Origin of the sequence: Pseudomonas sp. NPDC087612, from assembly GCF_044743505.1 — a bacterium.
Classification (GTDB): domain Bacteria; phylum Pseudomonadota; class Gammaproteobacteria; order Pseudomonadales; family Pseudomonadaceae; genus Aquipseudomonas.
Genome location: NZ_JBIUWO010000005.1, coordinates 350854 through 402271, shown reverse-complemented (window position 1 = coordinate 402271; position 51418 = coordinate 350854). Strand labels below are relative to the sequence as shown.

47 protein-coding genes and 2 tRNA genes (1 of these 49 cut by a window edge) are annotated in these 51418 nt (G+C 62.9%); 22 read left to right on the top strand and 27 right to left on the bottom strand.

Annotated elements, in window-relative coordinates; all coding sequences use genetic code 11:
* Nucleotides 1–165 precede the first annotated feature (165 nt).
* Together glyA and ACIOVF_RS13155 are read right to left on the bottom strand one after the other, a co-directional pair.
* Nucleotides 166–1419 carry a serine hydroxymethyltransferase gene (gene glyA / locus ACIOVF_RS13160; protein WP_093387878.1) on the bottom strand — a complete coding sequence of 418 codons (1254 nt, stop codon included), beginning with the start codon at nucleotides 1417–1419 and terminating at the stop codon, nucleotides 166–168.
* A 196-nt stretch (nucleotides 1420–1615) separates the two neighbouring features.
* Nucleotides 1616–5446: an EAL domain-containing protein gene (locus tag ACIOVF_RS13155; RefSeq protein ID WP_401289869.1), complete on the bottom strand. Its 3831-nt coding sequence runs from the start codon at nucleotides 5444–5446 to the stop codon at nucleotides 1616–1618.
* Nucleotides 5447–5713: 267 nt separating this feature from the next.
* On the opposite strand from ACIOVF_RS13155, the gene ettA reads away from it, so the two are divergent.
* On the top strand, nucleotides 5714–7378 hold the full coding sequence (gene ettA / locus ACIOVF_RS13150; protein WP_045195926.1) for an energy-dependent translational throttle protein EttA: 1665 nt from the start codon (nucleotides 5714–5716) through the stop codon (nucleotides 7376–7378).
* Between the two features lie 232 nt (nucleotides 7379–7610).
* The gene (gene gdhA / locus ACIOVF_RS13145; protein ID WP_045196574.1) at nucleotides 7611–8948 is read left to right on the top strand and encodes an NADP-specific glutamate dehydrogenase; all 1338 of its coding nucleotides are present in this window, start codon (nucleotides 7611–7613) and stop codon (nucleotides 8946–8948) included.
* A gap of 39 nt (nucleotides 8949–8987) precedes the next feature.
* Here the strand turns inward: gdhA and ACIOVF_RS13140 are convergent, their stop codons facing one another.
* From ACIOVF_RS13140 to ACIOVF_RS13130, 3 genes are all read right to left on the bottom strand, one after another.
* A complete protein-coding gene (locus tag ACIOVF_RS13140; protein WP_045195929.1) occupies nucleotides 8988–9344 on the bottom strand; it encodes a lipoprotein in 357 nt (118 codons plus the stop codon).
* Nucleotides 9345–9432: 88 nt separating this feature from the next.
* Nucleotides 9433–11286 (bottom strand): DUF4105 domain-containing protein, encoded by a 1854-nt coding sequence (locus ACIOVF_RS13135; protein ID WP_401289864.1) that lies wholly within the window; start codon nucleotides 11284–11286, stop codon nucleotides 9433–9435.
* Nucleotides 11287–11363: 77 nt separating this feature from the next.
* Nucleotides 11364–11852, bottom strand: coding sequence for a DUF3015 domain-containing protein (locus ACIOVF_RS13130; protein WP_093387889.1), 489 nt, complete (start codon nucleotides 11850–11852; stop codon nucleotides 11364–11366).
* Nucleotides 11853–12129: 277 nt separating this feature from the next.
* Here ACIOVF_RS13130 and ACIOVF_RS13125 point away from each other — a divergent pair, with 277 nt between their 5' ends.
* From ACIOVF_RS13125 to ACIOVF_RS13105, 5 genes are all read left to right on the top strand, one after another.
* Nucleotides 12130–14568, top strand: a complete 2439-nt coding sequence (locus ACIOVF_RS13125; RefSeq protein ID WP_045195935.1) for a Lon protease family protein — start codon at nucleotides 12130–12132, stop codon at nucleotides 14566–14568.
* Nucleotides 14569–14740: 172 nt separating this feature from the next.
* Nucleotides 14741–15082 carry a hypothetical protein gene (locus ACIOVF_RS13120; protein WP_010226382.1) on the top strand — a complete coding sequence of 114 codons (342 nt, stop codon included), beginning with the start codon at nucleotides 14741–14743 and terminating at the stop codon, nucleotides 15080–15082.
* 100 nt (nucleotides 15083–15182) lie between these two features.
* Entirely contained in the window at nucleotides 15183–15671 is a 489-nt protein-coding gene (locus ACIOVF_RS13115) for a TIGR00645 family protein (protein WP_010226381.1), read from the top strand.
* 135 nt (nucleotides 15672–15806) lie between these two features.
* Complete coding sequence (locus tag ACIOVF_RS13110; protein ID WP_401289861.1) at nucleotides 15807–16112, top strand: DUF6482 family protein; 306 nt, start codon at nucleotides 15807–15809, stop codon at nucleotides 16110–16112.
* Nucleotides 16113–16198: 86 nt separating this feature from the next.
* Nucleotides 16199–16816, top strand: a complete 618-nt coding sequence (locus ACIOVF_RS13105; protein ID WP_045195939.1) for an FKBP-type peptidyl-prolyl cis-trans isomerase — start codon at nucleotides 16199–16201, stop codon at nucleotides 16814–16816.
* Between the two features lie 67 nt (nucleotides 16817–16883).
* Here the strand turns inward: ACIOVF_RS13105 and ACIOVF_RS13100 are convergent, their stop codons facing one another.
* From ACIOVF_RS13100 to ACIOVF_RS13090, 3 genes are all read right to left on the bottom strand, one after another.
* Nucleotides 16884–17132 (bottom strand): hypothetical protein, encoded by a 249-nt coding sequence (locus ACIOVF_RS13100; RefSeq protein WP_038997219.1) that lies wholly within the window; start codon nucleotides 17130–17132, stop codon nucleotides 16884–16886.
* A 125-nt stretch (nucleotides 17133–17257) separates the two neighbouring features.
* On the bottom strand, nucleotides 17258–17599 hold the full coding sequence (locus tag ACIOVF_RS13095; RefSeq protein ID WP_045195941.1) for a zinc ribbon domain-containing protein YjdM: 342 nt from the start codon (nucleotides 17597–17599) through the stop codon (nucleotides 17258–17260).
* 101 nt (nucleotides 17600–17700) lie between these two features.
* Nucleotides 17701–18669 carry a polyprenyl synthetase family protein gene (locus tag ACIOVF_RS13090; protein WP_038997216.1) on the bottom strand — a complete coding sequence of 323 codons (969 nt, stop codon included), beginning with the start codon at nucleotides 18667–18669 and terminating at the stop codon, nucleotides 17701–17703.
* A 252-nt stretch (nucleotides 18670–18921) separates the two neighbouring features.
* On the opposite strand from ACIOVF_RS13090, the gene rplU reads away from it, so the two are divergent.
* From rplU to ACIOVF_RS13065, 5 genes are all read left to right on the top strand, one after another.
* Complete coding sequence (gene rplU / locus ACIOVF_RS13085) at nucleotides 18922–19233, top strand: 50S ribosomal protein L21 (protein WP_010225695.1); 312 nt, start codon at nucleotides 18922–18924, stop codon at nucleotides 19231–19233.
* A 32-nt stretch (nucleotides 19234–19265) separates the two neighbouring features.
* Nucleotides 19266–19523 carry a 50S ribosomal protein L27 gene (rpmA, locus tag ACIOVF_RS13080; protein WP_010225698.1) on the top strand — a complete coding sequence of 86 codons (258 nt, stop codon included), beginning with the start codon at nucleotides 19266–19268 and terminating at the stop codon, nucleotides 19521–19523.
* Between the two features lie 192 nt (nucleotides 19524–19715).
* On the top strand, nucleotides 19716–20939 hold the full coding sequence (gene cgtA / locus ACIOVF_RS13075; RefSeq protein ID WP_045195943.1) for an Obg family GTPase CgtA: 1224 nt from the start codon (nucleotides 19716–19718) through the stop codon (nucleotides 20937–20939).
* A 75-nt stretch (nucleotides 20940–21014) separates the two neighbouring features.
* Entirely contained in the window at nucleotides 21015–22133 is a 1119-nt protein-coding gene (proB, locus tag ACIOVF_RS13070; protein ID WP_045195944.1) for a glutamate 5-kinase, read from the top strand.
* A gap of 22 nt (nucleotides 22134–22155) precedes the next feature.
* Complete coding sequence (locus ACIOVF_RS13065) at nucleotides 22156–22599, top strand: CreA family protein (protein ID WP_045196576.1); 444 nt, start codon at nucleotides 22156–22158, stop codon at nucleotides 22597–22599.
* Nucleotides 22600–22707: 108 nt separating this feature from the next.
* On the opposite strand, the gene mksF is transcribed toward ACIOVF_RS13065, so the two are convergent.
* The 3 genes from mksF to mksB are packed head-to-tail and all read right to left on the bottom strand — an operon-like array spanning nucleotide 22708 to nucleotide 27504.
* Nucleotides 22708–25539, bottom strand: a complete 2832-nt coding sequence (gene mksF, locus ACIOVF_RS13060) for an Mks condensin complex protein MksF (protein WP_045195945.1) — start codon at nucleotides 25537–25539, stop codon at nucleotides 22708–22710.
* Nucleotides 25536–26237 carry an Mks condensin complex protein MksE gene (gene mksE / locus ACIOVF_RS13055; RefSeq protein ID WP_010225708.1) on the bottom strand — a complete coding sequence of 234 codons (702 nt, stop codon included), beginning with the start codon at nucleotides 26235–26237 and terminating at the stop codon, nucleotides 25536–25538. The genes mksF and mksE overlap by 4 nt, the downstream gene beginning before the upstream one ends.
* Nucleotides 26227–27504: an Mks condensin complex protein MksB gene (gene mksB / locus ACIOVF_RS13050; protein ID WP_045195947.1), complete on the bottom strand. Its 1278-nt coding sequence runs from the start codon at nucleotides 27502–27504 to the stop codon at nucleotides 26227–26229. Before mksB ends, mksE begins: the two co-directional genes overlap by 11 nt.
* A 180-nt stretch (nucleotides 27505–27684) precedes the next feature.
* Between mksB and ACIOVF_RS13045 the strand changes: the two genes are divergently transcribed.
* The gene (locus ACIOVF_RS13045) at nucleotides 27685–28479 is read left to right on the top strand and encodes a hypothetical protein (RefSeq protein WP_045195949.1); all 795 of its coding nucleotides are present in this window, start codon (nucleotides 27685–27687) and stop codon (nucleotides 28477–28479) included.
* Nucleotides 28472–28924 (top strand): ribosomal protein S18-alanine N-acetyltransferase, encoded by a 453-nt coding sequence (rimI, locus tag ACIOVF_RS13040; RefSeq protein ID WP_045195951.1) that lies wholly within the window; start codon nucleotides 28472–28474, stop codon nucleotides 28922–28924. Before ACIOVF_RS13045 ends, rimI begins: the two co-directional genes overlap by 8 nt.
* Nucleotides 28925–28928: 4 nt before the next feature.
* On the opposite strand, the gene ACIOVF_RS13035 is transcribed toward rimI, so the two are convergent.
* Nucleotides 28929–29252, bottom strand: a complete 324-nt coding sequence (locus tag ACIOVF_RS13035) for a hypothetical protein (protein WP_045195953.1) — start codon at nucleotides 29250–29252, stop codon at nucleotides 28929–28931.
* A 120-nt stretch (nucleotides 29253–29372) separates the two neighbouring features.
* Between ACIOVF_RS13035 and can the strand changes: the two genes are divergently transcribed.
* Nucleotides 29373–30011: a carbonate dehydratase gene (can, locus tag ACIOVF_RS13030; protein WP_038614773.1), complete on the top strand. Its 639-nt coding sequence runs from the start codon at nucleotides 29373–29375 to the stop codon at nucleotides 30009–30011.
* A 70-nt stretch (nucleotides 30012–30081) separates the two neighbouring features.
* On the opposite strand, the gene ACIOVF_RS13025 is transcribed toward can, so the two are convergent.
* Entirely contained in the window at nucleotides 30082–31221 is a 1140-nt protein-coding gene (locus tag ACIOVF_RS13025; RefSeq protein ID WP_401289849.1) for a hypothetical protein, read from the bottom strand.
* Between the two features lie 87 nt (nucleotides 31222–31308).
* Between ACIOVF_RS13025 and ACIOVF_RS13020 the strand changes: the two genes are divergently transcribed.
* Entirely contained in the window at nucleotides 31309–31926 is a 618-nt protein-coding gene (locus ACIOVF_RS13020) for a D-Ala-D-Ala carboxypeptidase family metallohydrolase (RefSeq protein WP_213602473.1), read from the top strand.
* Here ACIOVF_RS13020 and ACIOVF_RS13015 read toward each other — a convergent pair.
* Nucleotides 31914–32792: a LysR substrate-binding domain-containing protein gene (locus tag ACIOVF_RS13015; protein ID WP_401289845.1), complete on the bottom strand. Its 879-nt coding sequence runs from the start codon at nucleotides 32790–32792 to the stop codon at nucleotides 31914–31916. The two genes, ACIOVF_RS13020 and ACIOVF_RS13015, sit on opposite strands and share 13 nt — an antisense overlap.
* Before the next feature lie 123 nt (nucleotides 32793–32915).
* Between ACIOVF_RS13015 and ACIOVF_RS13010 the strand changes: the two genes are divergently transcribed.
* The gene (locus ACIOVF_RS13010) at nucleotides 32916–33530 is read left to right on the top strand and encodes a LysE family translocator (RefSeq protein WP_401289842.1); all 615 of its coding nucleotides are present in this window, start codon (nucleotides 32916–32918) and stop codon (nucleotides 33528–33530) included.
* 66 nt (nucleotides 33531–33596) lie between these two features.
* On the opposite strand, the gene ACIOVF_RS13005 is transcribed toward ACIOVF_RS13010, so the two are convergent.
* The 4 genes from ACIOVF_RS13005 to ACIOVF_RS12990 form a co-directional block, all read right to left on the bottom strand.
* Nucleotides 33597–33673 (bottom strand) — tRNA-Met (locus ACIOVF_RS13005).
* Between the two features lie 93 nt (nucleotides 33674–33766).
* The gene (locus tag ACIOVF_RS13000) at nucleotides 33767–36181 is read right to left on the bottom strand and encodes a TonB-dependent siderophore receptor (protein WP_401289839.1); all 2415 of its coding nucleotides are present in this window, start codon (nucleotides 36179–36181) and stop codon (nucleotides 33767–33769) included.
* A 103-nt stretch (nucleotides 36182–36284) separates the two neighbouring features.
* Nucleotides 36285–37226 (bottom strand): FecR family protein, encoded by a 942-nt coding sequence (locus ACIOVF_RS12995; RefSeq protein WP_093387916.1) that lies wholly within the window; start codon nucleotides 37224–37226, stop codon nucleotides 36285–36287.
* Nucleotides 37223–37744 (bottom strand): RNA polymerase sigma factor, encoded by a 522-nt coding sequence (locus tag ACIOVF_RS12990; protein WP_045195961.1) that lies wholly within the window; start codon nucleotides 37742–37744, stop codon nucleotides 37223–37225. Before ACIOVF_RS12990 ends, ACIOVF_RS12995 begins: the two co-directional genes overlap by 4 nt.
* Before the next feature lie 174 nt (nucleotides 37745–37918).
* On the opposite strand from ACIOVF_RS12990, the gene ACIOVF_RS12985 reads away from it, so the two are divergent.
* Both ACIOVF_RS12985 and ACIOVF_RS12980 read left to right on the top strand, forming a co-directional pair.
* On the top strand, nucleotides 37919–39136 hold the full coding sequence (locus tag ACIOVF_RS12985; RefSeq protein WP_401289835.1) for an MFS transporter: 1218 nt from the start codon (nucleotides 37919–37921) through the stop codon (nucleotides 39134–39136).
* A 345-nt stretch (nucleotides 39137–39481) separates the two neighbouring features.
* A complete protein-coding gene (locus tag ACIOVF_RS12980; protein WP_093387925.1) occupies nucleotides 39482–40651 on the top strand; it encodes an MFS transporter in 1170 nt (389 codons plus the stop codon).
* 13 nt (nucleotides 40652–40664) lie between these two features.
* Here the strand turns inward: ACIOVF_RS12980 and ppk2 are convergent, their stop codons facing one another.
* The 9 genes from ppk2 to ACIOVF_RS12935 all read right to left on the bottom strand — a co-directional run bounded on the left by ppk2 (nucleotide 40665) and on the right by ACIOVF_RS12935 (nucleotide 48442).
* Nucleotides 40665–41474, bottom strand: coding sequence for a polyphosphate kinase 2 (ppk2, locus tag ACIOVF_RS12975; protein ID WP_045195966.1), 810 nt, complete (start codon nucleotides 41472–41474; stop codon nucleotides 40665–40667).
* A 146-nt stretch (nucleotides 41475–41620) separates the two neighbouring features.
* Nucleotides 41621–42721: a redox-regulated ATPase YchF gene (gene ychF, locus ACIOVF_RS12970; protein ID WP_045195968.1), complete on the bottom strand. Its 1101-nt coding sequence runs from the start codon at nucleotides 42719–42721 to the stop codon at nucleotides 41621–41623.
* 21 nt (nucleotides 42722–42742) lie between these two features.
* On the bottom strand, nucleotides 42743–43327 hold the full coding sequence (gene pth / locus ACIOVF_RS12965; protein ID WP_038997179.1) for an aminoacyl-tRNA hydrolase: 585 nt from the start codon (nucleotides 43325–43327) through the stop codon (nucleotides 42743–42745).
* A gap of 77 nt (nucleotides 43328–43404) precedes the next feature.
* On the bottom strand, nucleotides 43405–44004 hold the full coding sequence (locus ACIOVF_RS12960; protein WP_045195970.1) for a 50S ribosomal protein L25/general stress protein Ctc: 600 nt from the start codon (nucleotides 44002–44004) through the stop codon (nucleotides 43405–43407).
* A gap of 137 nt (nucleotides 44005–44141) precedes the next feature.
* Nucleotides 44142–45083, bottom strand: coding sequence for a ribose-phosphate pyrophosphokinase (locus tag ACIOVF_RS12955; RefSeq protein ID WP_010225730.1), 942 nt, complete (start codon nucleotides 45081–45083; stop codon nucleotides 44142–44144).
* 48 nt (nucleotides 45084–45131) lie between these two features.
* Nucleotides 45132–45206 (bottom strand) — tRNA-Gln (locus tag ACIOVF_RS12950).
* A 34-nt stretch (nucleotides 45207–45240) separates the two neighbouring features.
* Nucleotides 45241–46092, bottom strand: coding sequence for a 4-(cytidine 5'-diphospho)-2-C-methyl-D-erythritol kinase (gene ispE / locus ACIOVF_RS12945; RefSeq protein WP_045195972.1), 852 nt, complete (start codon nucleotides 46090–46092; stop codon nucleotides 45241–45243).
* A 3-nt stretch (nucleotides 46093–46095) separates the two neighbouring features.
* Nucleotides 46096–46713, bottom strand: coding sequence for a lipoprotein insertase outer membrane protein LolB (gene lolB, locus ACIOVF_RS12940; RefSeq protein WP_045195974.1), 618 nt, complete (start codon nucleotides 46711–46713; stop codon nucleotides 46096–46098).
* Between the two features lie 4 nt (nucleotides 46714–46717).
* Nucleotides 46718–48442: a tetratricopeptide repeat protein gene (locus tag ACIOVF_RS12935; protein ID WP_045195976.1), complete on the bottom strand. Its 1725-nt coding sequence runs from the start codon at nucleotides 48440–48442 to the stop codon at nucleotides 46718–46720.
* Between the two features lie 176 nt (nucleotides 48443–48618).
* Here ACIOVF_RS12935 and hemA point away from each other — a divergent pair, with 176 nt between their 5' ends.
* The 3 genes in view from hemA to prmC are tightly spaced (each overlapping or abutting the next) and all read left to right on the top strand, a layout consistent with a single transcriptional unit that may run on beyond the window.
* On the top strand, nucleotides 48619–49896 hold the full coding sequence (hemA, locus tag ACIOVF_RS12930; protein ID WP_045195978.1) for a glutamyl-tRNA reductase: 1278 nt from the start codon (nucleotides 48619–48621) through the stop codon (nucleotides 49894–49896).
* On the top strand, nucleotides 49893–50975 hold the full coding sequence (gene prfA, locus ACIOVF_RS12925; RefSeq protein ID WP_045195980.1) for a peptide chain release factor 1: 1083 nt from the start codon (nucleotides 49893–49895) through the stop codon (nucleotides 50973–50975). The genes hemA and prfA overlap by 4 nt, the downstream gene beginning before the upstream one ends.
* A protein-coding gene (gene prmC / locus ACIOVF_RS12920) for a peptide chain release factor N(5)-glutamine methyltransferase (protein WP_401289825.1) crosses the window boundary here: on the top strand, nucleotides 50976–51418 show its 5' portion. The gene runs 388 nt beyond the window's last position; only the first 443 of its 831 coding nucleotides appear in the window; the start codon lies at nucleotides 50976–50978; its stop codon lies off the right edge, out of view.

Here is a 51418-nt window from a genome sequence, read left to right as displayed (position 1 = left end):
GTGTGTGTTTTTTCGCGTGTTGGTTTTTGTTTTTGTGCGGTTGGGGGGCGGGGCCCCCCGGTGGGTCCGGTGCCCCCATTCTCGCCGCGGCCCCCCCCCCCCCCGCTCCTACAGGTACAAAAAAGCCCGGCTCTAGAGCCGGGCTTTTTCACCTCACAACTGAGCTTAGTTGCCGTATACCGGCAGCTTGGCGCAGATGGCCTTGACCTTCTCGCGAACGGCGTCGATCACCGCTTCGTTGTTCAGGTCGGCGAGGATGTCGCAGATCCAGCCTGCCAGTTCTTTACACTCGGCCTCTTTGAAGCCACGAGTGGTCACAGCCGGGGTGCCGAAGCGCAGGCCGGAGGTGACGAACGGCGAACGTGGGTCGTTCGGTACCGAGTTCTTGTTGACGGTGATGAAGGCGCGACCCAGGGCGGCGTCGGCGTCTTTACCGGAGATTTCCTGCTTGATCAGCGACAGCAGGAACAGGTGGTTCTGGGTACCGCCGGAGACCACGTCAAAACCGCGCTCGATGAACACACCGGCCATGGCCTGGGCGTTCTTCACCACTTGTTGCTGGTAGGTCTTGAACTCAGGCTGCAGCGCTTCTTTGAAGCAGATGGCCTTGGCGGCGATCACGTGCTCCAGCGGGCCGCCCTGGGCGCCCGGGAATACTGCGGAGTTGAGCTTCTTCTCGATCTCGGCGTTGGCACGCGCGAGGATCAGGCCACCACGTGGACCGCGCAGGGTCTTGTGGGTAGTGGTGGTGACCACGTCGGCGAATGGCACCGGGTTCGGGTACACGCCTGCAGCGACCAGGCCGGCAACGTGGGCCATGTCGACGAACAGGTAGGCACCGACCTTGTCGGCGATTTCACGGAAGCGTGGGAAGTCGAGGATCTGCGAGTAGGCCGAGAAACCGGCAACGATCATTTTCGGCTTGTGCTCGACCGCCAGGCGCTCGACTTCGTCGTAGTCGATCAGGCCGTTGGCGTCGATGCCGTACTGAATGGCGTTGTACAGCTTGCCCGAGGAGCTGACGTTGGCGCCGTGGGTCAGGTGACCGCCGTGGGCCAGGCTCATGCCCAGGATGGTGTCGCCGGCCGACAGCAGGGCCAGGTAGACGGCGCTGTTGGCTTGCGAGCCAGCGTGCGGCTGGACGTTGGCGTAATCGGCGCCGAACAGCTCCTTGGCACGGTCGATGGCCAGTTGCTCGACCACGTCGACGTATTCGCAACCGCCGTAGTAGCGCTTGCCCGGGTAGCCTTCGGCGTACTTGTTGGTCAGCACCGAGCCCTGGGCTTCCATGACAGCGGGGCTTGTGTAGTTTTCCGAGGCGATCAGCTCGATATGTTCTTCCTGGCGCTGAGCTTCTTGCTCCATGGCGGCAAAGAGATCGGCGTCGTACTTGGCAATGGTCAAATCACGGCTGAACATGGCGGTCCTCAAGGATCGTGCTGAAATAGGCGGGCATTCTACCTCATCAGCTTTTGTCTGGCATATGAAAGGGCATCATGTCGCAGACAAATGGGGCTCATGAGCGACAAGCTGCAAGCTTCAAGCGGCAAGTCAAAGGCCGGACGCGTAACGCTTCTAACTTGCCGCTTGTAGCTTAAGGCTTGCAGCTTCCTGCCTATTCGAACATGAACAGGGTTTCGTTGCTGAACTGCGCCTCGAACTGATGCGCCGGCATCGGTCGCCCGAACAGGTAGCCCTGCACTTCGTCACAGCCGTGTTCACGGAGGAACTCCAGCTGTTCGTGGGTCTCGACGCCCTCGGCGATCACCGCCAGGTTCAGGCTGTGGGCCATGGCGATGATCGCCCGGGCGATCTGTGCATCCTGCTCGCCCTCAGGCAGACCGTCGACGAAGGTGCGGTCGATCTTCAGCACGTCGATGGGGAACTGCTTGAGGTAGTTGAGCGACGAATAGCCGGTGCCGAAGTCGTCAACGGCGATGCTTAGGCCGAGGTTCTTCAGGCTGTCGAGGATCACCATGGCCTCGTTGACCTCGCGCATCAGGATACTTTCGGTCAGCTCCAGCTCCAGGCATGCCGGCGGCAGGCCGGTTTCCTTGAGGATGGTGGCGATGCGTTCGCCCAGTTGACCGTCGGAGAATTGCCGCGCCGAAATGTTCACCGACACCTTCGGCACCCGCACCTTGGCCTGGTGCCAGGCCTTGAGCTGGCGGCTGGCTTCCTTGAGTACCCAGTCGCCGACATCGACCACCAGGCCCAGCTCCTCGATCACCGGGATGAAATCCCCCGGCGGTACCAGCCCGCGCCGCGGATGACGCCAGCGCAGCAACGCCTCGGCACCGGTCAGGCGCTTGCCGTCGCCGCTGAACTGCGGCTGGTAATAGAGGATGAATTCGTTCTGCTCCAGGGCATGGCGCAGGTCGCTTTCCAGCTCCAGGCGCTCCAGGGCACTGGCGTTCATGTCGGCCTGGTAGAACTGGAAGTTGTTCTTGCCGCGCTCCTTGGCGTGGTACATGGCGGTGTCGGCGTTCTTCATCAACTGGCTGAGTTCGCTGCCGTCCTGCGGGCTCAGGGCGATGCCGATACTGGCGGTGACGAAGAACTCGCGGTTCTCCAGCACGAATGGCCGCACCAGGCTGCCAAGGATCTGCTCGGCCACGTGAATGGCCCGGTTCAGGGCCATTTCGCGGGTGGCGCGCGGTTGCAGCAGCAAGGTGAACTCGTCGCCGCCCATGCGCGCCACGGTGTCGTCGTCATCGACGCAGTCGAGCAGGCGCTCGGCCATGTCCTTGAGCATGCGGTCGCCCGCGGCATGGCCGAGGGAGTCGTTGATCGGCTTGAAGCGGTCGAGGTCGAGGAACATCAGCACCACCCAGGCCTTTTGTCGCTCGGCTTGCTGCAGGGCAGTGTGCAGGCGGTCCTGGAACAGGGTGCGGTTGGGCAAGTGGGTCAGGGCGTCGTAGTAGGCCAGGCGATGGATGCGCTGTTCGCTGGCCTTGCGCTCGCTGATGTCGGTAAAGAAGCACACATAGCTGGCCAGGTCGCCTTCATCGTCGAGCACCGCGGTAATGCCGACCCAGGCCGGGTAATGTTCGCCGCTGCGGCGCTTGAGCCACACTTCACCTTCCCAGGTGCCGCGCTGGTGCAGCTGTTTGAGCACGTAGCGCAGGTGTGCATCCTGGTGCTCATCGACGGTCAGCAGGCTCGGCAACTGGTCCAGCACGTCGGCCACGGCATAGCCGCTGACGCGGCTGAAGGCTTCGTTGGCCTGGACGATGTAGCCGGCCGGGTCGGTAATGAGGATCGCCGAGGTCGAGTGCTCGAACACCGTGGCGGCCATGCGCAGGTCTTTCTCGGCGCGGCGTTGCTGGCTGATGTCGCGGCCCACGCCAAGGATGCCCTCGAAGCGCTCCTGGTCATCCCAGACCAGCACCAGGCGCAGCTCGATCGGGATCTTGCGGCCGTCGGCGCGCAGGCAATCGAACAGGAACAGCTGGGTCGGCAACTGGGTGCGCAGCAGTTCCATCTGTTCGGGGTCGCCCAGGGCCTTGTTGACCCGCTCGACCAGGCTGTAGATGCCGGTGAGCTGGGCCGGGTTGGCGATGGTCGAGTGCCAGCCGTTCTCGAAAATCCACTCCACTTCAAAGCCCAGCACCGCCTGGATCGACGGGCTGACGTAGTTCAGTTGCAACTGGCTGTCGGTGGAGAAGATCACGTCGCTGATACTTTCGGCGAGCATGCGGTAGCGCTGTTCGCTGTCGCGCAGAGACTCGCTGGCCTCGATCTGCTCGGTAACGTCCTTGCCGACGCCAATGATCCGCGTCACGCAACCTGCGCTGTCGCGGGTCAGGGCCTGCTCGCGGATGTCGAAACGCAGCCAGCGCTGGTCGTGGTGACGGAAGCGCAGCTGGCAATGCAGTTGCTCGACGTAGCCCGAATCGCGTTGCTGCTGGCGCAACTGGTGATAGAGCTGGGCGTCGTCCGGGTGCAGCAGCACCTCCCAGAAATGGTCGCCCATCTGCGCAAGCTCGGTGCGGCTGTAACCCAGGGTCTGGCCGAGGTTGCGGTTGCTGAAGATCATCAGCTGGCTATGCACGTCCTGGACGTACAACTGGTCGGGCACGGTGCGCACCACATCCGACCAGAAGCTTTCGCGTTCGAGCAACGACAGCTCGACCTGCTTGCGGCTGGTGATGTCGCTGATGCTGAGGATCACTGCCTGGTAATCGCGGCGCTGCTGCGGGAAACGCACCATCAGCCACAGGTGCAGGTCGTCGCCACCGGGCACCGGCAGGCGCACTTCCAGCTCCAGCTGCTGCTGGTTGTCGAGGATCGCCCCGAGGAGCTGGATGCCGATGCCTTCGTTGCCGGTCTGCGAGCCTTCGACCAGGCGTTGCCAGGCACTGTCGCAACAGTTGACGCCCAGCAGTTGCAAGGCCACCTGGTTGACCTCGGTGACTTTCAGCTCCTGGAGCAAAATCCGCCGCAATGGCTGGTCGAAAGCCAGGCGCTGTTCCAGCGCCGGGCGGCTGCGCAGGCGATAGCGCTCGAGCTGGCTGGGTAGGCCCGAGAGGTCGAGCACGCACAGGGCGACCCCGGTGCCTTCGAAGATATCGTGATAGCGTCGGCGGCTTTCCTGCAGCAGGCGATGGCGGCGGCGCATGTTGATCAGCGCCAGCAGCGGGATCAGCGCGCAGAACAGCCCGAGCATGCATTTGCCGATCAGCGCCGGCAGCAGTTGCTGGCGGGCAAGGCCGGCATCGAACAGGCCGCGCAGTTGCCAGGTACTGTTGTCGAGGAACGCCAGCATCACGCTTTGCAGCGGCTCGTCGCTGCCGGGGGTCGGCTGGTGGCGGTTGATGATCTCGCCGGTGCGGCTGTTTTCCAGCAGCCACAACGGGTGATTGGGGCGGTCCAGGTGGTTGGTCAGGTCGCTGTAGTAACCCGGGGCCAGGCGCAGGAACCAGTAGCCGCTGGGCGCCTCGCCCGGCTGGCGCAGCAACAGGTAGACCTGCTGGTTGTCGGCACTGTTGCTGTAATAGAAGTCGCGGCCCTGGTTGAGCCGCAGCAGTTCGTCCAGTGCCTGGTAATCGGGTGTATCCTTCAGGCTGTCGGCCTGCAGGCTGCCATCGGCACCAATCCAGGCGACGCTGAGCAGCTTGGGCTGCTGCTGGCGCAGTTGCGCGATGACCTGCGCCAGTTGCTCAGGGGCAGGCGATGAGCGGTAGGGCTGGATCTGGTTGAGCGCCACCTGGGCCTTAAGCGCCATGTTCAGGCTCATGTGGTCGGCGAGCTCGGCGCTGGCGTTCAGGCTGTGCTGGTACTGGTCAGCCTGGGTATGACGGAACTGGGCGATCAACTGCCACAGCAGCAGGCCCAGCAGCAACAGCACCAACAGGGCCAGCGCGCCTTTCAATGAGCCGCGCAGCGGCGAGCCTGACGCAGTGGCCGGCTTGCGCAGGGATGACGGCTGAGTGAGATTGGTCAAACGTTGATCCTGCGGTATGGCTGGATGGCAGGTTTAGAGCTGCTGGTTGGCAAGTGCCGCGTTCCTGGCGACGGCTCCGGTTGCGCACTATAAGCCGGACGCCCGAAGGGCGGCTAGCATGCCCGCAAACGTGGCAAAGTGCCAGCCCTGTTCGTCGGCGGTTTGCCCAACCCGGCGCATTACGGTAGCTTTGGCCCTTTCCTGGGCGCCACGGCGCCCTTCATCTGTTTCGTTTCTATTTTTTCGTCTCTGACGCTAGGTTTTTCCATGGCTCAATACGTCTATACCATGCATCGGCTGGGCAAGGTTGTCCCGCCGAAGCGGGAAATCCTCAAGAACATTTCGCTGTCCTTCTTCCCCGGCGCCAAGATCGGCGTGCTCGGCCTCAACGGCTCGGGTAAATCCACCCTGCTGAAAATCATGGCGGGTGTCGATACCGAGTTCGACGGCGAAGCCCGTCCGATGCCGGACCTGAACATCGGCTACCTGCCGCAGGAGCCACAGCTGGACCCGTCCAAGACCGTGCGTGAAGTGGTCGAGGAAGCGGTCAGCGTGATCAAGGATGCCCAGGCTCGCCTGGACGAAGTCTACGCCGCCTACGCCGAGCCGGATGCCGACTTCGACAAGCTGGCCGCCGAACAGGCCAAACTCGAAGCCATCCTCCAGGCCAGCGACGGTCACAACCTCGAGCGCCAGCTGGAAGTGGCCGCCGACGCCCTGCGCCTGCCAGCGTGGGAAGCCAAGGTCGAGCACCTGTCCGGTGGTGAGAAGCGCCGTGTGGCCCTGTGCCGCCTGCTGCTGTCGGCCCCCGACATGCTCCTGCTCGACGAACCGACCAACCACCTGGACGCCGATTCCGTCGCCTGGCTGGAACACTTCCTTCACGACTTCCCGGGCACCGTGGTCGCGATTACCCACGACCGGTACTTCCTCGACAACGTTGCCGGCTGGATCCTCGAGCTCGACCGCGGCGCCGGTATTCCGTATGAAGGCAACTATTCGGGTTGGCTGGAAGCCAAGTCCGATCGTCTGGCCCAGGAATCCAAGCAGCAGTCGGCCCATGAAAAGGCCATGAAGGAAGAACTGGAGTGGGTGCGCAAAGGCGCCAAGGCACGTCAGTCCAAGTCCAAGGCCCGCCTGCAACGCTTCGAAGAAATGCAGTCGCAGGAATTCCAGAAGCGCAGCGAGACCAACGAGATCTACATCCCGGCCGGTCCGCGCCTGGGTGACAAGGTCATCGAGTTCAAGAACGTCAGCAAGGGCTATGGCGATCGCGTGCTGATCGACAACCTGTCGTTCTCCATGCCAAAAGGCGCGATCGTCGGCGTGATCGGCGGTAACGGTGCCGGTAAATCGACTCTGTTCCGCATGCTGATGGGCAAGGAACAACCGGACTCGGGCAGCATCGAGATCGGTGAAACCGTGCAACTGGCCTGCGTCGACCAGAGCCGTGAAGACCTCGACGGCAACAAGACCGTGTTCCAGCAGATCTCCGACGGCTCCGACCAGCTGCGCATCGGCACCTACGAGATTCCGTCGCGCACCTACGTTGGCCGTTTCAACTTCAAGGGCGGCGACCAGCAGAAGTTCGTCAAGGACCTCTCCGGTGGTGAGCGCGGCCGTCTGCACCTGGCCCTGACCCTGAAAGAGGGCGCCAACGTCCTGCTGCTCGACGAACCGTCCAACGACCTCGACGTCGAAACCCTGCGTTCGCTGGAGGAAGCCCTGCTGGACTTCCCGGGCGCCGCCATCGTGATTTCTCACGATCGCTGGTTCCTGGACCGTGTGGCGACCCACATCCTGGCCTACGAAGACGATTCGCAGGCGGTATTCTTCGAAGGCAACTACACCGAGTACGAAGCCGATCGCAAGAAACGCCTGGGCGAAGCGGCTGCCCAGCCGCACCGCGTACGGCACAAAAAACTGGCATGACCCTCAGGGGTTTGCACTGAAACGGGGCCTTCGGGTCCCGTTTTTTTTGCCCGAAATTTACCCCGGCCCTGTAGGAGCGGGCTTGCCTCGCGATACGGCTTAACATGTATACACTTATACAAATGCACCATTTAATTTCATAAAAACGACATTGCGCCCTGTTGCGGTGCCGTGGCTTCTTGGTAAAGTCGAGGAAAAAACATAAGTCCAACTCCATCTGGTGAATGTCTACATGATCGAATCTGTCGAAGATTTCCTCGCCCGCCTCAAGCAACGCGACCCGGCCCAGCCTGAATTCCATCAGGCGGTCGAAGAGGTGCTGCGCAGCCTCTGGCCGTTCCTCGAAGCCAATCCACACTACCTGCAGGCCGGTATCCTCGAGCGTATGGTCGAGCCTGAGCGGGCGATCCTGTTTCGCGTGTCGTGGGTCGATGACCAGGGCAAGGTCCAGGTCAACCGCGGCTACCGCATCCAGATGAGCAGTGCCATCGGCCCGTACAAGGGCGGCCTGCGCTTCCACCGCTCGGTGAACCTCGGCGTGCTCAAATTTCTGGCCTTCGAACAGGTATTCAAGAACTCCCTGACTTCGCTGCCCATGGGCGGCGGCAAGGGCGGCTCGGACTTCGATCCGAAGGGCAAGAGCGATGCCGAAGTCATGCGCTTCTGCCAGGCATTCATGAGCGAGCTGTACCGCCACATCGGCGCCGACCTCGATGTGCCGGCCGGCGATATCGGCGTTGGCGCCCGCGAGATCGGCTTCCTGTTCGGCCAGTACAAGCGCCTGGCCAACCAGTTCACCTCGGTGCTGACCGGCAAGGGCATGACTTACGGCGGCAGCCTGATCCGCCCGGAAGCCACCGGCTACGGCTGCGTGTACTTCGCCGAAGAAATGCTCAAGCGCCAGGACCTGCGCATCGACGGTCGCCGGGTGGCCATCTCCGGCTCCGGCAACGTTGCCCAGTATGCGGCGCGCAAGGTCATGGACCTGGGCGGCAAGGTGATCTCGCTGTCCGACTCCGAAGGCACCCTGTACTGCGAAGCCGGCATGAGCGACGAGCAGTGGGATGCGCTGATGGAGCTGAAAAACGTCAAGCGCGGCCGTATCAGCGAGCTGGCCGAACGTTTCGGCCTGGAGTTCCGCAAGGGCCAGCGCCCCTGGAACCTGGCCTGCGACATTGCCCTGCCATGCGCGACGCAGAACGAACTGGACGCCGAAGACGCCCGCACCCTGCTGCGCAACGGCTGCCTCTGCGTGGCTGAAGGCGCCAACATGCCGACCACCCTCGAGGCTGTGGATATCTTCATCGAGGCCGGCATCCTCTTCGCCCCGGGCAAGGCGTCCAACGCCGGCGGGGTGGCCGTCAGTGGCCTGGAGATGTCGCAGAACGCCATGCGCCTGCTGTGGACCGCCGGTGAAGTGGACAGCAAGCTGCACAACATCATGCAGTCGATCCACCACGCCTGCGTGCACTACGGCGAAGAGAACGGCCGCATCAACTACGTCAAAGGCGCCAACATCGCCGGCTTCGTCAAGGTTGCCGATGCCATGCTGGCCCAGGGCGTGGTTTAAGTCTCGGGCTCGACGGCGACGACTTCGGGTGCTTGCGGCCTATTTGTGTCGATAGGCGCGCGCGGCGTCGCGATCCTTTTCTTCCTGCCACTGCTCATCGCGCTCATCCCAGTGACGGGCGCGATACTCCTGCAGGTCCTGGTTCTCCTGCATGGCGTGGCACTGGCGAAAGCCGTCGTCCCAGCCGGACTCGTACTGGCGGTTGTGCAGGTAGCGCGGCACGTCTTTGCGAAAGTCCCCGGCCATCACCCCGGCGGCCTGGCGACCGCTGCTGCAACCGTCCTGGAAGCCATCGGCATAGGCCGGTGGGTAACCTTGATTGATCAATTGCTCATGGGTTGTCTGGCAACCTGTGAGCACACCCATTACCACCATTACCAGCCAGTACCGCCGCATGTTCAGACTCTCCGCTTGCCAGGGAAAGTCTAGGCGGGCAATTGTCGGCGGCGTGTCAAAAGGATGTGATCAAGGTATTGGGGCCTTGCTAATAGTGATACCACTTGAGCTCCAGCATCACCTCGTTCTGCGCTGACGCAAGCTTGCTGAAGTCGCGGCTGGCACTCAAACGTACACCCAGATCGCGGGACAGCTCCCACTGCTGATTCAGACTCAGGCTACGGCGCACCTCGCCATTGGTGAAGTAGTCGGCCTTGGCCTCGACGCTCAGGTTGCCCAGCGGGTTGCGCCACAGCATCCCGGTATTGAAGCCTGCAGCCGGCGCAATGAAGCCGGCGAAGTCATTGTTGTGCTCGACGCGCACCGTGCCCAGGGCAAAGCCCAGTACGTCATCGGCCAACTGCCAGGTAGCGCCGGCGCCGCCGTTGACGTGGCTGACCAGCACCTCGTCGCCGTGCTTGCCCAGCACTCGCTCAAGCCCCCCGGCGACCTGCCAGGACCAGGGTTGCAGCAGGGCGTTGCGCGGGGTCAGCGAGCGGATGGTCGCCAGGTCCAGGCGCTGCACCTGCCAGTCGTTGCCTTCGTACTGGCGCAGCTTGAGCTGGAGGATCTCGATCTGTGCGCCAAGGGGGAAGCCGTAGGCGTTGTCGTTGAGGTCGTGATAGGCCATGCGCAGGCCATATTCGGCGTAGGCGCGATCATCGCGGCTGCCCAGGCCCAATTGCCAGGTACGTGACTGGTGGCCGTCCTCAGGCAAGCCGGGGCGCTCGATCTCAAGCTCCGGCGGCGGGTTGCGGTTGATTGCCCGTAGCAGCTCGAAGCTGCGCTTGGTCCGCGCCGGGTCGCGCTCCTGACCGTTGGCGCGGTAACGCTCCAGGCGGTAGGCGGCGTCCTGCACCAGGGCCTGGCGCTCGCGGGGCAGGGCGGTGAACGCGGGGCTCTGTAGCTGCGCGGTGTCGGCACTGACGGCCAGCACCTGTTGCTGTTCCTCGGCCTCCAGCGGCTTGGCGCGCTCCAGCAGTTCGCGCTCGCGCGACGGCCGGTAGTCGATACGCTCGACCAGGCCGGCCTGCTTGACCGCCTTGACCGTGTCGGTGGGGATCGCGGTCAGCGGGAACTGCGAGGTCAGGTCCAGGCTCGGACGCGCCACCTGCAGCAGCTCGAGCAGGCGGTAGGAGCAGTTTTCGTCGAAGAAGAAGTAGTCGAACTGGATCTGCTTGAGTTCCCAGACGTGCTCGACCATGCGCCCGGTTTCTTCCGGGGTCAGGTTCAGCCGGTATTCCCACAGGTCGCGGTTTTCCAGGCTACGGTACTCGGAGAGTTTCTCTTGGTAGGGCACCAGGGCGAACAGGCCCGGGTAGCCGCCCATCAGGCCCTTCCAGGCATAGAGGATGCTGTTGTCGCTGCCTTCGATATAGGCGCCGAAGTTGATCGCGTAGCTGAGCAGGGCGGTTTCGTTGCTCTGCACGTCGGCCTGGTCGATGCGTAGCAGGGTATGGCCGAACATCGACGAGGGGCTGTTGAGGTAGGCGGCCGGGAAGATCATCACCGCACTGTGCGGCGAGACGTCCTTGAACCACTGGGTGTAGTCCTTGCAGTCCGGGCGCGGCAGGTCGTCCAGTTGCAACTGCTCGCGCAGCCAGCGGGTACGTGCCGGGAACACGCACTGGGCATGTTTGTCGCCCAGGCTCGCCGGTGCGTACAGCGCCTTGACGGTGGCGCGCAGCTCCTGGTCGGGGTGATGGGCACCGTCTTCGGCAAGAAAGAAACGTTGGTCATCGACATAGCTGCGCCAGCCGCCCAGCTTGGCCGTCTCGTAATGGCCGAGGGCGATCCAGTAGCGGTCGGCCGCCAGTTGCTTAAGGCGTGCTTCATCGAATGAAGGGGCAGCATGCAGCGGGGCGCAGGCACAGAGCGCCAGGTAGGCAAGGCGTTTGAGCATGTCGGGCAACTAAGTCTGAATGATGCCGATAGAGGCGGACAACAACCCGCCCCGGTGAAGGGGCGGGTGGGCCGAGCTTAAGCCTGGGTGACGTACTTGGCCAGACGTGGATCGCTTTTCAGTACCGCGAGGGTGTTGCTGTGTACATCTTCAGCCGTGACATCGGCGGTTTTGAAGATGTCCTGGAAGTGTTGATGGGTAACCGCGGCGAAGTGCGCGCGATCTTCCGGTGCGACACCGAGCACCACGGCATAGGTGGTCAGTGCTTCACCTTGACCCTTGGCCATGTCTTCGGAGAGTTCGTTCATCATGCCGTTCATGGCGAACCATGATTTACCGCCATAGGTCAGCGCAGCGTTGGTCGAGCAGCCGTTGGTGCCCGAGGTCATGCCGAAAGTGGCGTTGCCGGAGGTGCCGTTGGTGGTGGATGCAAGGAAGTGGGCCGGTGTGCCGCGTTGGCCCTCGAACAGCATGTTGCCCCAGCCGCAATCCGGTCCGCCAGGGGCCTGGGCCATGGCATTGAGGGAGACCGCGGTGAACAGAGTACCCAGAAGAATCCGTTTCATAGCATTGTTCTCTTTCTAGAATTACATACCAAAGGTCAGGGTTGTCTGGCATATCTGTAGGACCAGTTGCCAGGGCGGGTCGGTTATTTACCCAGCCGCGCAGTTTGGAGTTTAGGCACGATCTAAGGGTTCCGTGATTTATTGCGAAAGATTGCCTGAAAATATTGACGTAGATCGGCTTTTCGCCCCTGCGACAATTAGCAGCGATGAGCCTTGCAACGTGCACGCGCACGGCGCCAGAATGCTGACATCCGCCCCGCCGAAGTAAGGAAGCCCGATGCCCGATCCTGTCGCTGCGAGCCTGCGTCTTGCGCCCGAAGCCCTGACCCGGCCGTTTTCCGCTGAACAGTTCGCTTTTTCCACCACCAATGATCTGGAGCCTTTTCGCGGTGTGCTTGGCCAGGAGCGTGCAGTCGAAGCCTTGCAGTTCGGCGTCGCCATGCCGCGTCCCGGGTATAACGTCTTCGTCATGGGCGAGCCCGGCACTGGCCGTTTCTCGTTCGTCAAACGCTACCTCAAGGCCGAAGGCAAGCGCCTGCAAACGCCGTCGGACTGGGTCTATGTCAACAACTACGACGAGCCACGCGAGCCGCGCGCGCTGGAGTTGCCACCGGGCAGCGCCGGTGCGTTCATCAGCGACATCGGTGGCCTGATCGACAACCTGCTGGCAACCTTTCCGGCAGTGTTTGAGCACCCGTCCTACCAGCAGAAAAAAAGCGCCATCGACCGCGCCTTCAACCAGCGATACGACCGTGCCCTGGATGTGATCGAGCGCGCCTCGCTGGAAAAGGACGTGGCCCTGTACCGCGACAGCAGCAACGTTGCCTTCACCCCGATGGCCGACGGCAAGGCGCTGGACGAAGCGGAATTTGCGCAGTTGCCGGAAGCCGAGCGCGAGCGTTTCCACGACGATATCGCCGCGCTGGAAGAACGCCTCAACGAAGAACTGGCGAGCCTGCCGCAATGGAAGCGTGAATCGAGCAACCAGCTGCGTCAGCTCAACGAAGAAACCATCACCCTGGCCTTGCAGCCATTGCTGGCGCCGCTGTCTGAGAAGTACGCCGAGAACGCCGCCGTCTGTGCCTACCTGCAAGCCATGCAGGTCTACCTGCTGCGCACCGTGGTCGAGCAACTGGTTGATGACAGCAAGACCGACGCCCAGGCGCGCAAGCTGCTCGAAGAGCAGTACGCACCGAGCCTGGTGGTCGGCCATCACGCCAGCGGCGGGGCGCCGGTGGTGTTCGAGCCGCACCCGACCTACGACAACCTGTTCGGCCGTATCGAATACAGCACCGACCAGGGCGCGCTGTACACCACCTATCGGCAACTGCGCCCGGGGGCCCTGCACCGGGCCAACGGCGGCTTCCTGATTCTGGAAGCCGAGAAGATGCTCAGCGAACCGTTTGTCTGGGACGCGCTCAAGCGCGCCCTGCAGTCGCGCAAGCTGAAGATGGAATCGCCGTTGGGCGAGTTCGGCCGCCTGGCCACCGTGACCCTCAACCCGCAGATGATCCCGCTGAACATCAAGGTGGTGATCATCGGTGCGCGCCAGCTGTATTACGCCCTGCAGGATCACGATCCGGACTTCCAGGAGATGTTCCGGGTGCTGGTCGACTTCGACGAAGACATTCCCATGGTCGACGAGAGCCTGGAGCAGTTCGCCCAGTTGCTCAAGACCCGCACCAGCGAGGAGGGCATGGCGCCGCTGAGCGCCGACGCGGTGGCGCGCCTGGCGACCTACAGCGCGCGCCTGGCCGAGCACCAGGGGCGTTTGTCGGCGCGTATTGGTGATTTGTTCCAGCTGGTCAGCGAGGCGGACTTCATCCGCCACCTGGCCAATGACGAAATGACCGACGCCGGGCACATCGAACGTGCGCTCAAGGCCAAGGCCACGCGCACCGGCCGTGTGTCGGCGCGGATTCTCGACGACATGCTGGCCGGCATCATCCTCATCGATACCGACGGCGCCGCGGTGGGCAAGTGCAACGGCCTGACCGTACTGGAAGTCGGCGACTCGGCCTTCGGTGTGCCGGCGCGGATCTCCGCCACGGTCTACCCCGGCGGCAGCGGTATCGTCGACATCGAGCGCGAGGTCAACCTCGGCCAGCCGATCCACTCCAAGGGGGTGATGATCCTCACCGGTTACCTGGGCAGCCGCTATGCCCAGGAATTCCCCCTGGCGATCTCCGCGAGTATCGCCCTGGAGCAGTCCTACGGTTATGTCGACGGCGACAGCGCCTCGCTGGGCGAGGCCTGCACGCTGATCTCGGCCTTGTCGAAAACCCCGCTCAAGCAGTGCTTCGCCATCACCGGCTCGATCAACCAGTTCGGTGAAGTGCAGGCGGTCGGTGGGGTCAACGAGAAGATCGAGGGCTTCTTCCGCCTTTGTGAAGCCCGTGGCCTGACTGGCGAGCAAGGCGCGATCATCCCGCGTGCCAACGTTGCCACGCTGATGCTCGACGAGCGGGTGCTGCAGGCGGTACGCGCCGGCATGTTCCACGTCTACGCCGTAAGCCAGGCCGACGAGGCCCTGAGCCTTTTGGTCGGTGAACCTGCCGGTGAGCCGGACGAAGAAGGCCAGTTCCCTGAAGGCAGTGTCAACGCCCGGGTCGTCGAGCGCCTGCGGGTAATTGCCGAGATGATCAGCGAAGAGGACCTCAAGGAGGCAGAAAAGGAGCACGCCGAGCAGGCCCTGGCCCAGGTCAAGCCGTCCTGATCTGAGTGGTACGAGTCAAAAAAACGGCGCTAAATGGAACATGACCATTCGGCGCCGGTTTTTCCACGCATGGGCGGAATTCTTCTATTCTTCAGTTCAGGGACAGTGGTAGGTACAGGAAGAGACAGCCTTCACCTGAAGGCTGAACAAGGGTTTACCGAGGACCTTCGCCATGCCGCGCAGCCTCAGCCTCACCCGTCAATGCCTGGGCCTGGTGACCCGCATTGAATGCAGCATCCGCCCATTGGCCGGTGACAACGGCATGTGGACCCTGCTGTTTGCCGCCGGCATGGCTGGCGAGCAGCCCTCTGCGATCAAGGCCCAGGGGCCGTTTCACGGGCCATTCGTGGCCGAATCGGTGCTCAACGCCATTGTCGACAGCCTTACCCTGCACGGTTACCAACTGGCTGACGATCCGCAGATCTGGTGCGTGCACCTGCAAGCGCAACTGCGCCGGATCAACGGCGAACGCGTGCATCACGTCGGCGACTTCCAGTTCCATCCGGAAACCTGAGACGCCGGCGCCGCGCCTGTGGCAGCGTGCCACGGGCTTTTTCTGTCATGGGTGGCTGTTATACTCGCGCTCGCTTTTTTGCCAACCTGACGAGTTTTCAATGGAACGTATTATCGAAAATGCGATGTATGCCTCGCGCTGGCTGCTCGCGCCCATCTACTTTGGTCTGTCGTTGGGCCTGTTGGCGCTGGCACTGAAGTTCTTCCAGGAGATCTTCCACGTCCTGCCCAACGTCTTCGCCCTGGCTGAAGCCGACCTGATCCTGGTGCTGCTGTCGCTGATCGACATGGCCCTGGTCGGCGGCCTGCTGGTGATGGTGATGATTTCCGGTTACGAGAACTTCGTCTCGCAGCTGGATATCGACGAAGACAAGGAAAAACTCAGCTGGCTGGGCAAGATGGACTCGTCTTCGCTGAAGATGAAAGTCGCAGCCTCGATCGTGGCGATTTCCTCGATCCACCTGCTGCGGGTGTTCATGGACGCGCGCAACATCGAACCCCAGTACCTGATGTGGTACGTGATCATTCACATGACCTTCGTGGTCTCGGCCTTTGCCATGGGTTACCTGGACAAGGTCACCAAGCACTGACCCAGGCCTTTTGCCAGTCTAAATACCGCCCGTCCGTTGCAAAACGGACGGGCGGTTGCGTTTTTGCCTTGTGCTTTGTCTGCCGCTGTACAAAAAATGAACGGTCACTCGAAGTTCCAGTAACGAGGTATCGCAATGAACCTTCAACAACTGAACACCGAGGCCAAGGCCGGTCATGTCGATGAACTAAACCTGATCGCCATCGAGGGCGGGGACTTCATTATCGAAGCCCGGGTTAAAGGCCGTGCCCATCCCTTGGCGGATAAACGTGGACGGCGTGTACAAGTGCATTCGGTGGTCGACGCGCAGCGCCTGCTCGACGGTTTGCCCGCTGTGCCGCTGCACCTGGTGCACTGGTCGATGGACGACGAGATGTGCGGTGGCGCCGACGCCGGTGATGGCGATCTGAAAATCCCGATGCCACGACGTTCGGCCTGGTAGCTGATCTGCGCAAGCGCAGTGTGCTAGGCTGCTCGCCCTTTTCATAAAGGGCGCGGCTGTCGTGCGCCCTGCAGCGGAGCAAGCAAATGTCCGAACTCAACCTGTCTACCGACGAAACTCGCGTCAGCTACGGCATCGGCCGTCAGCTGGGTGGCCAACTGCGTGACAACCCGCCACCAGGTGTGAACCTGGACGCCATCCTGGCCGGCCTGACCGACGCCTTCAACGGCCAGGACAGCCGCGTCAGCGAAGCCGACCTGTCGGCCAGCTTCAAGGTTATCCGCGAAATCATGCAAGCCGAAGCTGCGGCCAAGGCCGAAGCTGCCGCTGGCGAAGGCAAGGCTTTCCTGGCTGAAAACGCCAAGCGTGACGGCATCACCACCCTGGCTTCGGGCCTGCAGTTCGAAGTACTGACTGCTGGCGAAGGCGCCAAGCCAAGCCGCGACGACAGCGTGCGTACCCACTACCACGGCACCCTGATCGACGGCACCGTGTTCGACAGCTCCTACGAGCGCGGCCAGCCAGCAGAGTTCCCGGTCAGCGGCGTGATCGCCGGCTGGACCGAAGCCCTGCAACTGATGAACGCCGGTAGCAAATGGCGCCTGTACGTGCCGAGCGAGCTGGCTTACGGCGCTCAGGGCGTTGGCAGCATCCCGCCGCACAGCGTGCTGGTGTTCGACGTCGAGCTGCTGGACGTTCTGTAAGACCGATCGCGGGGCAAGCCCGCTCCTACACAATTCGGGTAGGAGCGGGCTTGCCCCGCGATGCTGTTCAGTTCCAATCGGTTCCACCGCCAGGGCGCAACGCCCGGGCATAGCAAAACAGGAACAGGTTCCTCACCAGCTCCTTGAGCACACTCGGCTCACTTGAATTCAAACCATTGAGATCCAGGTCGCCCTGGTCGCGCAGTTCGTCCAGTGCTTCTTCTTCAAGCACGGCACACACCTCGCCGGTTTCCCGGTGCAGGATGCGCAGGTAAGGATGGGGGCGGTCAAGCCAGGCGTCTATCAGATAAGTCATGGCTATTCTCCTTGAAAGCGTTCAATGAGAATAATTCTTATTATCAAAATAGCAAGTGCCTATTGGCGGTTTTTTCCCGCCGGTGGGTTGTCGAGGCCGCAGCGCGACCCCGAAACCCAGAAGAATCAGACCTTGCGGACGAATTCCGATTTCAGCTTCATCGGGCCGATGCCGTCGATCTTGCAGTCGATGTCGTGGTCGCCATCGCACAGGCGGATGTTCTTGACCTTGGTGCCGACCTTGACCACCAGCGAGGTGCCCTTGACCTTGAGGTCCTTGATCACGGTGATGGTGTCGCCGTCCTGCAGGACGTTGCCTACTGCATCCTTTTTCACCGCTTCGTCGCTGGCCGCTTCGGCTTCACCGGCAGCCGACCACTCGTGAGCGCACTCGGGGCAGATCAGCTGGGCGCCGTCTTCGTAGGTGTATTCGGAGTTGCATTTGGGGCAGGGTGGCAAAGTGCTCACTAAGGTTCCTCAAGACGTACAGGTACAAAACCTACATTGTATAGGGTTTTGTCCGTCAGAGGCTAATCGGGCCCATCGAGCGATGGGCCGGGGCAGGGCGATCAGTGCGTGCGGGCGACGGCGAATTCGCTGAGTTCGACCAGCGCATCGCGGTATTCGCTGGCTGGCAGCACGTCCAGGCAGGCGATGGCGCGGGCCACGTAGTCGCGGGCCAGCTTGGCGGTGTAGTCCAGCGAGCCCGAGGCTTCAACGGCCGCGCGGATGCTCTCGAGGTCTTCGATGCCGCCTTTCTGGATGGCCTGGCGGACCAGCGCAGCCTGTTCGGCGGTGCCTTCGCGCATGGTGTAGATCAGCGGCAGGGTCGGCTTGCCTTCGGCCAGGTCGTCACCGACGTTCTTGCCCAGGGTTTGCGCATCGCCCTTGTAGTCGAGCAGGTCGTCGACCAGCTGGAAGGCCACGCCCAGGTGGTCGCCGAAGGTACGCAGGGCTTCGCTCTGCTCCTCGGTGGCCTGGGCCAGGGCTGCGGCGCTGTGGGTCGAGGCCTCGAACAGCATCGCGGTCTTGCCGCGGATGACGTCCATGTAGACTTCTTCGGTGGTGCTGGCGTCGCGCACTTTGGACAACTGCAGGACTTCGCCTTCGGCAATGACCCGGGTGGCCTTGGAGAGGATCTGCATGACCGGCATCGAGCCCAGTTCGACCATCATCTCGAACGAGCGCGAGTACAGGAAGTCACCGACCAGTACGCTCGGCGCGTTGCCCCACAGGGCGTTGGCGGTGGAGCGGCCACGGCGCATGCCGGACATGTCGACGACGTCGTCATGCAGCAGGGTGGCGGTGTGCAGGAACTCGATGGTGGCGGCCAGCAGGCGCAGGTCGTCGCCTTCGCGGCCCAGGGCCTTGCCGCACAGCAGCACCAGCAGCGGGCGCAGGCGCTTGCCGCCGGCCGAGGTAATGTAGTCGCCGATTTTCGATACCAGCGGTACACGCGAAGTCAGCTGTTTCTTGATAATCTCGTCAACGGCGCTGAAGTCGTCCGCTACCGCACGGTAGAAAGCTTGGGGTTGCATCGGCCACAGGTGCTCCATAAAGGTTGCGCGGCATGCTAGGTCGCGGGTCCCGGCGTGTCAAGGCGCGCTGCCCGCGGGCCGGGGGTGGGACTTGCAAGCAAAGCGGGGCTTGCGTACAATCGCGCACCCTGAACTTCCTGGGCAGCACCTGCCTTACGCAATTGCACTGGGCCGTTCCAGCCCTATGCAGCCATGCCAGCCAATACTCTTCCTATAAAGAGCTGGGTGAGCAGGATTATCGGAGAAATACCCATGTACGCAGTAATTGTTACCGGTGGCAAGCAGTACAAAGTCGCCGAAGGTGAATACCTGAAAATCGAAAAACTGGAAATCGCCACTGGCGAATCCGTGACTTTCGACCGCGTTCTGTTGGTTGCCAATGGCGACGACGTGAACATCGGCGCTCCAGTCGTTGCTGGTGCCAAGGTTGTTGCTGAAGTGATCTCCCAAGGTCGTCACGACAAAGTGCGCATCATCAAGTTCCGCCGCCGTAAGCACCACATGAAGCGTATGGGCCACCGCCAGTGGTTCACCGAAATCAAGATCACCGGTATTTCGGCTTAATCGCCTGAATCCATTTCTGGAGAATTTGAACCATGGCACACAAAAAAGCTGGTGGTAGTACCCGTAACGGTCGCGACTCAGAAGCCAAACGCCTTGGCGTGAAGATGTATGGCGGCCAGGCTATCATCCCTGGCAACATCATCGTGCGTCAGCGCGGCACCCAATTCCACGCTGGCTACGGCGTTGGCATGGGTAAAGATCACACCCTGTTCGCCAAGATCGCGGGTAAGATCAAGTTCGAAGTTAAAGGCGCCTTCGGTCGTCGTTACGTGAGCGTTGTCGCCGAGTAATCGCGCGAACGCTGGAAAAGCCCTGTCTCGCGACGGGGCTTTTTCGTTTGTGGGGTGAGTCTCTTGCAAAGCTGTTTGTATGGGCTGCCGGCGTGGGTTGTTACTGTCGTGACGGGGCCGCCGCGCTCACTTTTGCAAGAGCCTTATGTCTTTGTGTCACTCAGCTCGTCCAGCTGACGAGAGGCGGTTTTTATGAAGTTTGTTGACGAAGTATCGATCCGGGTCAAAGCTGGTGACGGCGGTAACGGTTGCATGAGCTTCCGCCGCGAAAAATTCATCGAGAACGGTGGTCCCAACGGCGGTGACGGTGGCGACGGCGGCTCGGTATACATGGTTGCCGACGATAACCTCAACACCCTGGTCGACTACCGTTACACCCGTCACTTCGAAGCCCAGCGCGGCTCCAACGGCGGCAGCACCGACTGCACCGGCAAGAAGGGCGACGACCTGATCCTGCGCGTGCCGGTCGGCACCACGGTGATCGACTCGGCCACCCAGGAAGTCATCGGCGACCTGGTCAAGCCGGGCCAGAAGCTGATGGTGGTCCAGGGCGGCTGGCACGGCCTGGGCAACACCCGTTTCAAATCCAGTACCAACCGTGCGCCACGCCAGACCACTCCGGGCAAGCCGGGTGAGCAGCGTGACCTGAAACTGGAAATGAAAGTACTGGCCGACGTCGGCCTGCTGGGCCTGCCGAACGCCGGCAAGAGTACCTTCATCCGCTCGGTATCGGCCGCCAAGCCGAAAGTCGCCGACTACCCGTTCACCACCCTGGTGCCGAACCTGGGCGTGGTCAGCGTCGATCGCTGGAAGAGCTTCGTCATCGCCGACATCCCCGGCCTGATCGAAGGTGCCTCCGACGGTGCCGGCCTGGGTATCCGCTTCCTCAAGCACCTGGCGCGTACCCGCCTGCTGCTGCACCTCGTCGACCTCGCGCCGCTGGATGAAAGCAGCAGCGCCGATGCCGCCGAAGTCATCGTCAACGAGCTGACCCGCTTCAGCCCGTCGCTGGCCGAGCGTGATCGCTGGCTGGTGCTGAACAAGACCGACATGCTGATGGACGACGAGCGTGACGAGCGGGTCAAGGAAGTGGTCGAGCGCCTGCAGTGGGAAGGCCCGGTCTATGTGATCTCGGCCATCTCCAAGCAGGGTACCGAGCAGCTCAGCCGCGACATCATGCGCTACCTCGAAGACCGCGCCGACCGTCTGGCCAACGACCCGGCCTACGCCGAAGAGCTGACCGAGCTCGACCAGCGCATCGAAGACGAAGCCCGTGCCCAGCTGCAGGCCCTGGACGACGCTCGCGCCCTGCGCCGCAGCGGGGTCAAGAGCGTGCACGACATCGGCGACGACGATGTCGATGATTGGGACGAGGACGACGAAGACGGCCCGGAAATCATTTACGTGCGCGACTGATTCGTTGCAGTACACTAAACGCCGCTCTCAGGAGCGGCGTTTTGGTATCTAAAGATCTGAATAGGTTGGAAGAAGATGCGGAGCAAGGTGACGGGTGCGCAGCGCTGGGTCGTGAAAATCGGCAGTGCCCTGCTGACAGCAGATGGCAAGGGCCTGGATCGCGCGGCCATGGGTGTCTGGGTCGAGCAGATGGTGGCGTTGCATGAGGCAGGTGTCGAGTTGGTGCTGGTGTCGTCCGGGGCGGTTGCCGCCGGGATGAGCCGATTGGGCTGGGCCAAGCGACCGAGTGCGATGAACGAGCTGCAGGCGGCGGCCTCGATCGGCCAGATGGGCCTGGTGCAGGCCTGGGAGTCGAGCTTTGCCGAGCATGGCCGGCATACCGCGCAGATCCTCCTGACCCACGACGACCTGTCGGACCGCAAGCGTTACCTCAATGCCCGCAGCACCCTGCGCACCCTGGTGGAGCTGGGCGTGGTGCCGGTGATCAACGAAAACGACACCGTGGTTACCGACGAGATCCGCTTCGGCGACAACGACACCCTGGCGGCGCTGGTGGCCAACCTGGTCGAAGCCGACCTGCTGGTGATCCTCACCGACCGCGACGGCATGTTCGACGCCGACCCGCGCAACAACCCTGATGCGCAGCTGATTTATGAAGCCCGTGCCGACGATCCGAGCCTCGACGCCGTGGCCGGCGGTACTGGCGGCGCCCTGGGCCGTGGCGGCATGCAGACCAAGCTGCGCGCCGCGCGCCTGGCGGCGCGTTCCGGTGCCCACACGATCATCGTCGGTGGTCGCCTTGAGCGCGTGCTCGACCGCCTCAAGGCGGGCGAGCGCCTGGGTACCTTGCTGTCGCCTGAGCGCGGCATGCTTGCCGCGCGCAAGCAGTGGCTGGCCGGGCACCTGCAGACCCGTGGCACCCTGGTGCTCGACGAGGGCGCGGCGAAGGCCTTGCGCAAGGACAACAAGAGCCTGTTGCCGGTCGGTGTGAAGACCGTGCAGGGCAGCTTCCGCCGTGGCGAGATGGTGGTTTGCGTCGGCCCGGATGGCCTTGAGGTCGCCCGCGGCCTGGCCAACTACAGCGCCCTGGAAGCACAGAAAATCATTGGCCAGCCGTCTGACGCGATCGAGGGCCTGCTGGGCTACATCGCCGAGCCGGAGCTGGTGCACCGCGACAACCTGATTCTGGTCTGAGGAACTGCCTGTGTTCAAAGGGATGATTGCAGCGGCGCTGCTGGCGTTGCCGGTAATGGCATCGGCCGAGGAGATTGGCCAGGTATCGACGGTGTTCAAGATCGTCGGGCCGAATGACCGCATCGTTGTCGAGGCGTTTGATGACCCCAAGGTCGAGGGCGTGACCTGCTATCTGTCACGGGCCAAGACTGGCGGACTGAAAGGTGGCCTGGGCCTGGCTGAAGACCGCGCCGAAGCGTCGATCGCCTGCCGTCAGGTCGGGCCGATTCGCTTCAAGGAGCAGCTCAAGGACGGTGACGAGGTGTTCAAGGAGCGCACCTCGCTGGTGTTCAAGACCATGCAGGTGGTGCGTTTCCTCGACAAGAAGCGCAATACCCTGGTCTACCTGGTGTACTCCGACCGGATCATCGAAGGCAGCCCGCAGAATGCGGTGACGGCGATTCCGATCTTGCCGTGGGCTCAGTAAAACCGAGTTGAATGCATCGCTGGCAAGCCAGCTCCCACAAGGACCAACCTGATCCCTGTGGGAGCCGGCCTTGCCGGCGATGGGGCCTGAAAGGCCCCTGGAGAGGCCTCAAGCCGAAGCTTCTTCCTCTTCTACCCGCACCACTGCCTTCTCCACATCCCGACGGCTGATGTACTTCCAGTCCGCCTCGTCGATATAGATGCCGTTCGGCCCGCTGCCACCTTCCAGGTCGATGGCGACATGCGCCGAAACCTGCGGCTTGACGCTCGCCAGAATCGGTACGAAGCCCAGCTGCAAGCTGGTTTCCAGCAGCGCTGCCTGGTTGCGTTCGTCGATGTCGGCCGCTTCGTCCAGGTAGTACGGCAGGCGCACGCGACCGGCCAGGTCGCGGTCCATCAGGTGCAGCAACAAGTACATGTTGGTCAGCGCCTTGATGGTCATGGTGGTGCCGTTGGACGCCGCACCGTCGATGTCGGTGTGGATCACCGGCTGGCCACCGACCTTGGTGATCTCGAAGGCCAGTTCGAACAGGTCCTTGAGGCCCAGCTGGTTGTGGTTGGCCGCGACCAGGCGCGCCAGGTATTCCTTGGCCTCTTCGTTCTTGTTGTCCTGCTCGGCGCTGGCGCTGAGGTCGAACACCGACAGGGTCTCGCCTTCCTCGTACTGACCGGCGCTGTGGATGATCTGGTCGATGTGCTTGAGCGCTTCCTTGTTGGGTGCCAAAACGATGCGGAAGCTCTGCAGGTTGGAGACCTGGCGCTTGTTGATCTCGCGGTTGAACAGCGCCAGCTGGTGCTCGAGGCTGTCGTAGTCGCTGCGGATGTTGCGCAGGGTCCGGGCGATGTCGGTGACTGCAGCGCGGCGCGCCTTGCCCAGGGTCAGGGCCTCTTCGGTACGGTGCGAGTAGGCGTTGATCAGCAGCTGCAGGCGGCGCTCCATGTCGTCTTCGCTGTCGAATTTGGCCACGCCCTTGAGGCGTACCTGGGCGTACAGCGCCTCGATCTGGCCATCGACCCGCAGCAGGCCCTGCCAGCTGTCCTGGTAGTCGTTGAGCAGCGGCAGCAGGTTGTCCATGCTGTCGTCGACCGGTTCCATGAACGGCGTGCCGAACGGCAGGTCGGCGGGTAGCAGCTGGCGGCGACGCAGGGCGTCGTCGAGGGTGCGCTGCTTGGCTTCCATGTCGGCGATCTGCCGGCCGACCAGTTGCAGCTTGGCCGACAGCTGCTGGACGCGTTCGGTGAAGGCGTCGCTGGAGCGCTTGAGCTCGTCCTGGGCCGCTTCCATCTGCGCCAGTTGCTCGAGCTTGTCGCCTTCCTCGGCGGACAGTGTCTCGCTGCGGCGGAAGTCTTCCAGGGCCTTTTGTGCATCCAGCACCTGTTGGTACAGGGCTTCGGTCTGGGTCTTGCTCGCGGCGCGGTCGGCGGCTACCGCCTGCTGGGTCTTGAGCTGCTTGAGCTCTTTTTCCAGGCGTTCCTTCTGGTCGCGCAGGGCGGCGCGGTCGGCCAGGGCCTGCAGGGCAGGCGGCTCGATGTGCGAGAGGTCGATGGACAGACCCGGGGCCTCGAAGCGCTCGCCCTTGAAGCCGTCGAGCACCGCTTCCAGGGATTTGACCCAGACATCGCTTTCGTCCAGCTCGATGCCGCGCTCGCCCAGCGGCAGGCTGAACAGCGCACCATTGAACAGGCGCATCAGGCGTTCGACGTCCTGCTGCGAGAACTCTTCACGCAGGCGCGCGTAGCTGTTGTTGTCGGCGTGGTCGAGCTGCTGTTTGACTGACTTCAGGCGTTTTTCCAGCTCGCGCAGACGCTCTTCGAGGTCTTCGGCGCTGAACTGGCGCGACTGCGCCAGGGCACCGGCCAGTTCGTCGTGGGCGTCCTTGGCGGCCAGCAGTTGCTGCTCCAGGACCTTGACGTCATCGACCAGGGCGAAGCGATGCTTGAGCACCGACAACTCGCCGAGCCAGCGCTGCACGCCAGTGATCTCGCGCTCCAGGCGCATCAGTTCCTGGGTGCCGCCACGCTGGTCGTTCTGCAGGCTGTCCTGTTCGTTCTTGTAGTGCTCGGCCTGGATCACCAGCTCTTCTTTGCGCGCGCTGGCGTAGTCCTGCCAGGTGCCGAGCAGCGAGTCGAGCAGTGGCGACAGGCGATGCAGCTTGCCGCGCAGGATGTCGCGCTGGGCTACGCCATTGGCCAGGGCCTCGACCAGCGGGCCGGCGGCGACCAGCGAGTTGTAGTCCTGCTCCATGCGCCGTACGTCGCGGAAGGCTTCTTCGCAGGCGGCGATGTAGTCGACGCTGCCCGAACGCAGGCTGTGCTCGAAGGCGTCGAGGAACAGCTGCTTGAGCTTGGCCGCGGTGATCTCGCGCATGTGCAGCAGGTTGATGAACAGCGCGCGGAAGGTCTTCAGGCTCTGCTCGCTGGTGGAGCGCAGCGGGATCAGGGTCAGGTCCAGCGGGATCGAGGTGTGGCCGCCGACCAGCAGGCGGCGCAGCTCGTCAGGCTTGAGCTCGTAGGCTTTCAGGCCGTTGCGCTCAAGGTTGCTGAACAGCTCTTTCTGGCGCAGGCAGGTGTCGTTCTTCTGGTAGTGGGCCAGGTCCAGTTCGCCGGCATAGGCGAAGAACTGGTGACCGAAACCGCCACCCGGGCCGCGGCCGACCACGCCGATCACGTGCGGGCCGTGGGGCAGGTTGACTTCGCAGAGGATGTAGCTGGTGTCGGTGGCAAAGTAGAAGCGACGCGACTGCTCAAGGCTGTACTTGCCGAAGCTCATGTCCGACATGCGTGCCAGGATCGGGAACTGCAAGGCGTTGATCGAGGCACTCTTGCCCAGGTTGTTGGCACCGTAGACCGACAGCGGGTGTTCCAGGGGGAACAGGCCGAGGCTGTAGCCGGCGGTGTTGAGCAGTGCAAAGCGGCGAATGCCGTAGCGTTCCTGGCTCATGCGTCAATCTCCTGTTGCTCTTGCGCTATGGCTCGGGCCAAAGCGTCTTCTTCGCTTTCTTCGAACGGGCTGAGGTCCAGCGGGTCGTCGGTACGGTTGAGCTCTTCCGGGCTCTCTTCCTCGACCAGCACCGGCGTTGGCAGCGGCAGGGCGCTGTGCAGGCTGGCAGCCAGGTCGCGGTCCTGCTGCACCGACAGGCAGACGTCGAGGAAACGGTGCATCGGCGGCAGGAAGCGGTAGATGCCGTTCTCTTCGTGGGCAAAACCGAGCTGGGTCATGCGGCGCATGATCTTCTCTTCCAGCTCGTCGGGGGTCTGTACTTCGGCCTGGATGAACAGGTCGCGGTATTTTTCCAGCAGCGAAGGCAGCTCGTCGCGGCCCAGGCTGCCGCCGTCGAGCACCGACATCGGGTCGCGGCCCTGGTCAGCCAGGTGCTCGACCAGGATGAAGGTGAACAGCGACAGGCGCTGGGCAGTCTTGTTGACCTGGGCGGCGGCCAGGTCCGGGACGAAGTAGTAGAAGCCGCGGGTGTCGCACACCAGTTCAAAGCCCAGGGCCTTGAACAGGCCGCGGTACTGGTCCTGGAAATTCGACAGTTGGGCGTACAACTCCGGGTCGCGGCGGCTGATGTGAAAGCCCTTGAACAGCTCGCGGAAGATCGGTGCGAGCTGGGACAGTTCGGAAAGATCAAGATGCATGGGCAGGGCTCGCAGTTGGCTCAGGCGATGGTTCGCGGCTCGATGTCAGAGCGAAGGAACGCAGGCTGACCAGGTGTTCGCGGGTGGTGTATTCGCGGCGCTCGAGGCGCGCGCGGGTAAAGCGCTTTTCCCGCGACAGGCGCGAGAACCAGTACAGCAGCTCGTCGGTGGCGCCCTCGGGCTCCTGGTCGAGCAGCCAGACCATCAGGTCCGGCAGCGGCAGGGCGTCTTCGCAGCGCTCGAGCATTTCCTTGACCGTGCGCGGCGCACGCGGGGCATCGCCCTTGTGGCTCTTGTGGGCCTTGGGAAACTGCGCAGGCTTGGGCTCGAAGCGGGCCAGGGCGTAGACGTAGGCTTCGACCTGGCTGGCGCTGCCGAGGAAGGTGCTCTGCGGGCGGGTGAACAGCGGCATGGCCGCCTGCGGCACGGCGTCCAGGCCTTTGCGGCGGATTACCGACAGGGCCAGGGCGGCGCCACGGGTCACGGCGTTGTGCCGGCGCGCTTCTTCACGCAGCGGCAGCAGCAGTTCACGGGCATGGCGCAGGGTCAGCTGGGCGCTGGTCTGCATCTCGAGGATGCGCGCGTGGGTGCGCAGGAGCATGTCATCGTCGACCAGATGGCCCAGACGGGCCTGCTCGCCGAGCAAGCGCAGCAGCACGGTCTCGACCTTGCGCACGCCTTGCTCGAAGGCGCCATCGGCGTTGACCAGCTGGATCATCGGCTCAACATATTCGTCCCAGGTCGCCAGGACTTCGGCGTAACGCTGGCGCAGGGGGATTTGCCGGTCGCTGGTCTTGGCCCGTTCGGCCACGGCGACCAGCGCCTGTTCGTCGTTGTCGAGCTTCTTCAGTACGTCGCGCACGCGCATGTCGAGCAGGCGCAGCTGGCGCGCCAGGTCATTGCCGTCGCGAATCTCGAAGGCGTCCTGGATGTGCCCGGCCAGGCGCTCGAGGTGGCGCAGGTAGGCTTCGATCTCCAGGCACAGGCCCAGGCGGTGCTCGCGGCGCAGGTAAGCGAGAAAGTCGTGGATCTGGGCGTTGAGCTCGAAACGGTTCGGGCTTTTTGCCACCGGCACCAGGATATCCAGGCGGATCCACACGTCGAGCAGGCTGGTGATGTCCTGGGGCGTGCTCTCCAGCTGCTGGGTGGCCAGTTGCTGGCGCAGTTCGGCCAGGCTCAGGGTGCCCCCGTCGAAGCGCTCGCACAACGGCTCGAGCAGGGCCCAGTGTTCGGCTAGGGCGCGCAGGACGCGCTTGGGTTCGATCATTGGCGGGTCGACTCGTTGCCAAATAAAAGCGCCGATTGTACTGCATCAGACGCCTGTCGATTCACCCCCTTGATCGCTTCAAGCTGCTGTCGGGCGGTTTTCTGCCGATCAACAGCGGCGCCGAGCGGCGAACAACGTTAGAATATCGGCCCTGACTTATCCACAGATGGCCGATCCTTCTTGTTAATCGAGTCCCGCCGCCGCGCTTATCTCAACGCCATGCAAGTGGTGCACTGGCTGCCGCGTGCCGAACTGCCGTTCGCCGCGCCGTCGCGCCCGCAGCTGTTGTTGCCGGTGGCGGCACTCGAGGAACCGGCGTTCGAGCCGCAGGAGCAGGCACCTGCCCCCGCCAGCGTTGCGCCGAGCGCGCCGCTGGTGCGTTCTGGCGAGCGCCCGAAGATCGAGATCCCGCGCCCAGGCAGCACGCCGAAAGTGACGGCCAAGGCGGTGGACGAAGCCGAAAAGCCCGTGGTTGCCAGGCCTGCGCCGGTACCACCGCCACGCTTTGCCCTGCAACTGCTGCGTGCCGGCAACTGCCTGCTGCTGGTCGAGCTTGCCACCGGCGAGCCGTTCCAGAGCCGCGACCCGTCCTACCTGCTGCTCAAGGACATGCTGCGCGCCGCCGGCCTGCCGGACAGCCCGCAGATCATCGGCGAGCCGGTGCGCTGGCCGTTGCTGGTGCGCGGCAATCTTGACCAGGGCCCGCAGGCTGCGACCGATTTCGTCCAGGGCTTTATCCAGGCCCGGCTTGAAGAGGCGCCGTGCGTCTGCCTGTGGCTGATTGGCCTGCCTGCCGTGCGCTTTGCCGGTGAGGCCGACGCCGAAGCTTATTACCGCGAGTTGCCGGTTGAAGGCCTGGGCGCTGCCTGGGCCTTGCCGGGGCTCGAACTGTTGATGGACGAGCCGCAGCGCAAGGCGCACGTCTGGCAAGCCATGCGCCGGCTGATGGCGCGCTGGAAACCAAGCAATGAGTGACACAATCAGCTTTCGCCGGATGACCGAGGCGGATCTGGATGCCGTACTGAAGATCGAATACGCCGCCTTCAGCCACCCCTGGACCCGCGGGATTTTCCTCGACGGGCTCAAGTCCTATGAAATCTGGCTGATGTTCGAAGGCGAGCAACAGGTCGGCCACGGCGTGATCAATGTGATCATCGACGAGGCGCACCTGCTCAACATTACCGTCAAGCCGGAAAGCCAGGGCCGCGGCCTGGGCCTGCGCCTGCTGGAAGAGCTGATGAGGCGCGCCTACCAGAGCAACGGTCGCGAGTGCTTCCTCGAAGTGCGCGCCAGCAACCAGTCGGCCTACCGCCTGTACGAGCGCTACGGCTTCAATGAAATCGGCCGCCGGCGTGACTACTACCCGGTTGCCGGCGGTCGCGAAGACGCCCTGGTCATGGCCTGCACCCTGTTCGAGTAACGGCTCAGGGTTCGCGCTTGCCGTCCAGCGGATCGCGCCGGGCCAGTTCCGCTTCATCCAGGCCGTTGCCGCCGCCGATGTCATCTTCGTCGACTACGCTCAAATCCCAGTCTGCCGGGTGATCCGCACCGGCTTCGCCGGGCGAGCGGGCGCCGTCTTCAGGGATCAGGGTTTCTGGCTCGAGGTCGTCGTCGGTTGGGTCGAAACCGGCATCGACATTGGGGGTATCCTTGTCAAAATGCAGTTCTTCAACCGAGCCCATGCGGTCTTCGTCGGTGTCGATCGGGGCGGGTTGCGGGGCGTGCAGCGGGCGGTGTTCCTGGCTCATGGTCGATCCTCCTGCGGGTGGGCGTATGCGGTGGACCTGACGGTTGGCCGAAGATTCAAAGGCGTGACCTGAACGGGCCGGCGCCTGTCACAAGATGCGCACCAACCATGAGGCTTGAACATGCACGATCTACAAGAACTGATTGATAACAACGCGCGCTGGGCCGATGCGATCAAGCAGGAAGATCCGGATTTCTTCGCCAAGCTCGCGCGTCAGCAGACTCCGGAATTCCTCTGGATCGGCTGCTCGGACGCCCGGGTTCCGGCCAACGAGATCGTCGGCATGTTGCCGGGCGATCTGTTCGTTCATCGCAATGTCGCCAACGTGGTGCTGCACACCGACCTCAACTGCCTGTCGGTGATCCAGTACGCGGTGGACGTGCTCAAGGTCAAGCATATCCTGGTCACCGGCCACTACGGTTGCGGCGGGGTACGGGCCTCGATGCAGGATCGCCAATTGGGCCTGATCGACGGCTGGCTGCGTTCGATTCGCGACCTGTACTACGAGAACCGCGTGGAGCTGGCCAAGCTTGCGACCGAGGAAGAGCGGGTGGACCGCCTGTGCGAGCTGAACGTGATCCAGCAGGTGGCCAATGTCGGCCATACCACCATCGTCCAGAATGCCTGGCACCGTGGCCAGAGCCTGTCGGTGCATGGTTGCATCTATGGCATCAAGGATGGCCGCTGGAAGAGCCTGAACGCGACCATCAGCGGCCTCGACCAGTTGCCGCCGCAGTACCGCTTGCGTCCGCAGGATTGAGGCCATCGCGGGGCAAGCCCGCTCCCACAGGTCCACTGTAGGAGCGGGCTTGCCCCGCGATGGATTCACCTCAAGTATTCTGCAAATCGCGCAACGTGCGCGTCACCGCCCCGGTATTGCACTTGGCCCCAGCCTGCTCCGGGGTCATGTTGCGAATGCTGCGAAAATACAGCTCGCAGGTCTGCTTCTTCGCCGTCACCTGCCACTTCTGGGTACAGGCCCCCAGCGTTGCCTTGGCATCCGCCGCCGGGTTGCGGCCCATGCCCGCCTGCCAGCAGGCAGCGCTCAAATCCTGGCCCATCATCTTCAGGCCGGCCTGATCGGCCTTGTCCTGGTCGCCGCCATAGTTGGTTTTATCTGCCGCATACCAGATTGCGCTCGGGTGATTGGCGCCCAGCACCGGCACCTTTTGCCCAGGCGTCGGGCTGATGCTGGCCAGGCCCAGTACATAGAGCCTGGGCCCGTACTGCTGCTCGATCCAGCTGCGCACCGGCGAGCCGAAGGCAACCATCGGCAAGGCGGCGCCGTTGCCGGTTCGGGTCATCTCTTTGACCATCTGCAGCTGATAATCCTTGAAGTAGCCATACACGCCCTCCAGGTCTTTGCCGGCGCTGGCTGGCGCGGCGATCGGGGCGATGTCGACGATGGTCTGGTAGGCCGGGGTCTGCTCGGCAGGAATGCCGTTGAAGGTCAGCAGCGTGGCCCAGCGGTCGGTGGTGTTGGAACGCAGGTAGTCCTGGGCCTGGGTCAGCGAGTAGTCCGGTGGAAAATGCAGCAGCTCGATGCTGCGGCGCTTTTCCAGGGCCATGCCTAGGGGCAGGAACAGGTTCCAGTTGTAGGCCCACTTGCCTTCGCGGTTGAGCCGGGTGGCGCCCTGGTAGGCCAGCTCGCCGGTGTCGAGCAGCGCTTGCAGGGGCTTGCTGTAGTCGCTCGGTACGCCCTGGATGTCGGCATGCAGTGAGTTGTTGTCGCGCTTGACCTTTACCGTCGCCGCGGCGTAACCGTCGCGTTGCACGCTCTGGGTCAGGTAGTGCTCCACGGTTTGCTCAAGGGTCCAGTTGCGAAAGCAGATGACGTTACAGTTGTTGGGGTAGGCAAACAGCCGGGTCACCCGTTCCTGGCTGCCCAGGTCGATGCGGGCATCAGCCAGGGCGGCGCCGCTCAGGGTCATGGCGGCCAGGGCGAAGGTCAGTGGAGCAGTCGTGTGCATGCTTAACTCCTTGTCAGTTCCTCCCCGCAGTCGGGAGGGTTGCCATACTGGAGGAATTTCCCGGGGGTTGGGAAGGGGAGCAGGCTGATGAAAACGTGGTGCAAGGCTGGGATCGGTGCAGGACTTTTACTGACAGCGCTCGCTGCCCAGCAGGCGCAGGCTGACGAGCGTGACCTGTACCTGTTTGCTCAGTGGGCGGGCGATCATCAGACCCGGCCCTTTCGTGAAATGCTGGTGGATGCGCGCCTGTATGGCGTGGTGCCTATCCACCAATTGCTGCGCTCGGCCAGTGACTGGCGTTTGTGCAAGGCCGAGCCGTTTGCGCTTGCGCCCGCGGCGCAGTGGCCGGCAGTACGCTCGACCCTGCTGCTGCTCAAGACCCTGGGCGAGCAGGGCGTGCTCAAACGCTATGAAGTGGTTTCGGCCTACCGCGACCCAGTGCTCAACCGCTGCGCCGGTGGCGCCGTGGCCAGCGCCCATACCCGCGCCTTTGCGGTCGACCTGCTGCTACCGGCCTGGGCCGACCCGAACCCGCTGTGCAGCTTCTGGCAGGCCCACGGCAAGGACTGGAACATGGGCCTGGGGCGTTACCCGTCGGGGCGCATTCACATCGACACGGCGGGCTACCGCACCTGGGGTGGCGACTTCAGTGCCGGCTCCTCCTTCTGTGCGCCGGCTACCGCCAGCAAGGCTCAGTCAAGGTGAGCGAGGCAGGCCTGTGACTGGCCGATCACCCACTCGGCGAAGCAGCGGCTTTTGTCGTCGTCGAGCAGCGCCCGGGGGCTGAGCAGGTAGTAGGCCGACTGGTCCTGGATAAAGCCGCGCGGCGCCTGCAACTGGCCGCTGTCGATTTCATCCTGAACCATCAGGCGCGAGGCCATGGCCACGCCCAGCCCGGCTGCCGCCGCCTGAATGCACAGGTAGAAGTGCTCGTAGTCGGCGCGGCTGCTTCCCTTGGCCGACTCCCCGCTATGACGCAACCAGGTAGCCCAGGCGTTGGGGCGCGAAGCGCTGTGCAGCAGGCGTTGTCCGGCCAGGCCGTGTTCGGGAAAGTTATGGGTGGCACTGCACACCGGGCCAACCCATTCGTCGCAGATCTTCAGTGCGTGCAGATTGGCGTCCCAGCGAAAGTCATCGCGGCGCAGGGCCAGGTCGACGCCGCTGCGGGCAAAATCGATCGGCCCGCCAGCCGCCACCAGGTGCAGGTGAATGTCCGGGTGGGCGGTATGAAAGGCCGGCAGCCGTGGGATCAACCAGCGCATGGCGATGGTTGGCTCGCACGACAGCACCAGCACGTTCTCCCGCGCCTGTTGCTGCAGGCGATACACCGCGCCTTCCAGTTGCTCGAACACCGACAGCGTGGTGCCGTGCAGGGCGCGGCCGGCGGCGGTGAGAAAGATCGCCCGGTTGCGCCGCTCGAACAGTTGCACGCCCAGCGTTTCTTCCAGCAGGCGCACCTGTCGGCTCACCGCGCCGTGGGTGACATTGAGCAGCTCGGCGGCGCGCACAAAGCTCTGGGTTTGCGCGGCAACGTCGAAATAGCGAAAGGCGGACAGCGCAGGCAGTTTCATATCTGTGAGAAAAACTAGCGGATTTGCCTCACTATAAATCGCTTTTGGCCTTGCCCGAAGCTTTCGATAATGGCGGCGTACAGAGTTATCTGTGCATTGGCCTAGCAGATCGAGGAGCTTTACGTGAATGAACTCATAGCCGTTGCCCTGTTTACCGTGCTGGCGGTGATCAGCCCGGGCGCCGACTTTGCCATGGTGACCCGCAGCAGTTACGCCTTTGGCCGCCGCGCCGGCCTGGCGGCGGCAATGGGCATCGCCCTGGGCGTGCAGGTGCATGTGCTGTACACGGTGCTGGGCATCGCGGTGATCATCAGCCAGAGCCCGGCGCTTTTTTTGGCGATGAAGGTGCTGGGGGCGGGGTACCTGATTTATCTGGGTTACAAGTCGCTGACCAACACCACGCGGATTTCCCTGGATGGCACCAGCGCCAGTCAGCTCGGTGTGCTGGCGGCATTTCGTTCGGGCTTTCTGACCAACGCCCTGAACCCCAAGACCATGCTCTTTGTGGTCAGTGCCTATACCCAGGTGGTACAGCCGGGCAGTTCGCTGGCGGTCAACTTCGGCTATGGCGCGTTCATGTCGCTCGCCCACGGGTTGTGGTTCAGCCTGGTAGCGGTGTTTTTCTCAAGCGCCGTGTTGCGCCGGGCCATGCTCGAGCGCCAGCGTCTGGTTGACCGGGTGATTGGTGTGGCCTTGATCGGCCTGGGGCTGGCGGTAGTGTTCGCCAATGTGCGCTAAGCGGGCAGGGTAAAAATCGCAGGCAAGAAAAAAGGGCTTACCTTGCGGTAAGCCCTTTTTAGTACTTGGTGGCTACACAGGGACTTGAACCCCGGACCCCAGCATTATGAATGCTATGCTCTAACCAACTGAGCTATGTAGCCAAGTGGCGCGCATTATTCGCCTGAAACGGATTTGTGTCAACACTCTTTTTCAAAAAAATTAACGCGCGATCAACCGCTTAGCCGTAAACCGGCTCAGAAGTCGTATTTGAACGTGGTCATCAGGTTACGCGGCGCCCCGTAGTTGCCGTACGACGACGCCATCGAGTAGTACTCGCGGTCGAAGACGTTGTTGAGGTTGACCGTGGCGCTGAGGTTTTCGCTGATGTTGTAGCGCGCCATCAGGTTGACCAGCGCGTAGCTGCCCTGGTCGAAGCTGTGCAGGTCGGTGCCGACCTTGCTTTGCCAGTTGACCCCGCCACCCACGGTGACTTTGTCGAGCATGCCCGGCAGGCGGTAGCTGGTGAAGGTCTTGAGGCTGTGGCGCGGATACACGGTGGCAATGCGCTCATCCTGGTTGTCGGTGGTCAGGGTGTAGGTGTAGCCCGCCGACGCCTGCCAGCCTTCGGCCAGCTCGCCATTGAGCTCCATTTCCAGGCCTTTGGAGGTGGTGTCCTGCTTGGCGTCGTAGACGTTGTCGTGCACCCAGATCGCCAGGTTGTCCTGTTCGAGCTTGAACAGCGCCAGGCTGGAGTTCAGCTTGCCATCAAAATGACTGCCCTTGACGCCCAGCTCGTAGCCAACGCCCTGCATCGGGTCGAGCGGCTTGTTGTTCTCGTCGGTGACCCAGGAGGCTTGCGGGTTGAAGATTTTGGTGTAGCTGGCGTACAGCGCCCAGGTTTCATCAAGGTCGTAGACCACCCCGGCATAAGGGATGAACACACCGGTCTCTTTACGGTTGACCTCGGTCTTCTCACCGCCGTACGGGCGGTCCTCGGTGTCACGCTTCCAGTCGATGACCCGGCTGCCGAGAATCAGGTTGAGGTCGTCGGTCAGGTGCAGGCGCGAGGTGAGGTAGGCGGCGTACTGGGTTTCTTCCATTGACGATTTGCCACTGATGCTCCAGTCCGGCTTGGGCTGCTTGCCGTCCCAGTCGAAGATGTTCTCCACCGACGCACCCGGGGTTGCGTTGTAGTCGTAGCGCCAGCCGCCCCAGCTCGGCACGCTTTCGTTGTACTTGGACAGGGTTACGCCGCCGATCAGTTCGTGTTCGCGGCCGAACAGGCTGAACGGGCCGGTCAGGTACAGGTCCAGGTTGTCCTGGCGCGGGGTGCCGGAAAAGCGCACCGGCAACTGGCTCAGGCCGCTGCCGTCGGGCTGCAGCTCGCCCATGAGAAAGCCGAACACTTCGTCGAACTTGTTTTCGGAATGGCTGTACTCGATCTTGCCGCTCCAGCCGTTGCCCAGTTGCTGCTCCACCGAGGCGAAATAGCTGGTCTGTTCGTGGTCGTTGTACGACCAGTCCGGAGCCATATTGATCGAGCGCTTGAGATTGCTGCGCTCACCCGTGCTGAAGCGGGTTGGCAGGCCGGTGCGCAGCGGCGAGTCGACGTCGGTGCGCTGGTAGCTGAAGCCCATGGTCAGCAGGGTATCTTCGCTCAGGTCGAACTCGGTGATGCCATACAGCAGCTGGCTCTCCAGCTTGTAACGGTCGACCCAGGCGCCTTCAGTCTTGTAGTCGGCAACCAGGCGGCCGCGCACATTGCCGCTTTCGGTCAGCGGCCCGGAAACATCGAAGCCGGTGCCATAGCGGTCCCAGGTGCCGGCCGAGCCGGTGACGCTGGCCTGGCCCTCGGCGGTCGGGCGCTTGCGGATCAGGTTGATGGTCGCCGACGGGTTGCCCATGCCGCTGATCAGGCCGCTGGCGCCGCGGACGATCTCGATGCGGTCGTACATCGCCATGCTCTGGGTGTAGTTGTCCATCCGCGTGACGGTCGGCACGCCGTCGATCTCGTAGTTCTGGATGACGAAGCCGCGCGAGTAGTAGCTGTCGGTCTCGGCGCCCAGGCCGTCGCGCACGACGATCACCCCGGGGGTCGCTTCGAGTGCATCGCTAAGATTGGTCAGGCGCTGGTCATCCAGGCGCTGGCGAGTCATGACGGTCAGCGACTGCGGGGTTTCCTGTGGGGTGAGGTTGAGCCGCGTCGAGCTACTGGACGAGTAGGTGGTGTAAAGCCCGGTGCCTTCGGTGGTCGAGCCCGGGGCCTTGCCGGAAATGCTCATGGCATCCAGTTGCAGGGCGCTGCCCAGTTCCATCGGTAAATCGATGACAAAGCTGCTGGCGTTGGGTTGGCTCAGGCGTGCGCTGCTGCCGGCAGTCAGGGCCTGCAGTGCCTGGGTCGGGCTCATGCGGCCCTTGACCCCCGGCGACGAGCGCCCGGCCAGCTGGTTGGCGTCGTAGATCACCTGCAGCCCGCTTTGGGCGCTGAACTGGTCCAGGGCATCGGCCAAGGCTTGCGCGGGGATGTTGAAGTCCAGCGCCTGGGCCTGGGTCTGGGCAGACTCGGCGGCCTGCAGCGGCAGGCCCAGGGTTGTGGAAAACAGGCTGGCGGCAAGGATGGCGCGGGCCAGTGGCTGACGGCTGAATCGGAAATCGCGTGGGTACTGCATGTGTCCTCCCCCAGAGAATACAAACGATAATGCTTCTTATGTGGAGGTGTGACGCAGCAGCAAAGACAATTACCGAATGCCTGGGAAATATATTTTCACCGGCTTAGCGGACGATGATCCATTGCCCGGCCAGGTTGCTCACGTTGAGGTTCTGAGTGCGCGCCAGGGCATCGATGGCAGTGGCGGCCTGGTCGAGGTTAAAGCTGCCACTGACCGGGCGCCGGCCGACCTGTTCATCGATGTACAGCAGGCGGCTGCCCTGGTACTCGGCAAGCTGTTCGAGCACCCGGCGCAAGGGCACCTCACGCACCCGCAACTGCCCCTCGCGCCAGGCCAGCAGGCGTTCGGCATCGACCTTCTCGACCTGGTCCAGGCGGCTGGCGCTGAGGGTCACGCGTTCACCGGGGGCGAGCATGCGTTTGTCGCCGGCGCTGCTGACCTCGACCTTGCCTTTGAGCAGCACCACTTCATCGTGATCGCGGCCGCGGCTGACCGAGAAGCGCGTACCCAGCACCTGTACCTGGGCCTCGTCGACATCGACCACGAAGGGCCGGCCATCGTGGGTCACTTCAATGAACATCTGCCCTTGCACCAGGCGCAGCGTGCGCACCGGCCCGCGCAGGTCGATATCGACGGCGCTGGCACTGTCGAGGGTCAGCCGTGAGCCATCGGCCAGCTGGATCTGCCGGCGTTCGCCAACCGCGGTGGCGACATCGCTGTTCAAGCGCTGCAGCAATGGCAACTGCAACATCACCAGGCCGCTGATCAGCAGGATGCTCGCCGCCACCGCCCAGCCCCCCCAGGAGCGTGGGGCCGTACCCCGTTTGACCTTGTGCAGGCGACGCGCGGGCATCTCCAGTTGTTGCCAGAACAGCTCGACCTCGGCAAAGGTGCGGGCATTCTCGGGGTCCAGGCGCCAGCGTTCAAAGGCCTGGCGTTGCTCCCGCGGAACATCGTGGGCGCGCAGCCGGGTAAACCAGTCCAGGGCTTGCTGTTCGCGGTCGCCAGGCTCGTTCGGATGGGCAGAATTTGGCGATGGGTTCATGGCTGGTCAGTCTTGTTTCGGTTATGCAGGGCAGCCGCGGCGCAATGGCTCAGGGCTTTGTTCAAATGACGCTCGACCGCACGCGGGTCGAGTCCCAGGCGCGCGCCGATGTCCTTGTAGCTCAATTGCTCGACCCGGGCGAGTAAAAATACCTCGCGGGTCGGCGAGGGCAGGCCGTCGATCAGGCGTTCAAGATGGTCAAGGGTATTTCCGGCCACGGCACTGCGCTCGGGTGAGGTTTCGTTGAGCAGATGCTCCAGCGCCTGCTCGTCATTGACCCCACGTACCTGGTTGCGCCGAGCATGGTCGATGCTCAGGTTGTTGGCGATGCGGTACAGAAAGGCCCGCAGGTTGCCAACCTCGCCACGCTCGCTGTGCATCAGCCGCACAAAGGCATCCTGGAGCAGGTCGCGGGCGGTTTCCCGGCAGCGCACGCGGCGGGTCAGGAAGGCCAGCAGTTCACTGCGGTGATGCTGATAGAGCAGCGACAGGCTGCGGTTGTCCTGGTCGTCGGACATGGCGTATGCGGGCCTCGAATAGGCAGGCAGTGGAGTCTGTAAAAACGCAGCCGATGCTAACGTTATTGAGAATTATTAACAAGCACGTCAAAAGCACGTTGGTCGAAAAGAATAGTGCGCTTGCTAACGATTTCTGGATAATTGGATCCCGCCCCCCGGATGGAAGCTTTTGTCATGGCTGTGAGCACTGCCTCGTCAACGTCACCCGCCAGCACCGCAACTGCCCAGAGCAGCCCGCTGGTGATGCGTATCATCGCCGCCTGTGCCCTGGCGCACCTGATCAACGACCTGATCCAGGCCGTACTGCCGTCGATCTATCCGCTGCTCAAGGCCAACTACGGCCTGACCTTTACCCAGATCGGGCTGATCACCCTGACCTTCCAGATCACTGCGTCGCTGCTGCAGCCGTGGGTCGGCTTTTACACCGACCGCAAGCCGATGCCGAACCTGTTGCCGCTGGGCACCCTGTGCACCCTGGTGGGGATCGTCATGCTTGCGTATGTCGGCAGCTTCCCGATGATTCTGCTGGCGGCGGCGCTGGTCGGCATCGGTTCGTCGACCTTCCACCCGGAAACCTCGCGTATCGCCCGGCTGGCCTCCGGTGGGCGCTTTGGCCTGGCGCAGTCGACCTTCCAGGTCGGCGGCAATGCTGGCTCCGCCTTCGGGCCCTTGCTGGCGGCGGCGATCATCATCCCCTTCGGCCAGGGCAATGTGGCCTGGTTCGGCCTGTTCGCGGTCTGCGCCGTGCTGGTCACCTACGGCCTGAGCCGCTGGTACAAGGAACACCTCAACCTGTTCAAGGCCAAGCAGGGCCAGCGCGCCACCCATGGCCTTTCCCGCCAGCGGGTGATCGGCGCCCTGGTTGTACTGGGGCTGCTGGTGTTCTCCAAGTACTTCTACATGTCCAGCCTCACCAGCTACTTCACCTTCTACCTGATCGAGAAGTTCGACCTGTCGGTGGCCAGCTCGCAGCTGTACCTGTTCCTGTTCCTCGGCGCGGTAGCGGCCGGGACCTTCTTTGGCGGCCCGATCGGTGACCGCATCGGGCGCAAGGCGGTGATCTGGTTCTCGATCCTCGGCGTTGCGCCGTTCACCCTGATGCTGCCTTATGCCGACCTGTTCTGGACCAGCGTGCTCAGCGTGATCATCGGCTTCATTCTCGCCTCGGCATTCTCGGCCATCGTCGTCTACGCCCAGGAGCTGGTGCCGGGTAACGTCGGCATGATCGCCGGGATCTTCTTCGGCCTGATGTTCGGTTTTGGCGGCATCGGCGCAGCGGCACTGGGTTATATGGCCGACATCAAGGGCATCGAGTACGTTTACAGCCTGTGCTCGTTCCTGCCGCTGTTCGGCCTGCTGGCGATCCTGCTGCCGTCCACCGGCAAGCGCTGAAGGCTCAAGGACGGGCTATTGACGGGTGGCACGGGTTCTCCTAGAGTGCCGCCCATCCTTTACGGTGTAACCGACGTATGAGCCGCTTCAGCCACACATTCGCGCATCGCCAGCCGGTCGTCCTGACCCGCTGCTGCGACTGGCCGAGCGATACCGTCCTCAAGCGTCGGCGCAGTGTGCTGTTCGCCTTTACCTTCTCGCCTCACCGCCCCACCTCCTGACCTGGCAGCTGCATGCCCGGCGTTCTGCCGTGGCTGGCGCGCCTGTATGCAAATCTTTTTACGGTCATGTATGCGCCTGCGCAGGTGCGATGTGGTGCTTTGCGCCGGTGAGTTCGGAGTGGTGATGAATACGCGTTTGTTGCTGGGCTTGTTGTTTGCGGTTTCGGTAGTCGGTTTCAGCCTCGGGGCGAGTTTGCCATTGGTGTCGCTGCGTTTGCTCGACGCAGGTGCCAGTACCTTGCAGATCGGTATCGTCTCGGCCATTCCGGCGGCGGGGATGATGCTCTCGGCGTTCATGGTCGATGCCTGCTGCCGGCACCTGACCCGGCGCACCATCTACCTGCTGTGTTTCGGCCTGTGCACCTTGAGCATCGGCCTGCTCGAATGGGGCTTCTCCTCGCTCTACCTGCTTGCCCTGTTGCGCCTGGCGCTGGGGATCGGCATGGGCATTGCCATCATTCTCGGCGAGTCGTGGGTCAACGAGCTGAGCCCGGAACACAACCGCGGCAAGATCATGGCCCTGTACGCCACCGCCTTTACCGGCTTCCAGATGCTCGGCCCGGCGATGCTGGCGCTGCTCGGCGCGCAGAGCACCTGGGTGACCACGGTGGTGACAGGTTGCTATGGCCTGGCGCTGCTGTGCATCGTGCTGACGGTGCCCAATGACCACGTCGAGCATGGCGAAGAGGGCGGCAAGAGCTTTTCCCTGGCGGGCTTTTTCCGCGTGGCGCCGGCCTTGTGCATGGGCGTGCTGTTCTTCTCGTTCTTCGACGCGGTGATCCTTTCGCTGCTGCCGGTGTATGCCACCAACCATGCCTACGCCGTGGGCGTAGCAGCGTTGATGGTGACGGTGATTCTTACCGGCGACATGCTCTTCCAGTTGCCGATCGGCTGGTTGGCCGACCGCTGCGAGCGCACCACCGTACACCTGGTGTGCGGTGTGGTGGCGATGCTGATCGGCCTGGCGCTGCCATGGCTGATCGGTATGCAATGGCTGCTGTGGCCGGCCTTGGTGGTGCTCGGCGCGGTGGCTGGCGGGGTCTACACCCTGGCGCTGGTGCTGATCGGCCAGCAGTTCAAGGGCCAGGACCTGGTCACTGCCAACGCCAGCGTCGGCCTGCTCTGGGGTGTCGGCAGCCTGCTCGGGCCGCTGCTCAGTGGTGCGGCCATGGACGTCGCTCCCCATGGCCTGCCGATGGCGCTGACGGCCATGGCCGCGCTGTTCGTGGTATTCGCCCGCAGCGCCCGGCGCCGGGCCTTCCGCGCCCAGCGTGCCGGGCAGGGCGCTGCCTAGCACGCATGGCGCTTCAGAAGCGCTCAGGCACCATGCGCGAGGTGTAGCGGGTGCTCTTGTAGCGGCCGATCTTGCCGCGCTTGGGCAGCTCGATCTTCTGTTTGTGGGTGATGTCCTCGTAGGGCACCTGCTTGAGGAAGTGGCTGATGATGTTCAGGCGCACCCTCCGCTTGTCTTCGGAAACCGCCACATACCACGGGGCCCAGGAGGTGTCGGAGGCGGCGAACATGTCATCGCGGGCGCGGGTGTAGTCGTCCCAGCGGGTGAAGGACTTGAGGTCCATCGGTGTCAGCTTCCAGATCTTGCGCCCGTCGGTAATGCGCTCCTTAAGGCGTCGCTCCTGCTCTTGAGGACTGACTTCCAGCCAGTACTTGACCAGCACGATGCCGGACTCGACCAGCATCTTCTCGAACGATGGCACCACTGACAGGAACTTGCTGGACTGCTCTTCGGTACAAAAGCCCATCACCCGCTCGACGCCGGCGCGGTTGTACCAGCTGCGGTCGAAGATCACCACTTCGCCGGCCGAGGGCATGTGCTGTATGTAGCGCTGGGCGTACATCTGGCTTTTTTCCCGTTCGGTCGGTGCTGGCAGCGCCACCACGCGAAACACCCGCGGGCTGACGCGCTCGGTGATGGCCTTGATGGTGCCGCCCTTGCCGGCGCCGTCGCGGCCTTCGAAGACAATACAGACCTTCAAACCCTTGGCCACCACCCACTGCTGCAACTTGACCAGCTCGATGTGCAGGGCCTTGAGGGCTTGCTCGTATTCTTTGCGGGGGAGGCGTTCGCTGCTGTCTTGCTTTTCCTTTTTCTTAGCCATGCGCCGATACCTGATCTGTGGACAAGAGCCGTTTGAATGCGGCTTTGAGTATAGATCCAGGTATTGGCTCGCGTTTGCTCATGGCGCAGGCAAAGAAAAACCCCTTGAGGCATGACCTCAAGGGGTTTCGGGCTGCTGGCAGCGGGTCAGACGTTGAAGCGGAAGTGCATCACGTCACCGTCCTTGACGATGTAGTCCTTGCCTTCCAGACGCCATTTACCGGCTTCTTTCGCGCCGCTTTCACCCTTGTACTGGATGAAGTCGTCGTAGGCGACCACTTCGGCACGGATGAAGCCTTTCTCGAAGTCGGTGTGGATCACGCCGGCCGCCTGCGGGGCGGTGGCGCCGACGCGCACGGTCCAGGCGCGGACTTCCTGCACGCCGGCAGTGAAGTAGGTCTGCAGGTTGAGCAGCGAGTAACCGGCGCGGATCACGCGGTTCAGGCCTGGCTCTTCGAGGCCCAGGGCTTCGAGGAACATGTCCTTCTCTTCACCGTCGTCGAGCTCGGCGATCTCGGCTTCGATCTTGTTGCACACCGGCACCACGATCGCACCTTCTTCTTCGGCAATGGCCTTGACCACGTCCAGGTGCGGGTTGTTGTCGAAACCGTCTTCGGCAACGTTGGCGATGTACATCACAGGCTTGCTGGTCAGCAGGTGGAAGCCGCGGATCAGGGCCTTCTCGTCGTCTGCCATGTTCTTCATCAGGCTGCGCGCAGGCTTGCCTTCGGTGAAGTGCGGGATCAGTTTTTCGAGGATGGCTTTCTGCGCCAGGGCGTCCTTGTCACCACCCTTGGCGTTGCGCGCAACCTTCTGCAGTTGCTTCTCGCAGCTGTCGAGGTCGGCGAAGATCAGTTCCAGGTCGATGATCTCGATGTCGCGCTTGGGGTTGACGCTGTTGGAGACGTGAATCACGTTCTCGTCTTCGAAGCAGCGCACCACGTGGGCGATGGCGTCGGTCTCGCGGATGTTGGCGAGGAACTTGTTGCCCAGGCCTTCACCTTTCGAGGCACCGGCAACCAGGCCGGCGATGTCGACGAATTCCATGGTGGTCGGCAGCACGCGGTTCGGCTTGACGATGGCCGCCAGGGCGTCCAGGCGTGCATCGGGCATCGGCACGATGCCGCTGTTCGGCTCGATGGTGCAGAACGGGAAGTTCTCAGCGGCGATGCCGGATTTGGTCAGGGCGTTGAACAGGGTGGACTTGCCGACGTTGGGCAGGCCGACGATGCCGCAATTGAAACCCATGGTGAATCCCTCTTCGTGGAGTCAGGCCTTTTGGCTGTGCAGCTCTCTCATCGCACGCGTCCAGTCGCCGGCGAGGATGTCCGGCAGCACGCCGAGGGCAAAATCGATACTGGCGTCCAGCTTCTCCTGCTCGGCGCGTGGCGCCTTGCCGAGGACGAAACCGGAGACCCTGCTGCTGTCACCCGGGTGGCCGATGCCAAGCCGCAGACGGTGAAAGTCATTCTGGTTGCCGAGCTGGGCGATGATGTCGCGCAGCCCGTTGTGCCCGCCATGGCCGCCGCCCTTTTTGAGCTTGGCGACGCCGGGAGGCAGGTCGAGTTCGTCGTGGGCCACCAGGATGGCATCTGGCGGGATGCGGAAAAAGTTCGCCAGTGCAGCAACGGCCTGGCCGCTGCGGTTCATGTAGGTGGTCGGGATCAGCAGACGAACGTCGTTGCCCTGATGGCTGAATTTAGCCGTCAGGCCGAAATACTTGCGGTCAGCGGTCAGGTTGACGCGCTGGGCGCTGGCAATGCGTTCTACGAAAAGAGCCCCTGCGTTATGCCGGGTCTGTTCGTATTCGGGGCCGGGGTTTCCCAGGCCGACGATCAGTTGGATGGCGGTCACGTCAGGGGCTCTTCCTTGGAGTTGTGGGTTACAGTGCGGGGCACTGTAACCCGGTCAACGCCGGCGTGCTGAGTAGATTACTCGGCAGCGCCTTCTGCAGCTTCAGGCGCAACACGCGGAGCGTGAACGTTGGCAACAGCCAGGTCGTTACCGTGAGCCAGAGCGACGAACTCGACGCCTTTCGGAGCTTTGAGGTCCGACAGGTGGATGATCGCGCCGACTTCGGCGTTGGCCAGGTCGACTTCGATGAACTCAGGCAGGTCTTTGGCTTCGCAGGAAACTTCGATCTCGTTGACAACGTGGGAGATCTCGCCGCCTTTCTTGACCGGAGCTTCTTCGTTGACGAAGTGCACTGGTACTTTGGCGGTCAGTTTCTGGCCAGCAACAACGCGGACGAAGTCAGCGTGCAGGATGAACTGCTTGGCTGGGTGACGCTGCATCGCTTTGACAACGACGTTTTCTTTCTTGCCGTCGATGTTCAGCTCGATAACGTGGCTGTAGGCAGCTTCGTTTTCGAACAGTTTGGCGATTTCCTTGGCCACGATGGTCAGGGATTGAGCTTCTTTGTCACCACCGTAAACAACGGCAGGGATCTGGGCGGCGAGACGACGCAGGCGGCGGCTCGCACCTTTCCCCAGGTCGGTACGCGCTTGGGCGTTCAGAGTGAAATCAGTCATTTTGTATCTCCAAAATAGCCATCTCCCGCAGGCGTTTGCGACCAGCGCCAAACGGGGTGGGCAAAAAAGCCCCGCCCCAACAACAGGTGTTGGGGCGGGGCGCTTTTCGTCAACGAGAGGTTCGCGAGGGAAAACCCTCAGCGGAACATCGCGCTGATCGATTCTTCATTGCTGATGCGGCGAACCGCCTCGGCAACAACCGGTGCAATATCCAGTTGGCGGATACGGTCACAGGCTTGTGCTGCAGCGGACAGCGGGATGGTGTTGGTCACCACCAGTGCGTCCAGCACGGAGTTCTCGATATTCTCGATCGCCCGACCCGAGAGGACAGGGTGCGTGCAGTAGGCGTAAACCTTGGCAGCGCCGTGTTCTTTCAGGGCCTTGGCCGCGTGGCACAGGGTGCCGGCGGTGTCGACCATGTCGTCGACGAGAATACAGGTACGTCCTTCGACGTCGCCGATGATATGCATCACTTCGGAGTGATTGGCCTTTTCACGGCGTTTGTCGATGATACCCAGATCGACACCCAGGGACTTGGCAACAGCACGTGCACGCACGACGCCGCCGATGTCCGGGGACACGATCATGAGGTTCTCGAAACGCTGGTCTTCGATGTCATCCACCAGAACGGGGGAGCCGTAGATGTTATCTACCGGAATATCGAAGAAACCCTGGATCTGGTCAGCGTGCAGGTCGACAGTGAGAACACGGTCGATACCGACGACGGTGAGCATGTCAGCGACGACTTTGGCGCTGATAGCAACACGCGCCGAACGCGGACGGCGATCCTGGCGGGCATATCCGAAGTAAGGAATCACGGCAGTGATTCGGGAAGCTGAGGAGCGGCGGAAGGCATCGGCCATCACTACCAGTTCCATCAGGTTATCGTTGGTTGGCGCGCAAGTCGGCTGAATGATGAAAACGTCCTTACCACGAACATTTTCATTAATCTCAGTGCTGATTTCGCCGTCGGAGAATTTGCCGACAGAAACATCACCCAGTGGGATATGCAGCTGACGTACGACACGCCGAGCCAGATCGGGGTTAGCGTTCCCCGTAAAGACCATCATCTTGGACACGCGCAGTACCTGAAGGCTGAGGGTATACCTGGATGAGTATAAGGAAAATGGCAGGGGCGGCTGGATTCGAACCAACGCATGGCAGGATCAAAACCTGCTGCCTTACCGCTTGGCGACGCCCCTGTATCTGTTGCTGCGAGCACCTTGTGCTCGATTCCTAGAGCAGACTCTGCAGCGTGCGATGCAACATCGAAACGTTGCTTCCCTTAGCTACAAACCCTGTTTGGGTCTCTGCAAGAAGGGCCAAAACTTTATCAGCTTCAGCTTTGTTTGGGAAGGCCCCAAACACACAACTTCCAGTTCCGGTAAGCCGAGCCTCAGTGAATTCGTTTAACAAATTCAATGAATTGCGTACCTCTGGGTAACGCTGCTCTACCACCGGTTGGCAGTCATTTCGACTGTTTCCCTTGGGAACGGGGCGCATCTTAAGGGGCAAGGAATCACGTGTCAACAGCGGATCTGAAAAAATTTCTGCTGTGCTAACAAATACTTGCGGGACCAGCACGACATACCAGGGCTCTTCGGGGTCGACCGGGGTCAGCTTCTCGCCCACGCCCTCGGCGAACGCCGCATGGCCGCGGACGAAAACCGGCACGTCGGCGCCCAGGGTCAGGCCCAGTTCAGCCAGCTGGTCTTCGCTCAAGCCCAGTTGCCATAAATGGTTGAGGCCGAGCAGGGTAGTGGCGGCGTCGGAGCTGCCGCCGCCAATGCCGCCGCCCATGGGCAGGATTTTTTTCAGCCAGATATCCACGCCCTTGTCGCAGCCGGTCAGGGCCTTGAGCTTGCGCGCGGCCTTGACGATCAGGTTGCTTTCATGGGGGACGTTGTCGATCTCGCTGTGCAGGCGCACTTCACCGTCTTCGCGCAGGGCGAAAGACAGCTCGTCGGCATGCTCGAGAAACTGGAACAGGGTTTCCAGCTCATGGTAGCCATCGGCGCGGCGGCCAAGAATGTGCAGCATCAGGTTGAGCTTGGCCGGGGCCGGCAGGGTCAGGGTTGCAGTGTTCATTGATCAGTGGCCCAGTTGCCGTGGTTGCCAGTCTTTGACCACCAGGGTCACGTCGAGGTTTTGCCCGTGCAGCTTGATCCGCTCGGGCAGCCAGTAGCCGTTCTGTTCGGCGTAGCTCAGGTACTGCACGTCCCAGCCGTCCTGCTTGAGGCTGGCCAGGCGGCTGTCGCCGTCGAGGGTCAGCTGGCTCTTGCTGTCGGGGGCGGGCAGGCCGCGAATCCACCAGACCAGGTGCGACACCGGCAGCTCCCAGCCCAGTTGTTCGGCCAGCAGGGCTTCCGGGCTTTGCGCCTCGAAGCGGCCCTGGTTGGCGACCTCGAGGGTGACGCCGCCGGGGCGCCCGGTCAGGCGTGCAGCGCCGCGGCCGAGCGGGCCGGACAGGCGGATGTCGTAGTAGTCCTGGCGTTGCAGCCAGAACAGCGTGCCGCTGCCGGAGTCTTTCGGCGCGCGGATGCCGACCTTGCCGTTGATCTGCCAGCCATCGAGGGTGCTCAGCTGTTGCTTGTGCTCGCGCCACAGCTGGGGGTTGCCTTCGCCCCGCAGGGCCTCACGGGAGCCGAAGCCGGCACAACCGGCAAGCAGGGCAATCAGGCAGAAGGTGATGCAGTGGCGCAAAAACATAGGCTTATAGAGTCTCGGATCCGGTCAGGCGCAGGACGGTCTTGCGCAGGATAGGGCTGTCGGGCTGGGCTTCGAAACCTTTGGCCCAGACCTGGCGGGCTTCGCGGCGCTTGCCGTTGGCCCAGAGCACTTCACCCAGGTGGGCAGCGACTTCGTGATCGGGGAAACGCTCGATGGCCTGGCGCAGCAGGCGCTCGGCTTCGTCGAGGTTGCCCATGCGGTAGTTGACCCAGCCGAGGCTGTCGAGCACCGCCGGATCGTCCGGGGTGATCTGGTGCGCTTTGTCGATCAGGGTCTTGGCTTCGGCATAACGGCTGGTGCGGTCAGCCAGGGTGTAGCCCAGGGCGTTGAGGGCCATGGCGTTTTCCGGCTCGCGGCTGATGATGCTGCGCAGGTCTTTTTCCATCTGCGCCAGGTCGTTGCGCTTTTCCGCAAGCATGGCCCGGGTGTACAGCAGGTTGAGGTCGTCCGGGTACTGCTTGATCGCTTGCTGCAGCACCTGCTCGGCCTGGGCGTCCTTGTCGTTGTTGCCCAGGGCTTCGGCTTCGATCAGGTACAGCTGGATGGCGTAGTCGGGCTGGGCTTCGCGGGCTGCGGCCAGGCGCCGCGAGGCCTCGGCGCTGCGGCCGTTGGCAATGAGGATGTCGGCCTGGCGCAGTTGCGCTGGCAGATAGTCGTTGCCGGGGCCGACCAGGGCGTACTCGTTGAGGGCGCTTTCGGGGTCGTTGCGTTCTTCATGGATGCGCCCCAGGTTCAGGTGCGCGGCATCGACATGGCTGTCGCGGGCGATCAGCTCTTCGAGGTAGCCGGCGCCTTCGTCCCAGTCCTTGGTTTCCAGGCTGACCAGGGCCAGCGAGTAACGCAGTTCATCGTCGTCCGGGTATTGCTGGACCAGGCTGACAAACTCGGCCTTGGCATCGGCCAGGCGATCCTGCTCGACCAGCATGCGCGCGTAGGTCAGGCGCAGGCGTTTGTCGTCCGGGTACTGGCGAATGGTTTTCTGCAGCAGCGGCAGGGCCTCTTTGCCGCGGTCCAGGCCTTGCAGCAGGCGCGCGCGCAGCAGCACCGGGGCAATCTCGCCGGCTTCGGGCGGGTGTTCTTCGAGCAGGTCGAGGGCCGCCTGGGCCTTGCCATCCTGTTGCAGCAGCAGGGCCTTGCCGAACACCAGCTGACCGTTGTCAGGGTACTTCACCAACAGACGATCGAAACTGTTTTGCAGGCCGGCGCGGGTGTCCGGGTCGGTTTCCAGTGCCGACAGGGCGAGGAAGTCGAAGTGGGTGTCGCCCTGGCCCTGAAGGACCTTTTCCATGTAGACCATGGACTCGTCATAGCGACCGCTGCGAGCCAGCTGGATGGCGGCGGCGCGCTGGGAGTCGAGGTTGCCGGGGTCGTTTTTCGCCCAGATCAGCGAGGTGTCGAGCGCGGCCTGGTCGGCGCCCAGGTATTCGGCGATGCGGTAGGCGCGTTCGGAAATACCCGGGTCCTGAGTCTTGATTGCCTGGCTGACGTAATTGTCCAGGGCGATATCGAAACGATCGCGCTGGCCGGCAAGTTCTGCGGTCAGCAGGCTGTACACGGTGTCCTGGCTGAACGATCCGTAGACGGTGGGCTTGGCCGGTTGCACCGGGGCGGCATCTGCAGGCGCCTTGGCATCCGGGGAATCCGGAGCCAGGGTCTGGCAGCCCTGGAGCAAGGCAAGGGCAAGGAGCAACGCGTAGGATCTATTCATAATCGGGATTTGGGCGGCTTACCAGCGGTCGGATCATCATGACACAAGCGCCGGGGCAAACCCATAAGCGAAGGTCTCGGTAGGGGTAGACTATAGAGACAATAGCGAGCGGTGGTTGTTCTGCGCTCTGCGAAGTAGGACAATTATCGGCTTCTCGTCACAATCAGCGACCTTGCATGGCCTTTCTTGCCCTCGGTATCAACCATAAGACTGCCTCGGTAGACGTACGCGAGCGCGTGGCGTTTACCCCTGAGCAGCTGGTGGACGCCTTGCAGCAGCTCTGCCGACTGACCGCCAGCCGCGAAGCCGCGATCCTTTCGACCTGCAACCGCAGCGAGCTTTATATAGAGCAGGACCACCTGGCTGCGGAGAGCATCCTGCGCTGGCTGGCCGAATATCATCAACTGAGCCTGGATGAACTGCGCGCCAGCGCCTACATCCATGAAGATCACGATGCCGTGCGGCACATGATGCGGGTGGCCTCCGGGCTCGACTCGCTGGTGCTGGGCGAGCCGCAGATCCTCGGCCAGATGAAGTCGGCCTATGCCGTGGCGCGCGAAGCCGGAACCATCGGCCCGCTGCTCGGGCGGCTGTTCCAGGCGACCTTCAGCGCTGCCAAGCAGGTGCGTACCGATACCGCCATCGGCGAAAACCCGGTGTCGGTGGCCTTTGCCGCCGTGAGCCTGGCCAAGCAGATCTTCAGCGACCTGGGCCGCAGCCAGGCGCTACTGATCGGCGCCGGTGAAACCATCACCCTGGTCGCCCGCCATCTGCACGAGCAGGGCGTGCGGCGCATCGTCGTCGCCAACCGCACCCTGGAGCGCGCCAGCACCCTGGCCGAGCAGTTCGGCGCCCATGCGGTGCTGCTGGCCGACATTCCCCAGGAGCTGGTCAACAGCGATATCGTCATCAGCTCCACCGCCAGCCAGTTGCCGATCCTCGGCAAGGGTGCGGTGGAAAGCGCCCTGAAGCAGCGCCGGCACAAGCCGATCTTCATGGTCGACATCGCCGTGCCGCGCGATATCGAGCCACAGGTGGGCGAGCTCGATGACGTTTACCTGTACACCGTCGATGACCTGCACGAAGTGGTCGCCGAGAACCTCAAGAGCCGCCAGGGTGCTGCCCAGGCCGCTGAAGAGCTGGTCTCGGTGGGCGCCGAAGATTTCATGCTGCGCCTGCGCGAGCTGGCCGCGGTGGATGTACTCAAGGCTTACCGTCAGCAGAGCGAGCGCCTGCGCGACGAAGAGCTGCAAAAGGCCCAGCGCCTGCTGGCCAATGGCGCCAGTGCCGACGAGGTGCTGGTGCAGCTGGCCCGTGGCCTGACCAACAAACTGCTGCATGCGCCCAGCGTGCAACTGAAAAAGCTCTCTGCCGAAGGCCGCCTCGATGCGCTGGCCATGGCCCAGGAACTCTTTGCCCTCTCCGAGGGTTCGACGGATAAAACCCCGCAATGAAAGCGTCGCTGCTGAATAAACTGGACACACTCCAGGACCGTTTCGAGGAACTGACCGCCCTGCTGGGCGATGCCGAGGTCATTTGCGACCAGACGCGCTTTCGCGCCTATTCCCGTGAATACGCTGAAGTCGAGCCGGTAGCCGTTGCCTACGCCCAGTGGCGCAAGGTCCAGGATGATCTGGCCGGCGCCCAGGCGCTGCTCAAGGACAGCGACCCGGACCTGCGCGAAATGGCCGTGGAAGAAGTGCGCGAAGCCAAGGAGCAACTGGCGCAGCTGGAAAACCAGCTGCAGCGCATGTTGCTGCCCAAGGACCCCAACGACGGGCGCAACGTGTTCCTGGAAATCCGCGCCGGTACCGGTGGTGACGAGGCGGCGATCTTTTCCGGCGACCTGTTCCGCATGTATTCGCGCTATGCCGAAAAGCGCGGCTGGCGCCTGGAAATTCTCTCGGAGAACGAGGGCGAACACGGCGGCTACAAGGAAATCATTGCCCGGGTCGAAGGCGACAGCGTCTACGGCAAGCTGAAATTCGAGTCCGGTGCGCACCGCGTCCAGCGTGTACCCGAGACCGAATCCCAGGGCCGCATTCACACCTCGGCCTGCACCGTGGCGGTGCTGCCGGAGCCGGACGAGCAGGTGGCGATCGAGATCAACCCGGCGGACCTGCGTGTCGACACCTACCGTGCCTCCGGTGCCGGTGGTCAGCACATCAACAAGACTGACTCGGCAATCCGCATCACCCACTTGCCCACCGGCATTGTCGTCGAGTGCCAGGAAGAACGTTCCCAGCACAAGAACCGTGCCCGGGCGATGTCCTGGCTGTCGGCCAAGCTCAACGACATCCAGACCAGCGCGGCGCAGAATGCCATGGCCAGCGAGCGCAAGCTGCTGGTCGGCTCGGGTGACCGTTCTGAACGAATTCGTACCTACAACTATCCACAGGGGCGGGTGACCGATCACCGCATCAACCTGACCCTGTATTCCCTGGATGACGTTCTGGCCGGTGGGGTCGACGCGGTAATCGAGCCGTTGCTGGCCGAGTACCAGGCGGATCAACTGGCGGCACTGGGTGAGTAAATGACGATTATTGCCAGCTTGCTCCGCGGTGCGGAGCTGCCGGATTCGCCGACCGCGCGTCTGGATATCGAACTGCTGTTGGCGGCGGCCATCGGCAAGTCGCGCAGCTACCTGCACACCTGGCCGGAGCGGATTGTCAGCAGCGAAGCGGCGTTGACTTTTGCCGACTACCTGCAGCGCCGCCGCGCCGGCGAGCCGGTGGCCTACATTCTGGGTCAGCAGGGGTTCTGGAACCTCGACCTGGAAGTGGCCCCGCATACCTTGATCCCGCGTCCGGAAACCGAGCTGCTGGTGGAAACCGCCCTGCAGTTGCTGCCGGGTAGTGCGGTCAAGCTGCTCGACCTGGGCACCGGCACCGGGGCGATTGCCCTGGCCCTGGCCAGTGAGCGCCCGTTGTGGCAGGTCACCGCGGTCGACCGCGTGCTCGAAGCCGTGGCCCTGGC

Excerpts from the sequence above, each read along its gene's own strand:
- glyA (WP_093387878.1), bottom strand. The coding sequence starts at position 1,419 with ATGTTCAGCCGTGATTTGACCATTGCCAAGTACGACGCCGATCTCTTT.
- ettA (WP_045195926.1), top strand. The coding sequence starts at position 5,714 with ATGGCTCAATACGTCTATACCATGCATCGGCTGGGCAAGGTTGTCCCG.
- gdhA (WP_045196574.1), top strand. The coding sequence starts at position 7,611 with ATGATCGAATCTGTCGAAGATTTCCTCGCCCGCCTCAAGCAACGCGAC.
- ACIOVF_RS13140 (WP_045195929.1), bottom strand. The coding sequence starts at position 9,344 with ATGCGGCGGTACTGGCTGGTAATGGTGGTAATGGGTGTGCTCACAGGT.
- ACIOVF_RS13135 (WP_401289864.1), bottom strand. The coding sequence starts at position 11,286 with ATGCTCAAACGCCTTGCCTACCTGGCGCTCTGTGCCTGCGCCCCGCTG.
- ACIOVF_RS13130 (WP_093387889.1), bottom strand. The coding sequence starts at position 11,852 with ATGAAACGGATTCTTCTGGGTACTCTGTTCACCGCGGTCTCCCTCAAT.
- ACIOVF_RS13125 (WP_045195935.1), top strand. The coding sequence starts at position 12,130 with ATGCCCGATCCTGTCGCTGCGAGCCTGCGTCTTGCGCCCGAAGCCCTG.
- ACIOVF_RS13120 (WP_010226382.1), top strand. The coding sequence starts at position 14,741 with ATGCCGCGCAGCCTCAGCCTCACCCGTCAATGCCTGGGCCTGGTGACC.
- ACIOVF_RS13115 (WP_010226381.1), top strand. The coding sequence starts at position 15,183 with ATGGAACGTATTATCGAAAATGCGATGTATGCCTCGCGCTGGCTGCTC.
- ACIOVF_RS13110 (WP_401289861.1), top strand. The coding sequence starts at position 15,807 with ATGAACCTTCAACAACTGAACACCGAGGCCAAGGCCGGTCATGTCGAT.
- ACIOVF_RS13105 (WP_045195939.1), top strand. The coding sequence starts at position 16,199 with ATGTCCGAACTCAACCTGTCTACCGACGAAACTCGCGTCAGCTACGGC.
- ACIOVF_RS13100 (WP_038997219.1), bottom strand. The coding sequence starts at position 17,132 with ATGACTTATCTGATAGACGCCTGGCTTGACCGCCCCCATCCTTACCTG.
- ACIOVF_RS13090 (WP_038997216.1), bottom strand. The coding sequence starts at position 18,669 with ATGCAACCCCAAGCTTTCTACCGTGCGGTAGCGGACGACTTCAGCGCC.
- rplU (WP_010225695.1), top strand. The coding sequence starts at position 18,922 with ATGTACGCAGTAATTGTTACCGGTGGCAAGCAGTACAAAGTCGCCGAA.
- rpmA (WP_010225698.1), top strand. The coding sequence starts at position 19,266 with ATGGCACACAAAAAAGCTGGTGGTAGTACCCGTAACGGTCGCGACTCA.
- cgtA (WP_045195943.1), top strand. The coding sequence starts at position 19,716 with ATGAAGTTTGTTGACGAAGTATCGATCCGGGTCAAAGCTGGTGACGGC.
- proB (WP_045195944.1), top strand. The coding sequence starts at position 21,015 with ATGCGGAGCAAGGTGACGGGTGCGCAGCGCTGGGTCGTGAAAATCGGC.
- ACIOVF_RS13065 (WP_045196576.1), top strand. The coding sequence starts at position 22,156 with ATGATTGCAGCGGCGCTGCTGGCGTTGCCGGTAATGGCATCGGCCGAG.
- mksF (WP_045195945.1), bottom strand. The coding sequence starts at position 25,539 with ATGAGCCAGGAACGCTACGGCATTCGCCGCTTTGCACTGCTCAACACC.
- mksE (WP_010225708.1), bottom strand. The coding sequence starts at position 26,237 with ATGCATCTTGATCTTTCCGAACTGTCCCAGCTCGCACCGATCTTCCGC.
- mksB (WP_045195947.1), bottom strand. The coding sequence starts at position 27,504 with ATGATCGAACCCAAGCGCGTCCTGCGCGCCCTAGCCGAACACTGGGCC.
- rimI (WP_045195951.1), top strand. The coding sequence starts at position 28,472 with ATGAGTGACACAATCAGCTTTCGCCGGATGACCGAGGCGGATCTGGAT.
- ACIOVF_RS13035 (WP_045195953.1), bottom strand. The coding sequence starts at position 29,252 with ATGAGCCAGGAACACCGCCCGCTGCACGCCCCGCAACCCGCCCCGATC.
- can (WP_038614773.1), top strand. The coding sequence starts at position 29,373 with ATGCACGATCTACAAGAACTGATTGATAACAACGCGCGCTGGGCCGAT.
- ACIOVF_RS13025 (WP_401289849.1), bottom strand. The coding sequence starts at position 31,221 with ATGCACACGACTGCTCCACTGACCTTCGCCCTGGCCGCCATGACCCTG.
- ACIOVF_RS13020 (WP_213602473.1), top strand. The coding sequence starts at position 31,309 with ATGAAAACGTGGTGCAAGGCTGGGATCGGTGCAGGACTTTTACTGACA.
- ACIOVF_RS13015 (WP_401289845.1), bottom strand. The coding sequence starts at position 32,792 with ATGAAACTGCCTGCGCTGTCCGCCTTTCGCTATTTCGACGTTGCCGCG.
- ACIOVF_RS13000 (WP_401289839.1), bottom strand. The coding sequence starts at position 36,181 with ATGCAGTACCCACGCGATTTCCGATTCAGCCGTCAGCCACTGGCCCGC.
- ACIOVF_RS12995 (WP_093387916.1), bottom strand. The coding sequence starts at position 37,226 with ATGAACCCATCGCCAAATTCTGCCCATCCGAACGAGCCTGGCGACCGC.
- ACIOVF_RS12990 (WP_045195961.1), bottom strand. The coding sequence starts at position 37,744 with ATGTCCGACGACCAGGACAACCGCAGCCTGTCGCTGCTCTATCAGCAT.
- ACIOVF_RS12985 (WP_401289835.1), top strand. The coding sequence starts at position 37,919 with ATGGCTGTGAGCACTGCCTCGTCAACGTCACCCGCCAGCACCGCAACT.
- ACIOVF_RS12980 (WP_093387925.1), top strand. The coding sequence starts at position 39,482 with ATGAATACGCGTTTGTTGCTGGGCTTGTTGTTTGCGGTTTCGGTAGTC.
- ppk2 (WP_045195966.1), bottom strand. The coding sequence starts at position 41,474 with ATGGCTAAGAAAAAGGAAAAGCAAGACAGCAGCGAACGCCTCCCCCGC.
- ychF (WP_045195968.1), bottom strand. The coding sequence starts at position 42,721 with ATGGGTTTCAATTGCGGCATCGTCGGCCTGCCCAACGTCGGCAAGTCC.
- ACIOVF_RS12960 (WP_045195970.1), bottom strand. The coding sequence starts at position 44,004 with ATGACTGATTTCACTCTGAACGCCCAAGCGCGTACCGACCTGGGGAAA.
- ispE (WP_045195972.1), bottom strand. The coding sequence starts at position 46,092 with ATGAACACTGCAACCCTGACCCTGCCGGCCCCGGCCAAGCTCAACCTG.
- lolB (WP_045195974.1), bottom strand. The coding sequence starts at position 46,713 with ATGTTTTTGCGCCACTGCATCACCTTCTGCCTGATTGCCCTGCTTGCC.
- ACIOVF_RS12935 (WP_045195976.1), bottom strand. The coding sequence starts at position 48,442 with ATGAATAGATCCTACGCGTTGCTCCTTGCCCTTGCCTTGCTCCAGGGC.
- hemA (WP_045195978.1), top strand. The coding sequence starts at position 48,619 with ATGGCCTTTCTTGCCCTCGGTATCAACCATAAGACTGCCTCGGTAGAC.
- prfA (WP_045195980.1), top strand. The coding sequence starts at position 49,893 with ATGAAAGCGTCGCTGCTGAATAAACTGGACACACTCCAGGACCGTTTC.